The sequence below is a fragment of the Neisseria sp. HMSC067G12 genome (assembly GCF_001812725.1).
Lineage (GTDB): Bacteria > Pseudomonadota > Gammaproteobacteria > Burkholderiales > Neisseriaceae > Neisseria > Neisseria perflava.
Map to the genome: position 1 here is coordinate 149,761 of NZ_KV810212.1, position 56,871 is coordinate 206,631.

At 51.2% G+C, this 56,871-nt stretch carries 54 protein-coding genes, 2 tRNA genes and 1 riboswitch (1 of these 57 only partly in view); of the genes, 26 read left to right on the forward strand and 30 right to left on the reverse strand.

The features are described 5' to 3' along the window. Positions 1-60 precede the first annotated feature (60 nt). On the reverse strand, positions 61-1,344 hold the full coding sequence (gene hemL, locus HMPREF2871_RS08275; protein WP_049336068.1) for a glutamate-1-semialdehyde 2,1-aminomutase: 1,284 nt from the start codon (positions 1,342-1,344) through the stop codon (positions 61-63). 198 nt (positions 1,345-1,542) lie between these two features. Here hemL and HMPREF2871_RS08280 point away from each other — a divergent pair, with 198 nt between their 5' ends. From HMPREF2871_RS08280 to HMPREF2871_RS08290, 3 genes are all read left to right on the forward strand, one after another. Continuing rightward, on the forward strand, positions 1,543-1,938 hold the full coding sequence (locus HMPREF2871_RS08280; protein ID WP_049333912.1) for a hypothetical protein: 396 nt from the start codon (positions 1,543-1,545) through the stop codon (positions 1,936-1,938). Positions 1,939-2,009: 71 nt separating this feature from the next. After that, complete coding sequence (gene miaB / locus HMPREF2871_RS08285; protein ID WP_049333914.1) at positions 2,010-3,332, forward strand: tRNA (N6-isopentenyl adenosine(37)-C2)-methylthiotransferase MiaB; 1,323 nt, start codon at positions 2,010-2,012, stop codon at positions 3,330-3,332. A gap of 228 nt (positions 3,333-3,560) precedes the next feature. Then, positions 3,561-4,871 (forward strand): NCS2 family permease, encoded by a 1,311-nt coding sequence (locus tag HMPREF2871_RS08290; RefSeq protein WP_049344897.1) that lies wholly within the window; start codon positions 3,561-3,563, stop codon positions 4,869-4,871. An 83-nt stretch (positions 4,872-4,954) separates the two neighbouring features. On the opposite strand, the gene HMPREF2871_RS08295 is transcribed toward HMPREF2871_RS08290, so the two are convergent. From HMPREF2871_RS08295 to gcvT, 15 genes are all read right to left on the reverse strand, one after another. Then, positions 4,955-5,512, reverse strand: coding sequence for a hypothetical protein (locus HMPREF2871_RS08295; RefSeq protein WP_039862107.1), 558 nt, complete (start codon positions 5,510-5,512; stop codon positions 4,955-4,957). Between the two features lie 394 nt (positions 5,513-5,906). Continuing rightward, positions 5,907-5,981, reverse strand: a tRNA-Glu gene (locus HMPREF2871_RS08300). Positions 5,982-5,993: 12 nt separating this feature from the next. Then, positions 5,994-6,070: transfer RNA gene (locus HMPREF2871_RS08305), tRNA-Arg, on the reverse strand. A gap of 132 nt (positions 6,071-6,202) precedes the next feature. Continuing rightward, complete coding sequence (locus HMPREF2871_RS08310; RefSeq protein WP_049336415.1) at positions 6,203-7,561, reverse strand: deoxyguanosinetriphosphate triphosphohydrolase; 1,359 nt, start codon at positions 7,559-7,561, stop codon at positions 6,203-6,205. Between the two features lie 56 nt (positions 7,562-7,617). Next, on the reverse strand, positions 7,618-8,877 hold the full coding sequence (gene rho, locus HMPREF2871_RS08315; RefSeq protein ID WP_003680905.1) for a transcription termination factor Rho: 1,260 nt from the start codon (positions 8,875-8,877) through the stop codon (positions 7,618-7,620). A 244-nt stretch (positions 8,878-9,121) separates the two neighbouring features. Next, positions 9,122-10,024 carry a DMT family transporter gene (locus HMPREF2871_RS08320; RefSeq protein WP_004519553.1) on the reverse strand — a complete coding sequence of 301 codons (903 nt, stop codon included), beginning with the start codon at positions 10,022-10,024 and terminating at the stop codon, positions 9,122-9,124. 82 nt (positions 10,025-10,106) lie between these two features. After that, positions 10,107-11,795 (reverse strand): glutamine--tRNA ligase/YqeY domain fusion protein, encoded by a 1,689-nt coding sequence (locus HMPREF2871_RS08325; protein ID WP_004519552.1) that lies wholly within the window; start codon positions 11,793-11,795, stop codon positions 10,107-10,109. 105 nt (positions 11,796-11,900) lie between these two features. Beyond that, the gene (locus tag HMPREF2871_RS08330) at positions 11,901-12,680 is read right to left on the reverse strand and encodes a DeoR/GlpR family DNA-binding transcription regulator (RefSeq protein ID WP_004519551.1); all 780 of its coding nucleotides are present in this window, start codon (positions 12,678-12,680) and stop codon (positions 11,901-11,903) included. A gap of 73 nt (positions 12,681-12,753) precedes the next feature. Beyond that, entirely contained in the window at positions 12,754-13,467 is a 714-nt protein-coding gene (locus tag HMPREF2871_RS08335) for a GntR family transcriptional regulator (RefSeq protein ID WP_004519550.1), read from the reverse strand. Between the two features lie 261 nt (positions 13,468-13,728). Further along, positions 13,729-14,148 carry an OsmC family protein gene (locus tag HMPREF2871_RS08340; protein WP_003679886.1) on the reverse strand — a complete coding sequence of 140 codons (420 nt, stop codon included), beginning with the start codon at positions 14,146-14,148 and terminating at the stop codon, positions 13,729-13,731. Between the two features lie 111 nt (positions 14,149-14,259). Further along, positions 14,260-15,069, reverse strand: coding sequence for a bifunctional hydroxymethylpyrimidine kinase/phosphomethylpyrimidine kinase (gene thiD, locus HMPREF2871_RS08345; RefSeq protein ID WP_039862072.1), 810 nt, complete (start codon positions 15,067-15,069; stop codon positions 14,260-14,262). A gap of 224 nt (positions 15,070-15,293) precedes the next feature. After that, positions 15,294-18,146 carry an aminomethyl-transferring glycine dehydrogenase gene (gcvP, locus tag HMPREF2871_RS08350; RefSeq protein WP_004519547.1) on the reverse strand — a complete coding sequence of 951 codons (2,853 nt, stop codon included), beginning with the start codon at positions 18,144-18,146 and terminating at the stop codon, positions 15,294-15,296. Positions 18,147-18,201: 55 nt separating this feature from the next. Then, positions 18,202-18,753, reverse strand: coding sequence for a DNA-3-methyladenine glycosylase I (locus HMPREF2871_RS08355; protein WP_049343559.1), 552 nt, complete (start codon positions 18,751-18,753; stop codon positions 18,202-18,204). 107 nt (positions 18,754-18,860) lie between these two features. Next, positions 18,861-19,259 carry a glycine cleavage system protein GcvH gene (gene gcvH / locus HMPREF2871_RS08360; RefSeq protein WP_036492952.1) on the reverse strand — a complete coding sequence of 133 codons (399 nt, stop codon included), beginning with the start codon at positions 19,257-19,259 and terminating at the stop codon, positions 18,861-18,863. Positions 19,260-19,405: 146 nt separating this feature from the next. After that, a complete protein-coding gene (gcvT, locus tag HMPREF2871_RS08365) occupies positions 19,406-20,506 on the reverse strand; it encodes a glycine cleavage system aminomethyltransferase GcvT (RefSeq protein WP_004519543.1) in 1,101 nt (366 codons plus the stop codon). Positions 20,507-20,716: 210 nt separating this feature from the next. Next, a riboswitch (glycine riboswitch) is annotated at positions 20,717-20,814 on the reverse strand. Positions 20,815-21,020: 206 nt separating this feature from the next. On the opposite strand from gcvT, the gene ubiB reads away from it, so the two are divergent. Beyond that, the gene (ubiB, locus tag HMPREF2871_RS08370; RefSeq protein ID WP_049336409.1) at positions 21,021-22,532 is read left to right on the forward strand and encodes a ubiquinone biosynthesis regulatory protein kinase UbiB; all 1,512 of its coding nucleotides are present in this window, start codon (positions 21,021-21,023) and stop codon (positions 22,530-22,532) included. Positions 22,533-22,607: 75 nt separating this feature from the next. On the opposite strand, the gene HMPREF2871_RS08375 is transcribed toward ubiB, so the two are convergent. The 6 genes from HMPREF2871_RS08375 to HMPREF2871_RS08400 form a co-directional block, all read right to left on the reverse strand. Further along, the gene (locus HMPREF2871_RS08375; protein WP_049343557.1) at positions 22,608-23,978 is read right to left on the reverse strand and encodes a chloride channel protein; all 1,371 of its coding nucleotides are present in this window, start codon (positions 23,976-23,978) and stop codon (positions 22,608-22,610) included. 77 nt (positions 23,979-24,055) lie between these two features. Next, positions 24,056-25,276 (reverse strand): bifunctional glutamate N-acetyltransferase/amino-acid acetyltransferase ArgJ, encoded by a 1,221-nt coding sequence (gene argJ, locus HMPREF2871_RS08380; RefSeq protein ID WP_049343556.1) that lies wholly within the window; start codon positions 25,274-25,276, stop codon positions 24,056-24,058. Between the two features lie 42 nt (positions 25,277-25,318). Next, on the reverse strand, positions 25,319-26,011 hold the full coding sequence (locus HMPREF2871_RS08385; RefSeq protein WP_141747883.1) for an LrgB family protein: 693 nt from the start codon (positions 26,009-26,011) through the stop codon (positions 25,319-25,321). 5 nt (positions 26,012-26,016) lie between these two features. Beyond that, positions 26,017-26,361, reverse strand: coding sequence for a CidA/LrgA family protein (locus HMPREF2871_RS08390; RefSeq protein WP_049343552.1), 345 nt, complete (start codon positions 26,359-26,361; stop codon positions 26,017-26,019). 185 nt (positions 26,362-26,546) lie between these two features. Next, entirely contained in the window at positions 26,547-27,293 is a 747-nt protein-coding gene (locus tag HMPREF2871_RS08395) for a HesA/MoeB/ThiF family protein (protein WP_193388904.1), read from the reverse strand. Positions 27,294-27,342: 49 nt separating this feature from the next. After that, positions 27,343-27,807: a cyclic pyranopterin monophosphate synthase MoaC gene (locus tag HMPREF2871_RS08400; RefSeq protein ID WP_049336400.1), complete on the reverse strand. Its 465-nt coding sequence runs from the start codon at positions 27,805-27,807 to the stop codon at positions 27,343-27,345. Positions 27,808-27,994: 187 nt separating this feature from the next. Here HMPREF2871_RS08400 and ppc point away from each other — a divergent pair, with 187 nt between their 5' ends. The 5 genes from ppc to tyrS all read left to right on the forward strand — a co-directional run bounded on the left by ppc (position 27,995) and on the right by tyrS (position 34,752). Further along, positions 27,995-30,697 (forward strand): phosphoenolpyruvate carboxylase, encoded by a 2,703-nt coding sequence (gene ppc / locus HMPREF2871_RS08405; protein WP_049343548.1) that lies wholly within the window; start codon positions 27,995-27,997, stop codon positions 30,695-30,697. 353 nt (positions 30,698-31,050) lie between these two features. Beyond that, entirely contained in the window at positions 31,051-31,440 is a 390-nt protein-coding gene (locus HMPREF2871_RS08410; protein WP_049336395.1) for a hypothetical protein, read from the forward strand. Positions 31,441-31,564: 124 nt separating this feature from the next. Continuing rightward, positions 31,565-32,656: a redox-regulated ATPase YchF gene (gene ychF / locus HMPREF2871_RS08415; protein ID WP_049330669.1), complete on the forward strand. Its 1,092-nt coding sequence runs from the start codon at positions 31,565-31,567 to the stop codon at positions 32,654-32,656. An 88-nt stretch (positions 32,657-32,744) separates the two neighbouring features. Continuing rightward, the gene (locus tag HMPREF2871_RS08420; protein WP_004519533.1) at positions 32,745-33,362 is read left to right on the forward strand and encodes a hypothetical protein; all 618 of its coding nucleotides are present in this window, start codon (positions 32,745-32,747) and stop codon (positions 33,360-33,362) included. A gap of 91 nt (positions 33,363-33,453) precedes the next feature. Then, positions 33,454-34,752 carry a tyrosine--tRNA ligase gene (gene tyrS / locus HMPREF2871_RS08425; protein WP_049336393.1) on the forward strand — a complete coding sequence of 433 codons (1,299 nt, stop codon included), beginning with the start codon at positions 33,454-33,456 and terminating at the stop codon, positions 34,750-34,752. A gap of 176 nt (positions 34,753-34,928) precedes the next feature. On the opposite strand, the gene hslO is transcribed toward tyrS, so the two are convergent. Then, positions 34,929-35,825 carry an Hsp33 family molecular chaperone HslO gene (hslO, locus tag HMPREF2871_RS08430; protein ID WP_049336392.1) on the reverse strand — a complete coding sequence of 299 codons (897 nt, stop codon included), beginning with the start codon at positions 35,823-35,825 and terminating at the stop codon, positions 34,929-34,931. A 260-nt stretch (positions 35,826-36,085) separates the two neighbouring features. On the opposite strand from hslO, the gene HMPREF2871_RS08435 reads away from it, so the two are divergent. Both HMPREF2871_RS08435 and HMPREF2871_RS08440 read left to right on the forward strand, forming a co-directional pair. Continuing rightward, positions 36,086-36,715 (forward strand): C40 family peptidase, encoded by a 630-nt coding sequence (locus tag HMPREF2871_RS08435; protein WP_049343546.1) that lies wholly within the window; start codon positions 36,086-36,088, stop codon positions 36,713-36,715. An 8-nt stretch (positions 36,716-36,723) separates the two neighbouring features. Further along, positions 36,724-36,945, forward strand: a complete 222-nt coding sequence (locus tag HMPREF2871_RS08440) for a hypothetical protein (RefSeq protein WP_004519529.1) — start codon at positions 36,724-36,726, stop codon at positions 36,943-36,945. Between the two features lie 81 nt (positions 36,946-37,026). Here the strand turns inward: HMPREF2871_RS08440 and HMPREF2871_RS08445 are convergent, their stop codons facing one another. From HMPREF2871_RS08445 to dxs, 3 genes are read right to left on the reverse strand one after another with little or no spacing between them, the layout of a single operon-like run. Next, complete coding sequence (locus HMPREF2871_RS08445) at positions 37,027-38,427, reverse strand: L-serine ammonia-lyase (protein ID WP_004520399.1); 1,401 nt, start codon at positions 38,425-38,427, stop codon at positions 37,027-37,029. A 35-nt stretch (positions 38,428-38,462) separates the two neighbouring features. After that, complete coding sequence (locus HMPREF2871_RS08450) at positions 38,463-39,473, reverse strand: glycosyltransferase family 2 protein (protein ID WP_004520400.1); 1,011 nt, start codon at positions 39,471-39,473, stop codon at positions 38,463-38,465. Between the two features lie 36 nt (positions 39,474-39,509). Continuing rightward, the gene (gene dxs / locus HMPREF2871_RS08455; RefSeq protein ID WP_049343543.1) at positions 39,510-41,399 is read right to left on the reverse strand and encodes a 1-deoxy-D-xylulose-5-phosphate synthase; all 1,890 of its coding nucleotides are present in this window, start codon (positions 41,397-41,399) and stop codon (positions 39,510-39,512) included. A gap of 133 nt (positions 41,400-41,532) precedes the next feature. Between dxs and orn the strand changes: the two genes are divergently transcribed. The 6 genes from orn (at position 41,533) to HMPREF2871_RS08485 (ending at position 46,344) form a co-directional block, all read left to right on the forward strand. After that, entirely contained in the window at positions 41,533-42,090 is a 558-nt protein-coding gene (gene orn / locus HMPREF2871_RS08460) for an oligoribonuclease (RefSeq protein WP_070629759.1), read from the forward strand. Between the two features lie 63 nt (positions 42,091-42,153). Next, positions 42,154-42,576, forward strand: coding sequence for a 6-carboxytetrahydropterin synthase QueD (gene queD, locus HMPREF2871_RS08465; protein ID WP_004520403.1), 423 nt, complete (start codon positions 42,154-42,156; stop codon positions 42,574-42,576). Positions 42,577-42,650: 74 nt separating this feature from the next. Further along, positions 42,651-43,022, forward strand: a complete 372-nt coding sequence (locus HMPREF2871_RS08470; RefSeq protein WP_004520404.1) for a DUF1304 domain-containing protein — start codon at positions 42,651-42,653, stop codon at positions 43,020-43,022. Positions 43,023-43,129: 107 nt separating this feature from the next. Beyond that, entirely contained in the window at positions 43,130-43,765 is a 636-nt protein-coding gene (locus HMPREF2871_RS08475) for a 7-carboxy-7-deazaguanine synthase QueE (RefSeq protein ID WP_049343538.1), read from the forward strand. A gap of 332 nt (positions 43,766-44,097) precedes the next feature. Beyond that, a complete protein-coding gene (locus tag HMPREF2871_RS08480) occupies positions 44,098-45,684 on the forward strand; it encodes an L-lactate permease (RefSeq protein ID WP_049343536.1) in 1,587 nt (528 codons plus the stop codon). Between the two features lie 297 nt (positions 45,685-45,981). Continuing rightward, positions 45,982-46,344, forward strand: coding sequence for an ACP-like domain-containing protein (locus HMPREF2871_RS08485; protein ID WP_003748906.1), 363 nt, complete (start codon positions 45,982-45,984; stop codon positions 46,342-46,344). Between the two features lie 137 nt (positions 46,345-46,481). On the opposite strand, the gene dnaN is transcribed toward HMPREF2871_RS08485, so the two are convergent. Beyond that, complete coding sequence (gene dnaN / locus HMPREF2871_RS08490) at positions 46,482-47,585, reverse strand: DNA polymerase III subunit beta (protein ID WP_004520410.1); 1,104 nt, start codon at positions 47,583-47,585, stop codon at positions 46,482-46,484. A gap of 106 nt (positions 47,586-47,691) precedes the next feature. Then, entirely contained in the window at positions 47,692-49,260 is a 1,569-nt protein-coding gene (dnaA, locus tag HMPREF2871_RS08495; RefSeq protein ID WP_049343534.1) for a chromosomal replication initiator protein DnaA, read from the reverse strand. Positions 49,261-49,579: 319 nt separating this feature from the next. Between dnaA and rpmH the strand changes: the two genes are divergently transcribed. The 4 genes from rpmH (at position 49,580) to yidC (ending at position 52,041) form a co-directional block, all read left to right on the forward strand. After that, a complete protein-coding gene (rpmH, locus tag HMPREF2871_RS08500) occupies positions 49,580-49,714 on the forward strand; it encodes a 50S ribosomal protein L34 (protein ID WP_002214728.1) in 135 nt (44 codons plus the stop codon). Between the two features lie 2 nt (positions 49,715-49,716). Continuing rightward, positions 49,717-50,055: a ribonuclease P protein component gene (rnpA, locus tag HMPREF2871_RS08505; protein ID WP_049343532.1), complete on the forward strand. Its 339-nt coding sequence runs from the start codon at positions 49,717-49,719 to the stop codon at positions 50,053-50,055. Continuing rightward, complete coding sequence (gene yidD / locus HMPREF2871_RS08510; protein ID WP_003682178.1) at positions 50,055-50,276, forward strand: membrane protein insertion efficiency factor YidD; 222 nt, start codon at positions 50,055-50,057, stop codon at positions 50,274-50,276. Before rnpA ends, yidD begins: the two co-directional genes overlap by 1 nt. Before the next feature lie 118 nt (positions 50,277-50,394). After that, positions 50,395-52,041 (forward strand): membrane protein insertase YidC, encoded by a 1,647-nt coding sequence (gene yidC / locus HMPREF2871_RS08515; protein ID WP_049336372.1) that lies wholly within the window; start codon positions 50,395-50,397, stop codon positions 52,039-52,041. Between the two features lie 94 nt (positions 52,042-52,135). Here yidC and HMPREF2871_RS08520 read toward each other — a convergent pair whose 3' ends face one another. Beyond that, positions 52,136-52,846 (reverse strand): SAM-dependent methyltransferase, encoded by a 711-nt coding sequence (locus HMPREF2871_RS08520; protein ID WP_049336370.1) that lies wholly within the window; start codon positions 52,844-52,846, stop codon positions 52,136-52,138. A 54-nt stretch (positions 52,847-52,900) separates the two neighbouring features. Continuing rightward, on the reverse strand, positions 52,901-53,491 hold the full coding sequence (locus HMPREF2871_RS08525; protein WP_049343562.1) for a Maf family protein: 591 nt from the start codon (positions 53,489-53,491) through the stop codon (positions 52,901-52,903). 55 nt (positions 53,492-53,546) lie between these two features. Here HMPREF2871_RS08525 and HMPREF2871_RS08530 point away from each other — a divergent pair, with 55 nt between their 5' ends. From HMPREF2871_RS08530 to HMPREF2871_RS08550, 5 genes are all read left to right on the forward strand, one after another. Next, positions 53,547-54,050: a YceD family protein gene (locus tag HMPREF2871_RS08530; protein ID WP_049336368.1), complete on the forward strand. Its 504-nt coding sequence runs from the start codon at positions 53,547-53,549 to the stop codon at positions 54,048-54,050. 33 nt (positions 54,051-54,083) lie between these two features. After that, positions 54,084-54,263: a 50S ribosomal protein L32 gene (gene rpmF / locus HMPREF2871_RS08535; protein ID WP_002240035.1), complete on the forward strand. Its 180-nt coding sequence runs from the start codon at positions 54,084-54,086 to the stop codon at positions 54,261-54,263. A gap of 92 nt (positions 54,264-54,355) precedes the next feature. Beyond that, on the forward strand, positions 54,356-54,880 hold the full coding sequence (locus HMPREF2871_RS08540; RefSeq protein WP_049332638.1) for a phosphoribosyltransferase: 525 nt from the start codon (positions 54,356-54,358) through the stop codon (positions 54,878-54,880). 122 nt (positions 54,881-55,002) lie between these two features. After that, the gene (gene plsX, locus HMPREF2871_RS08545; RefSeq protein ID WP_049336419.1) at positions 55,003-56,073 is read left to right on the forward strand and encodes a phosphate acyltransferase PlsX; all 1,071 of its coding nucleotides are present in this window, start codon (positions 55,003-55,005) and stop codon (positions 56,071-56,073) included. A 152-nt stretch (positions 56,074-56,225) separates the two neighbouring features. Continuing rightward, positions 56,226-56,871 carry the 5' portion of a beta-ketoacyl-ACP synthase III gene (locus HMPREF2871_RS08550; RefSeq protein WP_049336364.1) on the forward strand. Its footprint extends 317 nt past the window's final position, so only the first 646 of its 963 coding nucleotides appear in the window; the start codon lies at positions 56,226-56,228; its stop codon lies off the right edge, out of view.

Sequence of the window (56,871 nt, forward strand, 5' to 3'; positions counted from 1 at the left end):
AAGGCCGTCTGAATATTTTTCAGACGGCCTTTTTTCATTTTCACATGACAACTTCAGCTTTTATTTTGCCATTTCTTTGAACACTTCGTGTGCCACAGCAATGGTTTCGTCAATCAGCTCAGGCGTATGCGCGGCGGAAACAAAACCGGCTTCGTAAGCTGACGGGCCGAATGCGACATTGCGGTCGAGCATACCGTGGAAGAAATGTTTGAAACCGTCGATATTGGAACGCGCCATGTCGGCATAGTTTTGCGGCGTATGGCTGGCAAAATACAAACCAAACATACCGCCCACGCTGTCCGCCGTAAATTCAACGCCATGCGCTTTAGCCGCGTCGGCAATACCGTTGGCGAGGCGTTGGGTCAGGGCAGTCAGGTTTTCATAGAAGCCTTCGCGCTGAATGATTTCCAGCGTTTTCAAACCGGCCGCAACCGCAATCGGATTACCGGACAATGTGCCTGCCTGATACACGCCGCCCAACGGGGAAATACATTCCATAATGTCTTTACGGCCACCGAACGCCGCCAAAGGCATACCGCCGCCGATCACTTTGCCCATGGTGGTCAAATCAGGCTTGATGCCGTGCAAAGATTGCGCACCGCCCAGCGCCACGCGGAAACCGGTCATCACTTCGTCGTAAATCAACACGGCACCGTGTTTTTCAGTCAATTCGCGCAAGGCTTTGACAAAGGCTTCAGACGGCCTAACCAGATTCATATTGCCGACAAAAGGCTCCAAAATCACACAGGCAATGTCATTGCCGCTTTGGGCAAAGGCTTCTTCCAGTTGGGCGATATTGTTGTATTCGAGTACCAAAGTGTGTTTGGTAAAGTCGGCAGGCACACCGGCGGAAGAAGGGTTGCCAAACGTCAGCAGACCGCTGCCTGCTTTCACCAACAGGCTGTCGGAATGGCCGTGGTAGCAGCCTTCAAACTTGATGATTTTGTCGCGTCCGGTAAAACCGCGTGCCAGACGGATGGCGGTCATCGTTGCTTCCGTGCCGGAGCTGACAAGGCGCAGCTGCTCGACGGACGGCATGATTTTAGCGATTTCTTCGGCAATGACAATTTCGCCTTCAGTCGGCGCACCAAACGACAAACCGCCCAATGCTGCTTCGCGCACGGCTTCAATGACTTCGGGATGGGCATGGCCGACAATCGCAGGGCCCCAAGAGCCGACATAGTCGGTATAACGCGTGCCGTTTTCGTCCCAAACATACGCGCCTTCTGCCTTTTTGATAAAGCGCGGTACGCCGCCGACGCTGCCGAATGCGCGCACAGGAGAGTTCACGCCGCCGGGAATAATGGCTTTGGCGCGGTTGAACAAGCTTTCATTACGGTTCATGGTCAATTCTTTCGTAAGAGGTCGTCTGAAAATCAAATCGATGCCATTTTAACACCAAATCCTTTTCAGACGGCCCAGGCTTCAAAATAAGAATCGGGCGCAAAATCAAAATTATTCTTTAAAAACAAACACTCTATCCATATTTTTCCTGCTTGTGCTATAATCCGCGACCTATTGAAACAATAAAAGAAAAGCATCATGTTACGCGGATTCATACTCAGCCTCGCCCTTTTGGCGTCCTCCCTCGTCCATGCACAACGCAGCCTGCCTGATGATATGGACGTGGCCGTTTTAAAGACTGTCGATTTGCCTTATCTGAAAGTCAGCAAAGGCGGTTTTTCTTGGACGCGCCTGCTGACCTTGGGCATTGTGGACGGCAATGCGGCCAAACTGCAAATCACCCGCTTCACCAAAATCCACGATGAAAACGACCGTTTCATCCCTATGGGCCGCCTGCTGAATCAAACCGGCAAAGCCGTTGCGTTCAAATACAACGAAGAAAGCCGCCTCGTCCGCGAAATCTGGATTTTGACCGACGCCGAAGCCGACAGGTTCATCGAACACGCCAAAAAGCAGAAAAAGGCGGAAGAATAACTTTCAGACGGCCCTGGTATTCAAAGGCCGTCTGAACCCTTTTACAACAAGCAAGTCAATCAAAACAAACCATGAAAAAAGTATTTATCCGCACCTTCGGGTGCCAAATGAACGAGTACGACAGCGAAAAAATGCTGTCCGTCCTCGCCGAAGAACACGGCGGCATCGAGCAGGTTACCCAACCTGACGACGCCGACATCATCTTGTTCAACACCTGCTCCGTGCGTGAAAAAGCACAAGAGAAAGTCTTCTCCGACTTAGGCCGCGTCCGCCCGCTCAAAGAAAAAAACCCAAACGTAATCATCGGCGTTGCCGGCTGCGTTGCCTCGCAAGAAGGCGAAAACATCGTCAAACGCGCTCCGTATGTGGACGTGGTTTTCGGCCCGCAAACACTGCACCGCCTGCCCAAACTCATCGTCGATAAAGAAACCACCGGCCTGTCTCAAATCGACATTTCCTTCCCCGAAATCGAGAAATTCGACCACCTGCCGCCTGCGCGCGTAGAAGGCGGCTCGGCATTCATTTCCATTATGGAAGGCTGTTCCAAATACTGCTCTTACTGCGTCGTCCCTTACACCCGCGGCGAAGAATTCTCCCGCCCACTTAATGACGTATTGACCGAGATTGCCGGCTTGGCACAACAAGGCGTTAAAGAAATCAACCTCTTAGGCCAAAACGTCAATGCCTATCGCGGCGAAATGGAAAATGGCGAAATCTGCGACTTTGCCACTTTGTTGCGCATCGTCCACGAAATCCCGGGCATCGAACGTCTGCGCTTTACCACCAGCCATCCGCGCGAATTTACCGACGCGATTATCGAGTGCTACCGCGACCTGCCGAAGCTGGTTTCCCATCTGCACCTGCCGATTCAAAGCGGTTCCGACCGCGTATTGAGCGCGATGAAACGCGGCTACACCGCCTTGGAATACAAATCCATCATCCGCAAACTGCGTGCCATCCGTCCTGATTTGTGCCTCAGCTCCGACTTTATCGTCGGTTTCCCGGGCGAGACCGAGCGCGAGTTCGAGCAAACCTTGAAACTGGTCAAAGACATCGCCTTCGACTTGAGCTTCGTCTTTATTTACAGTCCGCGCCCAGGCACGCCTGCCGCCAACCTGCACGACGACACGCCGCATGAAGAAAAAGTGCGTCGCCTCGAAGCTTTGAACGAAGTCATCGAAGCCGAAACCGCGCGCATCAACCAAACCATGATCGGCACGGTTCAACGCTGCTTGGTTGAAGGTATCTCCAAAAAAGACCCTGACCAACTGCAAGCCCGTACCGCCAACAACCGCGTGGTCAACTTTACCGGCACGCCCGACATGATCAACCAAATGATCGATCTGGAAATCACCGAAGCCTACACCTTCTCCCTGAAAGGCAAACCGGTATAAACACACACAAACAAAGGCCGTCTGAAACTGTTCAGACGGCCTTTATCTTGGTTCGGCCCGGCATTATCTGATTCATGTATTTTTATTACCCGAACAAAAAGCTTTTCAGTATAATACCGCCCGAAAATTCCCTTATCTGTTGAGAAGTTAAGGCCAAAATCCGAGCTTCCGGCAGTTAAACCCGCTGATGCCGTCCTCGAACGGCTTTCCCCAAAGGAATATCTCGAAATGAGTTCTTCAAATCAAAGCGTTTTGGAAAGATTATTCAACCTCAACGCCAATCAGACCAACGTCCGCACGGAAATCATGGCCGGTGTGACAACCTTCCTCGCCATGTGCTACATCATCATTGTCAACCCCCTGATTTTGGGCGAAACCGGCATGGATATGGGCGCAGTATTTGTGGCCACCTGTATCGCCTCCGCCATCGGCTGTTTCGTGATGGGCTTTGTCGGCAACTACCCGATCGCCCTCGCTCCGGGCATGGGTTTGAACGCCTACTTTACCTTTGCCGTCGTCAAAGGCATGGGCGTGGACTGGCGTGTGGCATTGGGTGCCGTTTTCATCTCCGGCATCATTTTTATCCTGTTCAGCTTCTTTAAAGTGCGTGAAATGCTGGTCAACGCCCTGCCTATGGGCTTGAAAATGTCGATTGCCGCAGGTATCGGCCTCTTCTTGGCATTGATTGCACTCAAAGGCGCAGGTGTGATTGTGGCCAATCCTGCCACATTGGTCGGCTTGGGCGACATCCACCAGCCTACCGCCCTGCTGGCGATGGCAGGCTTTGTCATGGTGGTTGCACTCGGCCACTTCCGCGTCAAAGGCTCCATCATCATTACCATTCTGACACTGACCGCCATCTCCACCGTCTTGGGCTTGAGCGAGTTCAAAGGCGTGGTCGGCGAAGTTCCGAGCATTGCGCCAACCTTCATGCAGATGGACTTTAAAGGCTTGTTCACCGTCAGCATGGTCAGCGTGATTTTTGTATTCTTCCTGGTTGACCTGTTTGACTCTACCGGCACATTGGTCGGCGTTTCCCACCGCGCAGGCCTGTTGCAAGACGGCAAACTGCCACGTTTGAAACGCGCCCTGCTTGCCGACTCTACCGCCATTATCGCAGGCGCCGCCTTGGGTACTTCTTCCACTACCCCTTACGTTGAAAGCGCGGCAGGCGTTTCTGCCGGCGGCCGTACCGGCCTGACTGCCGTTACCGTCGGCGTACTTATGCTGGCCTGTCTGATTTTCTCCCCACTGGTTCAAAGCATCCCTGCATTCGCTACCGCACCCGCCCTGCTCTATGTAGGCGCGCAAATGTTGCGCAGCGCGCGCGAAATCGATTGGGACGACATGACCGAAGCAGCACCGGCATTCCTAACCATCGTCTTCATGCCGTTTACCTACTCGATTGCCGACGGTATTGCGTTTGGCTTTATCAGCTACGCACTCATCAAACTCTTGTGCAACCGCACCCAAGACGTACCGCCTATGGTATGGATTGTCGCCGTGTTGTGGGCATTGAAATTCTGGTTCTTGGGTTAAACTGCTCAAAAGAACAGGCCGTCTGAAAACTTTTCAGACGGCCTGTTTTATTTTACCCAGCGTTTAAAGCTGTCGGTAAAAGATTATTTTTTCACTTTTTTAGCAGCTGGTTTAGCGGCAGCTTTCGCGCCTTTGTCCAATGCGCAGAAACGGGTAGCGATTTGGTCAACCACTTCTTGTTTGCCATTTACTTCGGTAGTACCGCGGATAGTCAGCATGTTGCCATCAACTTTGTCCACGTTGGCTGCAGTGGCTGCTTCAGCAATCCAAGCAACATTGCCGCCCCAGAATGCGTTTACATCTTTGCTGCTGTCAGTAATACGGAACAGGTTTTCAGTTACTTGGCCTTTGTATTTTACTTGGGCAGCAACAACTTCGTTGCCTTTGAAGCCATACATTACGCTCAGAGGCTCTTTGCCGTCTTTACCGCATTTGTAGTGAACTTCTTTAGTACCGTCGATAGAGTCTACTTTCAAAGTATTAGGTACTGGAGCTTGAGCTTGTTGAGCCTGAGCTTGAGTTTGTTGTTGCGCAGTAGGCGCAGCTTTAGCTTCAGGTTTAGCTTTAGAACCGCTGCTACATGCAGTCAGGGCAACAGCCGCCAAAACGGCAGGAACGATTAATTTAACATTCATATTCATAATTGACTCCCAAATGGTTTCAATAAAAAACCGGCAAACGCCGGCTGACATTTACACATTAACAGAGATATTCCGTCTTGTCTTTATCTCAGACGGCATTTTTTAAGAAAAGTTCAAATAAATATTTTTATTTTCTAAAATCAAGAAATTATAAATATGAAATCATGTAAATTCAGGTTTAGGAACTCTTAAGATGAATACTGTTGTCAATAAATCGGGTTTTGACAATGGTAAAATGAGATTGAAAAGCGCATAGAGATGACAAAATTCAGGGCAATTGATTTTACACACTTCTGTCTCTTGAGTTGCTGAGCATTTCAGACGGCCTTAGAACACAAACAGTAAATGCAATAAAAAAACGCAATCTGAAACAGATTGCGTTTTTTTTGAAAACTGGCACGCCCACGGGGAATCGAACCCCGGTTACCGCCGTGAAAGGGCGATGTCCTAACCGCTAGACGATGGGCGCGGATAAATCTTGTGGCGCACCCGGAGCGATTCGAACGCCCGACCCTCTGGTTCGTAGCCAGATACTCTATCCAACTGAGCTACGGGTGCATCCTCATCACTTCGCAAGTGCGTTGTGAATCAAGAAGACCGAATGATATAGGCTTTACTAAAGCCTGTCTACTCTTTTCACAGAAACTTTTTATATTTTTATTTAACCAATTGAAGTTAAACAATATAAAATTAACGTAAAATCCCTACTCCTGACAAATCCTGCGCCATTTTAGCGGCGGAGTTATCGGTCATGCCGCCGACAAAATCCAAAATCTTCATATAGGCCTGATACAGACTGTCTTCAGGAAGAATCGGATTGTGCTTTTTCAATAATTCCAACGCCAAAGACTGACGCGTTGCTAACTGTTTTTCTGCAATCAGGGCATAGGCGGCAGGGACGAGCAAATCTAAGATGGAGCCTAAGCATGGGAACGTGGCAATCTCGGTCAAGAGCTTGGTGTGATGGCGGAAAATCCGTGTTTGTGCCAATTCTTTCGCTTTTGCCAAAGTGTTTTGCACTTGCGGGCTGCACAGAGCAAGCAGGTCTTTGCCTTTGAATGTTCCGTCCAACAAGTCGGACTGATGCAGCATAAAGGTTTGCGCGACATCATCAATCGCCTTGCCGATCGCAATGCCGCGCAACATGGCGCAACGCTGACGGCTGGAGCTGGCGTGCCATGCGCTTTCGGCAAAGGTCAGCTCGGACAAAATACTTTCTACTTCCGTATCCGTGAGCAAATCCAATTCGACGGCATCTTCCAAATCCAGCAAGGCATAGCAAATATCGTCGGCAGCCTCCATCAAATAAGACAAAGGATGGCGCGCCCAGCTGTCTACTCCCGCGGAAACCAGCCCCAATTCGTCGGCAACTTGACGGATAAACGGCAACTCGGTTTGATAAATATTGAATTTCTTTCTGCCGTTTGGATGTTGCGTTGTCCACGGATACTTCAGCAATGCGCCGATGGCTGCCGCAGTCAGGCGCATTCCGCCTGCCTCCGGATACATTTCAAGGCTGGCGACGATACGCAGGCTATGCGCATTGCCTTCATAGGTTTGAATATCGTTGCGTTCCGCTTCGTTTAATGTGTTCAGATAAATTTGATGTTCAGGCCGTCTGAACCAATCACGCAAAGCATCTTCGCCGGTATGGCCAAACGGCGGATTGCCCAAATCATGAGCCAAACAGGCAACCTGCACCACGGCACCAATATCGCTGGGCGTATTGCCCTGCGGCAGAAAACCGCCGTTATGCAACATCACGCCCACGCGGTTGCCCAAGCTCCTGCCCACGCTGGCAACTTCAACGCTGTGCGTCAGGCGGTTGTGCGTCAAGTCATGTTGCGCCAGCGGATGCACCTGTGTTTTACGGCCAAGGCGGCGGAAGGCTCCGGAAAAAACAACCCGGTCGTAGTCGATGTGAAAATCCGTACGCAAGGCATCGGCACCTTCTTGAGTCGAAGGGGTAACGGTCGGCACGATTTCGCCGTTTTTAGTACGGAAGCGTTGGGTGGATAATAAGTTTTGCCAATTCATTCGGATGGTCATAAAGGTTCCTCAAGCAAAGTAAAGGCCGTCTGAAACATATTCAGACGGCCTTATGCTTATTTACCGCGCATCAATTCAAAGAAATCGTCGTTATTTTTAGAGTCTTTGAGTTTGCCCACCAAAAACTCGGTCGCTTCGATTTCGTCCATAGGATGCAGGAATTTGCGCAAGAGCCACATGCGTTGCAACTGATCGTTCGGCACCAGCAATTCTTCGCGGCGCGTACCGGATTTATTGATACTAATGGCCGGGAACAGGCGTTTTTCGGCCATACGGCGGTCAAGGTGCAATTCCATATTGCCCGTGCCTTTGAACTCTTCGTAAATCACGTCGTCCATGCGGCTACCGGTTTCAACAAGCGCTGTCGCAATAATGGTAAGCGAACCGCCCTCTTCCACATTACGCGCTGCGCCGAAGAAGCGTTTCGGACGGTGCAAGGCGTTGGCATCGACACCGCCGGTCAAGATTTTGCCCGAAGTCGGCACAACGGTATTGTAGGCGCGCGCCAAACGGGTAATCGAATCCAGCAGGATGACCACGTCTTTTTTGTGTTCAACCATACGTTTGGCTTTTTCAATCACCATCTCGGCCACTTGTACATGGCGTTGCGCCGGTTCATCAAACGTAGAGGAAACGACTTCGCCGCGTACAGAACGGCTCATTTCGGTCACTTCTTCCGGACGCTCGTCAATCAACAGGACAATCAGCTCGACATCGGGATAATTGGCGGTAATAGCGTGGGCAATGTTTTGCAACATCACGGTCTTACCGGTTTTAGGCGGCGCCACCAACAATGCACGTTGGCCTTTACCGATTGGGGAAACCAAGTCGATAGCGCGGCCGGTCAGATTCTCTTCGGCTTTGATGTCGCGCTCAAGTTTGAATTGTTCGGTTGGGAATAAAGGCGTGAGGTTTTCAAAGAGGATTTTGTGTTTGCAGACTTCAGGCTGATCGCCGTTGATGGTATCGAGGCGGACAAGTGCGAAATAGCGTTCGTTGTCTTTAGGTACGCGCACGCTGCCTTCGATGGTGTCACCGGTGTGCAGATTGAAGCGGCGGATTTGCGTGGGCGAAACATAAATATCGTCAGGACCGGCAAGGTAAGAAGTATCTGCGCTGCGCAGGAAACCGAAGCCGTCGGGCAGGATTTCGAGTGTGCCGGAACAGGTAAAGCTGACATTTTGCTTCATCATCTGGCGGACGATGGCAAAAACGAGGTCTTGTTTGCGGAAACGGTTGGCGTTTTCAATGCCATGTTCTTCTGCCATTTCCAAGAGTTTGGAAATGTGGAGGGTTTGGAGTTCTGAAACGTGCATAGTATTGATATATTTTGAATAGTATCAGAGAGATGGCACAAAGGCCGTCTGAAAGTATGAAATCGTGCCGCAGGATACGGTAGATTTTTGAGAAAGTTGAATTTTAGGCAGTTGGAGGCAGGGTGTCAAATTTTTAAATCGAACACTGAGCCGAGACTATAATCTTACCATGCAATAAGATTATGGCCGGCAACAGCTTGGCAATCGCAACCCTATCGACCAAAATCCGAGTATTTACCCAACTTCAGACGGCCTTTTGCCCGTACCGCATCAGCGTCATGCCGCCGACCGCTGCCGCACAGCCCGCAACCAGCGAAATATGCAGCGGTTCGCCCAAAAACCACGCCGAAGACAGCACACCGAAAATCGGCACGAGCGTAATATACGCCGCCGCGCTGCCTGCACCCAAAGTCTTCACGCCTTCGAAATACCACGCGTAGGCCAATACCGTCGCGCCGATGACCAGCCACGCCAAGGCTGTCCAGCCTCGCCCATCCATTGCCGCTATCGCCTCAAACGGCATTCCGTCCGTCCACAACGCCACCACCGACAACATCAACGCACCAATGAACGACGTTGCCGTCGTTACCGTCAGCACATCTATCCCACGCAAAACCGCGCGACCAATTAAAGTATAAGCCGCCCAACAAACCACGCAACCGAAAATCAGCCACTCTCCTGCCTTGATGCCGCCCGATAACACTGTCAACGGCTGCCCTTGCGTTACCACCATAATGGCACCGCCGACCGCCAGCAGCATACCCGCCAAAATCTTCACATTTAAACGCTCGCCGAAAAACCAAGTTGCCAACAGCAGTGTCAATACCGGATTCACCGCCACGACTACCGCCGCCTTGCCTGCCGGCATAGTCTGCAAACCCAGCATAAAAAACACCGCATAACCGCACACGCCAACAGAAGCGGCTGCCGTCAAACCCAGCCATTGCCGCGCCGACAAAGCCGCCAAAGTCGCGAACCTGCTGCGCGCAAACAACCAGCCCAACAACAAAACCGAAGCCAAGACAAACCGAACCGCCCCGCCCGTCAGCGGCGGCAGCGACTGCCCCAACATCCGCCCCATCGGCCAAGACGCACCCCACAACACCGCCATTCCCAGCAGTTTCAAATGTACAGAATAACGTTCCATCTTATCCCTTTATCGACAAAGGCCGTCTGAAAACCGGATTTCAAGTTTTCAGACGGCCTTCAATATAGCGACTGCAAACAGATTACTTAGGCTGCCAAGAATCTTTCAGCGTCACCGTGCGGTTAAACACCGGCATGTCTTTGCTGTGGTCTTTGCGGTCGGTTACGAAGTAGCCGATGCGTTCAAACTGCCAACGGCTTTCTGCCGGCAGATCTTTTGCGACAGGTTCGGCGTAGGCAGTGATTTCCTTGATGGATTCTGGATTGAGGAAATCGGTAAACGGCAGATAGTTGCCGTCTTCGCCGCGCACGGCATCAGGACGCTCGACGGTAAAGAGGCGGTCGTACAGGCGGACTTTAATTTCGACGGCGTGTTCGGCAGAAACCCAATGAATCACGCCTTTAACTTTGCGGCCTTCGGGATTTTTGCCCAAGGTATCGTGGTCGATGCTGCATTTGAGTTCAACCACATTGCCTGCCTCGTCTTTTACTACTTCATCACACTTAATCACATAGCCGTGGCGCAAACGCACTTCTCCGCCGGGAACCAGGCGTTTGAAGCCTTTGGGCGGATTTTCGGCAAAGTCGTCGGCTTCGATGTAGATGGTTTGTGAAATAGGTACTTCGCGATCGCCCATTTCTTCGTGGTTCGGATGGAACGCGGCACGGCGGCTTTGGGTTTTGCCGGCTTCAAAGTTGGTCAGGGTCACTTTGAGCGGATTCAAAACCGCCATCAGGCGTGGCGCAGAGTTCTCCAACTCTTCACGAATCGCGCCTTCCAACACGCTCATGTCGACGATGTTTTCAGATTTGGAAATACCGGCGCGTTTGGCAAACAGGCGCAGGCCTTCGGGCGTGTAACCGCGGCGGCGCATACCGGAAATGGTCGGCATACGTGGGTCGTCCCAGCCGGAAACGTGGCCGTCTGAAACCAGTTGGTTCAGCTTGCGTTTGGACGTGATGGAATACAGAAGCTCCAAACGGGAAAACTCGTATTGGCGCGGACGTGTGGCGTGCGGCGCAGGAATGTTGTCCAACACCCAGTCGTACAGCGGACGGTGTGCTTCAAATTCGAGTGTACACAAGGAATGCGTGATGCCTTCGATAGCATCGGAAATGCAGTGCGTGTAGTCGTACATCGGATAGATGCACCATTTGTCGCCGGTGTTGTGGTGATGGGCGCGGCGGATACGGTAGATGACGGGGTCGCGCATATTGATATTGCCTGCCGCCATATCGATTTTCAGGCGCAAGGTTTTGCTGCCGTCGGGGAACTCGCCGTTTTTCATGCGTGTGAACAGGTCGAGGTTTTCTTCAATACTGCGGTCGCGGTAAGGGCTGTTTTTGCCTGCTTCGGTCAGCGTACCGCGGTATTCGCGCATTTCTTCGGGCGTCAAATCATCGACATACGCTTTGCCGTCTTTGATTAAACCGACAGCGTAGTCGTAAAGCTGGTCGAAATAGTTGGAAGCGAAACGTGGCTCGCCCGCCCAATGGAAGCCCAACCATTCGACGTCTTCTTTGATGGCATTGACGTATTCGTCGTTTTCTTTTTCAGGGTTGGTGTCGTCGAAACGCAGGTTGCACAAGCCGTCGTAAATATAAGCCAAACCGAAGTTCAAGCAGATGGATTTGGCGTGGCCGATGTGCAAGTAACCGTTCGGCTCAGGCGGGAAGCGGGTTTGGATGGCTGTATGTTTCCCGCTTTTGAGGTCTTCATCGATGATGGTGCGGATAAAGTGGTTGTCCGCGAATTGGTCTTTATTCAACATAATATTTCTTTGATAGGAAAATGATTTTCTGTTTTCAGACGGCCTGAGCATTCAATCAGGCCGTCTGAAAGGAATGGAATGATGGCTCAATTGTACCCGACTTGGCTACTTTGATACAGGGTCGGCAACCTGCCACGCCACGCCGCGCTCGTTTAGGGTTTTCTGCATGGCGGCGGATGGTGTGCGGTCGGTAAACAGCTTATCGAATGCGCCGATATCGCCCAGTCTGACCAAGGCATTGCTGTTGAATTTGCTGTGATCGACACCAAGATAGCGCACGCGGGCATTGTTCACCATCGCCTGCATGACGCTGACTTCCTTGTAATCGTCATCCAAAAGCGAGCCGTCGTTTTCTATACCGTGGGTACTCATGATGGCATAGTCGACTTTGAATTGGTTGATGAAATCGACGGTCGCCACGCCGGTAATACCGCCATCCAAGGGGCGGACCACGCCGGAAGCGATGATAACCGTGTAGTCGGTACGCGCCGCAGTGATGGAGGCGGCGTAGATATTGTTGGTGATAATCCGCAGGTTTTTACGCTGTCTGACCAACTCGGCGGCGACGGCTTCCATGGTGGTACCGATGCTGATAAACAGCGAGGCATTGTCGGGAATGGTGGAAGCAATCAGACGGGCAATGGCGTTTTTTTCCTGCTGCTGATGGTTGCGCCGCTCCTGCCCTGCCGTTACGACTGAAACATCGCCCAAAGATGCGCCGCCGTGATAGCGTTTGAGCTGTCCGGTCTCACTTAACTCCTGCACATCGCGGCGTATGGTTTGCGGCGTAACATCCAAATTCGCCGCCAACTCTTCCACCGTCATGAAGTTATGTTCGCGGACAAGGGTGAGGATATGTTCGTGTCTTTGGATTTTGGGTTTCATGGCGTTTCGTTTTGTAGGGATAAACCAATGGCCGTCTGAATATTTCAGACGGCCTTTTTCATTGTCAAACCGATTACATCTCGAGTTTCTGTTCCAAGCGTTCCATACACGCGCCCAAGTGACGGCGCATGACTTTGGTCACACGGTTGCGCTTGCCTGCCAGCAATAAATCGAGGATTTCTCGGTGTTCATGGTGCGAATTGGAATCGATGTTGCGCTTTTCTTTGCGAAGCGGATCGGAAACGGCCACAATCAATGAAGAGCGCGCGCACAAGGTATTCATGATTTCAAACAGGACATCGTTGTCCAGCAGCCGCGCCAATTCGACATGGAAGGCATTGGACAGGCGGTTCCAACCCACGCGGTCGCCGCTTTCGGAGGCTGCGCCCTCTTGCTCAATCATGGCATAAAGCGGTTGCAGACGCGTTTCCAAATCAGGCATATCGATAAGGACGCTCAAAATCATGCTTTCCATTTCGATACGCGTGTTGAACACGTCTTTCATTTCTTTCAAGTCCGGCACATGGACAAATGCGCCGCGGTTGGGCTGCAAATCGACGATTTTATCGTGCGCCAAAAGCGATAATGCGCCACGCACGGTATTGCGGGAGCAAACCATTTGTCGGCAAAGCTCGGACTCGGTCAGTTTTTTGCCCGGCAGCAGCAGATGGTCGGTAATACCGTCCAAAATCAATGCGTACACGCGGAAGAGTTCCGAATCGTGACGTTCTTCCAAAATAAGCGATGAAGTTGCAGGCGCAACGTTGGTATTATTTTCGTAATCCATAATGTTTCCCCAATATCCGTATTAAGGCGCAAGCGTTTACAAACCTGCAGCTTTCGGGGGTGTTTAAAATATAATTAAAAATTGTTGACAATGTTAAACGAAACTTGCACAATGAGATCAACAAGCCAAGTTATAAAGGCTGATAGAGAGAGAGAAAAAGGAATAAAAAGCAAGCAGATATATTCATGTTAATGCGTGAATATATCTGCTTTTTTTGTGCGTAGCCGGTTCACGCTCCGGCACTCCCATCCTGAAACCGCCCTATTCTGTTTCGACGATCTCGAAGCTGTGGCTCATTTTTGCCGCTTTACCCAGCATAATCGATGCGGAGCAATATTTTTCGGCAGACATCTGTACGGCGCGTTCAATCGCGCTTTCTTGCAAATCCCGACCATACACTTTGAAGTGGATATGGATTTCGGTAAACACGCGCGGCGCGGTGTCGGCGCGTTTGGCAGTCACTTCGGCACGGCAGTCGGTAATTTTTTGACGTTGTTTCTCGGCAATCATCACGACATCGATGCTGGAGCAGCCTGCTACACCCAACAACAGCATTTCCATCGGGCTGGGGCCGCGTTTGACTTCGCCTTCAGCCGCCGCGCCTTCCATCACAACGCTGTGTCCGTTTGCCGTTGTACCGACGAAACACATTCCGTCTATCCATTTTGAGGTAACTTGCATGGTGTCTTTTTTATCCGTAAAAGCATTAATCTGACATTGTAAACAATTTCAAGTGATAAACCTAGTCAGGCCGTCTGAAAAATACAATCAATTACAATTGGCCTAAACGCATTATTCGTCCCGATACGCCCAATGATTGACCGGCCCGTGCCCTGCCCCGATGCCCAAAGGATGGGAAATGGCGGCGGCAATATAGTTTTTTGCCGTTTGAACCGCCTCGGGCACGCTAAACCCTTTTGCCAACTCGGCAGTAATGCAGGCCGAAAACGTGCAGCCCGTGCCATGCGTATGCGGCGTTGGGAAACGTTTGCTGTTCAGCTCAATGGTTTCGTATGGCGTAAACAGCCAGTCGGTGCAATATTCGCTTTGGCTGTCGGCAAGATGGCCGCCTTTAATCACCACATTTTTCACACCCCAATCCTGAAGAATTTTGGCGGCGCGTTCCGCATCTTGACGGTTTTCAATATTAATACCCGTCAATGCCTGCGCTTCAGGCAGATTGGGGGTCAATACGTCCGTATGCGGCAGCAGCAGGCGTTTCATGGCTTCGACGGCTGAATTTTCCAACAACGGCGCACCGCCTTTGGCAATCATAACCGGATCCAACACGCGTTTGCCGAAATCGCATTCGGCAGTTTGTTCCGCCACGCATTCGATGATTTCCGCCGTACCCAGCATGCCGATTTTATAGGCGCGGATTTGGAAATCCTCCTGAATCGCAGCAATTTGCGCGGCAATCATGTCGGTCGGTATCGAATGCACTGCCGATACGCCCAAAGTATTTTGTGCGGTAACCGCGGTCAGTACACTGGTACCGAACACGCCGCGCATCTGAAATGTCTTCAAATCCGCCTGTATGCCCGCGCCGCCTCCGGAATCTGAGCCGGCAATCGTCAGCGTTTGAATAAAAAGTTCGTCCATCGTGTCCTCCTGTTTTTCAGACGGCCTTGTGTTTATCGTTGTTGAGAGCAGTTTGGTTTTATCCGCAAACAAAGGCATTCGCCGTCTATTTTTCCGAATGCCTTATCTGTTGTTTTACCAAAAACAAATGTATGTTCTCGGGCGAAATATCTTAACAAACAAAAGGCCATCTGAAAACTATTTTCATTTTCAGACGGCCTGTTCAATTTTAAACCTATTCAGGCTTAATCTTCGTATGCATCAATCGGCAAGCAGGAGCAAACCAGATTGCGGTCGCCATACACTTCATCTACCCGTTTGACGCTCGGCCAGAATTTGTTTTCGCGCACGAAAGGCAGCGGGAAGACGGCTTCTTCGCGGGAGTACGGATGCGCCCATTCGCCGGTTACATCTGCGGCGGTATGCGGAGCGTTGACCAGCGGGTTGTCCTCTTTCGGCCATTCGCCGCGCTCGACTTTCAGCACTTCCTGTTTGATTTGTTTCAGGGCGGCGATGAAGCGGTCGAGTTCGGCTTTGCTTTCGCTCTCGGTCGGCTCGATCATCAGCGTACCGGCAACAGGGAAGGAAACCGTCGGTGCGTGGAAGCCGTAGTCCATCAGGCGTTTGGCGATGTCGGTTTCGGTGATGCCGCTTTCGGCTTTGAGCGGACGCAAGTCGACGATACATTCGTGCGCGACGCGGCCATTTTTGCCTGTATACAGAATCGGATAGTCTTCGCTCAGACGTTTGGCAACGTAGTTGGCGTTGAGCAATGCCCAGCGTGTTGCCTGCTCCATGCCTTGTTTGCCCATCATGGTCAGGTACATCCAAGTAATCGGCAGGATGGACGCAGAACCGAAGGCCGCAGCAGCAACGGCGGTTTGGTCGGCACTGGCGCTGTGGATGTCGGTCAAAGCATGTCCCGGTGCAAACGGGGCAAGGTGGGCTTTCAAACCGATAGGGCCGACGCCCGGACCGCCGCCGCCGTGAGGGATACAGAAGGTTTTGTGCAGGTTCATGTGCAACACGTCCGCGCCGACTTCGGCAGGCTGCATGATGCCGATTTGGGCGTTGAGGTTGGCGCCGTCCATGTAAACCTGTCCGCCGTTTTCATGGATGATGCGGCAGATGTCGCGGATGCCTTCTTCATACACGCCGTGGGTGGACGGGTAAGTAATCATGATGGCGGACAAAGCGTCGCGGTATTGCTCGGCTTTGGCTTTCAAATCGTCGATGTTGACGTTTCCGTGTTCGTCGGTATCGACAACGACGACTTTCAAACCCAGCATAGCGGCAGTCGCAGGGTTGGTGCCGTGGGCGGATTTGGGAATCAGGCAGATGTTGCGGTGTCCCTCGCCGTTGGCTTCTTGATAGCGGCGGATGGAGAGCATGCCACTGTATTCGCCCTGCGCGCCGGAGTTGGGCTGGAAGGAAATCGCGTCAAAGCCGGTGATGGCTTTCAGGCTGTTTTCCATGTCGGTCAAAAGCGCGTAGTAGCCTGTGGCTTGGTCTTTGGGGGCATAGGGGTGGATGTCGGTGAACTCTGCCCAAGTAATCGGCAACATTTCCGCAGTCGCATTGAGCTTCATGGTGCAGCTACCGAGCGAAATCATGCTGCGGTTCATCGCCAAGTCGCGGTCTTCGAGTTTCTTCAGATAGCGCAGCATTTCGTGTTCGGTGTGGTAACGGTTGAATACGGGATGTTGCAGAATGTCGTCTTGACGCAGCAATTCGGCATTCAGACGGCCTTTGACGTCATCGGCAAATGCGAACGTATCCTTGCCGGTAAACGCGCGGTACAAATCAACCAAATCTTCGTATGCCGATGTTTCATGGAATGCAGCCGCAACTTGAGTATCGTTGACGCGGCGCAGGTTGTAACCCGACTCCAAAGCAGCGGCAAACACTTGGTCTGCTTTCTCTTTGCTGCCGAAATCAACGGTAACGGTATCGAAGAAGACTTTGTGAACCACATTCAGGCCGTCTGAAACCAGCGCATCGGCAAAGGCAGAAGCCAGCGCATGAATGCGGTTGGCAATGCGTTTCACGCCTTCCGGGCCGTGGTAAACGGCATACATACCGGCCAAGTTCGCCAGCAATGCCTGTGCGGTACAAATATTGGATGTCGCTTTTTCGCGGCGGATATGTTGCTCGCGGGTGGACAACGCCATGCGCAGCGCGGGTTTGCCTGATGCGTCTTTGGATACGCCGATGATGCGGCCTGGGGCGGAACGTTTGAACTCGTCTTTAAACGCGAAATAAGCAGCGTGCGGACCACCGAAGCCCATTGGCACGCCGAAGCGTTGGGTGTTGCCCAAAGCAATATCTGCGCCCAGTTCAGCCGGAGACTTCAGCAAAACCAAGCTCATGATGTCGGCGGCAACGGCCACGATTGTGCCTTTTGCTTTCAGACGACCGATAACATCCTGCAAATCTTGTACGTCGCCGTCTTTACCGACGTATTGGAACAGCGCGCCGAAGTATTCGCCGTCATCAGCTTGGGCAAAATCTCCAACCACCAGTTCAAAACCGAAATATTTGGCGCGGGTTTTCATCACGTCCAAAGTTTGCGGATACACGCGCGCATCCACAAAGAAACGCTCGGATTTCACTTTGCCCACGCGGTGCGCCATCGCCATCGCTTCAGCAGCGGCAGTTGCCTCGTCCAGCAAAGACGCGCCTGCCACAGGGAAACCGGTCAAATCGATACACACTTGTTGGAAGTTCAACAAAGCTTCCAAACGACCTTGGGCAATTTCCGCTTGATACGGGGTGTAGGCAGTGTACCAACCCGGATTTTCCAATACGTTGCGCAAAATCACGTTCGGCACGCGGGTCGGGTAATAGCCCAAACCGATATAGGATTTGTTGATCACGTTTTTCGACGCGATGCCTTTCAATTTCGCCAACGCGTCCGCCTCGGTCAAAGCTTCGGGCAAATCGAGTTCGGACGGCATACGGATGCTTTGCGGCACGGTATTGCCGACAAAATCGTCCATGCTCTTCTCGCCGAGCGCTTCCAAAAGCGCAGCCTCGTCGCCAAAGCTCAAATGGCGCACGGCAAATTCGTTCGGGTTGAACAATTCAGATAGTTTCATTTCTACTCCTTCGGTGTTATCGATATCAACACTGTTTTTTCTTGCAGATGTTGTTTCAGACGGCCTCCGCCCACTTTGGACGACATGCCAATATTTCCCTATAAACCGGACAGGTTTCCACATGCGCGCCGGGCAGGTAGCCGGTACTCATCAGAAATTCGCCGACGATTTCGCCGCCGACAAATTTGAAATGTTTTTTAAACAGCTTCACCCATTCAGCCTTGTCGAGCGGATGGTGTGTATCCAACCAGTTTTTGAATGAGCCGTATTCTTGCCGTATTTGCTTGATTTGTCGCGCGTTATAAATGGCTGCGTTGATTTTCAGGCGGTTGCGGACGATGCCTGCATCGGCAAGCAGCCGCTCAATTTCGGCTTCGTCAAATGTGGCGACCGTATCGATGTCGAAACCTTTAAATGCCGTCTGAAATGCCCGTTGCTTCTTCAGCATCAGCGTCCAGCTCAATCCTGCCTGATTGATTTCCAACACCAGCCGCTCAAACAATTCATTGTCATCCTCAATCGGAAAACCGTATTGCGTGTCGTGATAATGTTGGTTGGGGTTGTCCGTATCGTCGGGAAGAGTGGCGACAAATTCGCAGTAATTCATGTTTGTTGAGGGAAAATTGAAACAAAGGCCGTCTGAAAGCATTTTTCAGACGACCTAAGACCTGCAATATCAAACAGGCACAAAACCTGTTTGGATGTTTGCAAAAATCAAGCTACTTCGCCTGCGTATTGTTCGGCAGTCAACAGACCGTCGTAATCGGCAGGGTTGGCAGGTTTGATTTTGAAGAACCAGCCTGCGCCGTAAGGATCGCTGTTGGCAGTTTCCGGAGCGCTTGGCAAATCTTCGTTGACGGCAACGACTTCGCCTGCAATCGGCGCGTACACGTCGGACGCGGCTTTTACAGACTCAACCACACCGGCTTGCTCTTCGGCAGCCAGGTTTGCGCCGACTTCAGGCAGCTCGACAAACACGATGTCGCCCAACAGCTCTTGCGCGTGATGGGTAATGCCGACAGTGATGGTACCGTCTTCTTCAAGGCGCAGCCATTCGTGGCTGGCAACGTATTTCAGTTCTGCTGGGATGTTGCTCATGGTTTGATACTCCATTGATAGGGGGTTATTTTCAGACGGCATCTTCATGAATCAATATCCACAGATGCCTTGTTCAATGCTTTCTACAAACGTCCGTATTAGACGACAATTAAAACCTGCTTTCAGACGGCCCTTAACAAATAAGGCCGTCTGAACCGATATTAATCAAACTGTTTTTGACCATTACGCACAAACGGCAGCTTCAATACGCGTACATCCACTTCTTTGCCGCGCATCAGTACTTTGGCAGTATCGCCGTCAAAGTCTTTCGGTACGCGCGCGATGGCGATGGATTGCTTCAGGCTTGGCGAGAATACGCCGCTGGTGGTTTCGCCTTTGCCTTTGTCGGTCAACACTTCCATATGCGCGCGCAGGATGCCGCCTTTTTCGAGCAACAGGCCGACCTGTTTCACGGTAACGCCTTTTTCTTTCAATGCCAGCAAGGCGGCTTTACCGACGAAGTCGCGGCTTTCGTCTTTTAAGTCAACGGTCCAACCCATGCCTGCTTCGAGCGGGCTGGTATTGTCGTCCATATCGTTGCCGTAGAGGTTCATACCGGCTTCCATGCGCAGGGTGTCGCGTGCGCCGAGGCCGCAAGGCTGTACGCCTGCTGCTTGCAGGGCTTTGAAGAATGCGACGGCTTCAGTGCCGGGCAGGATGACTTCGACGCCGTCTTCGCCGGTATAGCCGGTGCGGGCGACAAACCAGTCATTGCCCAAGTCTGCACCTTGGAACGGTTTGAGGCCGTGAATAACGTCTGCCCATTCAGGTTTGACGGTCAGGAGTTTTTCGATGGCTTTCGGGCCTTGTACGGCGAGCATGCCGAGGTCGTAGCGAGGATTGAAGGCAACGCCGAACTCTTGTCCGACTTTGTGGAATTGCGCCGTGTCTTTTTCACGGGTCGCGCCGTTGGACACGATGCGGTATTGTGTTTCGGCTTCGTTGGTGCGGTAAACGATCAAGTCGTCAATCACGCCGCCGTTGTCGTTGAGCAAAGCGGAATAAAGGGCTTTGCCGACAAAAGCGAGTTTGGCGACATCGTTGGCAATCAATTTGCGGAAAAAGGCTTTGGCATTTGCGCCTGCTACGTCGGTAACGAGCATATGGGATACGTCAAACATACCGGCGTCGGTGCGCACGGCTTCGTGTTCGGCGATTTGTGAACCATAATGGATGGGCAGCTCCCAGCCGGCAAAATCTACCAGCTTCGCGCCTGCATCTTGATGGGCTTGATGAAATGGGGTGGTTTTCAGAGCAGTCATTCTCAAGTTTCTCCGGATTTTTTGTTCAGATGCCGCCCGCGCACCTATGCGCGGATGACCCTATCTGTCCTTGAACCTGAGATTTTCGGCCGTATCCGCATGATGGCAAACCAGTCTGCTCACTGCTTTGCGCGGTTGTCTGAATGGTGGTTCAGACGGCCTTCTCCCCTTCGGTGGACGTTATTCAAACGCCGCTCTCCAGATTGTTTGTTTCAATGTGCAGTCCCTGATACCTGAGCGATTTAAGGGTGTCTGCGCCTTCGGTGGTTACATTGTAGTTGGGTGTAACACTCTCCTGCACATTTCCCGATTATGTCTTGAATCGGCAGTTTGGGCAAGTAGCCGACGAATATTTATGATGTGAATATCCGTCTTTTTATTGGGGAGGCAAAACTTGAGCCTTTATAAAATTGTTAGCTATGCGGCAAATGTTTTTGCAAAAGTCTCAGGCCGTCTGAAGCCCTTACCCGTTTTTCCTATATAATTCTGTTTTTTCGATTTATCTGCGTCCATCATGAACCGCCTCAAACGCATCAAAACCATCCTCTGCACGCTCTACCGCTACCGCCTTACCGAGCTGATTGCCTCGCTGGTCCGTCCGGGTTGGGCGCGGACTTTCCTCAATATGCTGCCGCAGTCGTCCAAGTTCAAACACGAAATGCCTGCCGTGCGCCTGCGTTTGGCGTTGGAAAGCCTGGGGCCGATTTTCATCAAATTCGGGCAGGTATTGTCCACGCGTCCCGATTTGATTCCGCACGATTACGCGGTCGAACTGGCAAGGCTGCAAGACAAAGTGCCGCCGTTTGACGCGCAACTTTCACGCTCGCAAATCGAAAAATCACTGGGACAATCCATCGACACTTTATACGCGGAATTTGAAACAGAGCCTGTCGCCAGCGCGTCCATCGCCCAAGTACACAAAGCCCACCTGCATTCGGGCGAACAGGTCGCCGTGAAAGTCTTGCGCCCCAACCTTTTGCCCGTTATCGAACAGGATTTGTCGCTGATGCGCTTTGGTGCAGGCTGGGTGGAGCGTTTGTTTTCAGACGGCAAGCGTTTGAAGCCGCGCGAAGTAGTGGCCGAATTTGACAAATACCTGCACGACGAATTGGACTTGATGCGCGAAGCCGCCAATGCCAGCCAGCTCGGTCGCAATTTCCAAAACAGCGATATGCTGATTGTGCCGAAGGTGTTTTACGACTACTGCACCAGCGACGTGCTGACCATCGAATGGATGGACGGCACTCCGGTATCCGATATTGCCAAACTCAAAGCCGACGGCATTGATTTGCACAAACTTGCCGATTACGGCGTGGAAATCTTCTTCACGCAAGTTTTCCGCGACGGCTTTTTCCATGCGGATATGCACCCCGGCAATATTTTGGTCGCCGCCGACAACCGCTACATTGCCCTCGATTTCGGCATCGTCGGCACGCTGACCGACTACGACAAACGCTATCTCGCCATCAACTTCCTCGCATTCTTCAACCGCGATTACCACCGCGTCGCTACCGCCCACATCGAATCGGGCTGGGTGCCTGCCGACACGCGCGCGGAAGAATTGGAAGCGGCTGTCCGCGCCGTGTGCGAACCGGTGTTCAACAAACCGATTTCGCAAATTTCCTTCGGCTTGGTACTGATGCGCCTGTTTGAAGTCAGCCGTCGCTTCAATGTCGAAATCCAACCGCAGCTGGTATTGCTGCAAAAAACGCTGCTCAACATCGAAGGCTTAGGCCGCCAACTCGATCCCGATTTGGACTTGTGGAAAACCGCCAAACCGTTTTTGGTGCGTTGGATGAACGAACAGGTCGGCCCCAAAGCCCTTTGGCGCAACCTCAAAAACGAAGCTCCCGACTGGGCGCAAATCATCCCTTCCCTGCCGCGCAAAATCAGTGCGTTGGTTGATGAAAACCGCCAACAGGAAATGCGCGATGCCTATGTGCATCTGGTCAAAGTACAGCAACGCCAAAGCCTGTGGTTGGCTGTGATTGCGGTTGTTTTGCTACTGATTTTGCTGTTTAAGTAAACCGTAATACAGCTTTAAACGGCATATAAAAGGCCGTCTGAAATTTAGTTTTCAGACGGCCTTTTATATGCCTATCTATTCTTTTTTCTCATGCGGAACATGTCCGCTTTCGGCTTCGATATGCCGTCTGAAGCGCAGACCTGCGGCGTGATAAAACGGATGCGGCGAGAATTGGCGCGAGACTTGCGAAGCGAAGATGCAAGTCAGCAACATCCAAAACAACAAATTCTGTCCGCCCGTCATTTCCATTACCACTACGGCAGCGGTCAACGGCGATTGGGTTGCGGCGGCAAGGAACGCGGCCATGCAGAGCAAAACCGCGACATTGGACGCGTCGCCCAGTTGCGCGAAAGAAGCCATGTGTTCGCCTATCATCGCACCAATGGTTAAAGACGGCGTGAAGATACCGCCGGGAATGCCTGCCCAGTAGCTGAACACGGTCGCCGCCCATTTTGCGGCAGCCAAGCCGAACGGCGCTTCATATGCGCCTTTAAGAGCGGCTGCGGCTTCGTGATAACCCGTACCATAGGTTTTACCTTGATAAAACGTACCGAGCAACGCCAACAAGATACCCATTACAAAAGCGACCACCAACAAATGACGGCGGATGAAACTGCGCCAGCGTACCGGTGCGAATGCCGCCGCGCCGCGATACAAAAAGCTGCCGAACAATCCGCCAGCCACGCCGCAGACGATGCCCGACACCGCGGCCCACATCAGCATGTTTGGCAGCTCATGCCCTTGAAACCCTGAAAAATACGGGTTGTTGCCCTGTATCGCCACTTGAATGAAACCGGCTGCCAACACGCCCATCAGGATTTGGAGTTCCCAACGCAAAATCACGCCGCGCCCCAATTCTTCGATGGCAAACACCACGCCGGCCAAAGGTGCGTTAAACGCCGCTGCCAAACCGCCGGCCGCACCTGCGGCAATCAAATCGTTTTCCTGCATGCCCCTAAACGCCAGCCCGTGCTTTTTACACCAGGCGCCCCAAGCGTTCATGACCGCCGCACCCACTTGTACAGACGGCCCTTCCCTGCCGATCGATGCCCCCAAAATCATGCCCAAAAACGTCAGCGGAATTTTAAAAAAGGTTTCGCCCAGACGAATCAGACGGGTTTTCTGCGCGCCATACGGCAAAGACAACGAAGCGATGACTTGCGGAATACCGCTGCCGGAAGTGTACGGCGCAAATTTGCGCGTAAACCACGCCAAAAGCGGCAAACCCAGCGGCAAGGCCACCCACGCAAACCATGGATATTTTCCCACCAACAAAGCGTTCCATTCCAAAGCCAAATCCGCCAAGTACGCAAACATCAAAGCCGTCAGGGCAACCAGTGCCGATCCTGCCAGCAAAAACAGAAAGGCAATGCTCTTTTTCGACAGGCGTTTGGTTTGGCGGATTTTGTGGGCGAGGCGCGCCGCCCAAGTCTGTGGAAATTTCATAATAGGCACGCAGTCAATGTGTTCAGACGGCCTTGATACTTTTCTCAAAGGCCGTCTGAAAACAAGGATAAAGGTTTTTAAGAACGGTAATCCGCGTTAATCGACACATACTCGTGCGACAAATCGCAGGTATAGACGGCCGCCGTCGTATCGCCGCGTTGCAAATCGATGCGGACGGTAATTTCCGGACGATTCATCACGGCTTGTCCTGCTTCTTCGGTATAACTTTCCGCACGGCCGCCGTTTTCAGCCACCAACACGTCATCCAGCCACATTTTCAAAGCATCGACATCCAAGTCTTCAATACCGGCATAGCCGACGGCTGCCAACAGACGGCCCAAGTTCGGGTCGGAGGCAAAGAAAGCGGTTTTCACCAAAGGCGAATGGGCAATGGCATAAGCCACTTTGCGCGCCTCTTCTCGGGTTTTCGCGTTTTGCACTTCAACCGTGATGAACTTGGTTGCACCCTCGCCATCACGCACAATCGCCTGCGCCAATTCCAAAGCCAGCGAACCGAGCAATGCTTTGAGCTGCGCATAGCGCGGATCGGCGGTATTATCAATTTCGCTCTGACCGCAACGGCCCGTCGCCATAATCACGAAGCTGTCGTTGGTGCTGGTATCACCGTCCACGGTAATCGTATTGAAACTTTCGTCTGCGATTTCTTGGGTCATCAGCTGCAAAATCGGTTGGGACACTTTGGCATCGGTGGCAATAAACGACAACATGGTCGCCATATTCGGATGAATCATGCCCGAGCCTTTGGCGATACCGGTGGCGCGGACTGTGTGTTTTTCTCCGACCAAGCCTGTACGTGAAGCGGCTTTCGGTACAGTATCCGTCGTCATGATGGCACGAGCCGCGTCCGACCAAAATGCAGGGCGAACTTGCGGCAAAGCGGCCACGATTTTATCCACAGGCAGAGGCTCCAAAATCACGCCGGTCGAAAACGGCATAATCTGATTGGATTGGCAGCCGACCTGTTCCGCCGCCGCCGCGCACACTTTAATCGCGTCCAGACGGCCTTGTGCGCCGGTACCTGCATTAGCATTACCCGTATTGACGACTAAGGCACATACGCCGTCTTGGTCAAACAGATGCGACTTGGCGATATGCACCGGCGCGGCGCAAAAACGGTTTTGCGTAAACACTGCGCCCACCGTATGTCCGCCGCCTAACACCATTAGCGTCAAATCGTCGCGGTCTTGTTGCTTGATGCCGGCACGACCTGTAAACAGACGGATACCGTCGATTTCCAACAATTCGTCTGCACGTTTTTCAGTCAAATTCACAGCCATATCATTTTCTCCTGTTTACACTATTTTCAGACGGCCTAAACGCTATACACCCAATAAGGGAATCAAGATAGGCACCAATATCGCCGTCAACACACCGTTGAGCGTCAAGCCCAAGCCGGCATATGCGGCCATACGGCGGCCGTATTCCAAAGACGCCGCAATACCCATCGCATGCGAAGCCGTACCCAAAGACATTCCCACTGAAGAAGGCATATACAACGCCCCTTTCAACACTTTATATCCGGCCATCTGTCCAAAAAGTCCGGCAATAATCACCGTTGCCGCCGTAATCGCCGGAATACCGCCGATAGACGCCGTGATTTCAATCGCAATCGGGTTGGTCACCGATTTGGGAGCCAGCGACAAAATCACTTCGCGCGAAGCGCCCAGCCATTTGGCAAAATACACGCCCGTGACAATACCTGTCACGCTGCCCGCCAACTGCGACAACACCACCGGCAACCACTGGCTGCGGATACGGTCCCAATTTCGATAAAGCGGCACAGCCAGCAACACGACTGCCGGTTTCAACCAAAAATCAATAAATTGCGAAGCAGAATGGTATAGCTCGTAATCGATGGCAAATACCTTCAAATACCCCATCAACACCAGCGTACTAATCAATACCGGATTACACAGCACATTCCCCGTGCGCGTCCGAATCTGCACCGCCAAAGCATACACGGCCAAAGTCAGGAACAGCATGACCGAGGGCATGCGCAACAGCCCGTCTATATTCATCACATCCACCTCCTGACCCATTCATGCACTTTTCCGGTCACCAATAATACGCAGATCGTACTGCCGATTGTGGCCGTCAAAATCGAAAACCAGTCGTTTGCAATCACATCCAAATAGCTGATGACGGCTACGCAAGGCGGCACCAAAAACAAAGTCAGGTTTGCCATCAAAATGTCTGCCAGCTCTCCCACCCAAGACAATTTGACCCAGCCGGCCTGAAGCGCGGCAAACAGCAAAGCCATGCCGACAATACTGCCCGGCAGCTTCAACCCCAAAATCCAAACGGTTGCCTCACCCAAAGCCAGGCAACCCAATACCACCAATAAGGCACGAATAATATTCATTAAGCCGGTTTCTCCTTATCCTTTTTCAGACGGCCTCAAAAAATTTATTAATCATTGAATCATATCGTGCCACAGGCCGTCTGAAAAGGGAAGAAACGCCTTCCTTCAAGTTTAATGAAAGATAAGTATGATTACTCTAGCGGATTGGCTTAGGCAATGTCGAAACCCCTACCCTGCTTTTGTCTTTAACGGCCGCCGCAAACCGGGCATTCGGGATTGCGTCTCACCCCGTATTGCTGCCATTTTCCGCTCAACGCGTTGTAGGTAGAAAGTTTGCCGTGCGACGGCGTACCGATACCGATCAGCACTTTAAGCGCTTCGGCGGCTTGGGTCGTTCCGATAACGCCGACCAATGGCGAAAAAACGCCGAACAATGCACAAGCGCCGTCGCTGGCTTGTTCGCCGTCAAATAGGCAGGCATAGCAAGGCGTATCGGGAAGATCGGGACGGTACACGGCGATTTGTCCGTCAAAGCCGACGGCCGCGGCGGAAACCAAAGGCGTGCGCGTGACAACGGCGGCGCGGTTGACCGCTTGGCGTGTGGGATAATTGTCGGAACAATCGAGGATGATGTCGGCGGCGTTTGCCAATTCGACAAGCCTGGCCTCATCGAGAAATTCGGCAATGGCGGCAATGTGTGTTTGGCTGTTGATCTGTTTCAGACGGCCTTGCATCACCAAAGCCTTATTTTTACCGATGTCGGCTTCGGTAAACGTGATTTGGCGTTGAAGGTTGGTCTCGTCAATGGTATCGGCATCGGCAATCGTCAGGCGGCCGATACCGGCGGCGGCAAGATACGGCAAGGCCGCCGCACCCAGTCCGCCGCAACCGACAACAAGCACATGGGCGGCCATGAGTTTTTCTTGGCCTTCGATACCGATTTCGTCAAGCAGGATATGGCGGCTGAACCGCAAAAGTTGTTGATCGTTCATCATAATAATAAGGCCGTCTGAAACCCAATGTTCAGACGGCCTGAATGGTTTAGAAATTAATATTTTCGTATGCGTTGTCAAACAGGAAAGGACGGCCTTCGCTGCTGGTTTCGGATTCGAGGCGGATGCCGCTGAGCATCATATTGCGGTCAACGTCTTTCATCATGTCGTAAACGCTCAAGAGCGCCAAATTGAGACCGGTCAGGGCTTCGGTGGCAATGCTGCCGTTGCTGTGCGCTTGGACGGTCAGCGTGGCCTTCAGGCAGGCCAACTCAACGTTAATATCGAAATCAACCTGCACGCCGATGATGCGGCCGGGCAGGTGCAGCGGAATCAGGTTGGAGGTCTGTTTGATGCTCTGAATGGCGGCAACGCGGGCGATGGTCAGGATACTTGCCTTTTCGGTGGCATTCTCTATCAACACCCGTATCGCCTGCTGGCTCATGTTGACAGTGCCGACGGCGACGGCGGTGTGTTGCTCAGGAAAATCAGGCTGGTTGGGAAATTCAATCATGGGTTTCTCGCCTCTGTTTTGATGGGCAATATTTTACGGCATTTTACAGACAGCGACCACGCGGCGGATACGGACGGCTGTTTTCTGGTTTGAAATGTATCGGACGGCAGCATTGGCAGTTTACAAAAATTTGCTATACAATGGATTCGGGACAAACCCAAATTAACATTTAAACAAGAGAAAAATCATGCAACTGCATATCTTAAATAATCCCAAAGATGCCGCTTTGGCAGCGGATGCGGAATTTTTAAAACAGTCTCTTTTCAATCTGCTGCATGAGGAAGCGTCGCCTTTGGTGGTCGAAACCGTTAAGTTATTATCGACTTCAGACGACAGCGCTGCCTTGATTGAAAAGGTGTTGCCGCAATTGGACGAACAACAAACCCACGATTTAACCTTGGCCTGCGGCCTGTTCGCACAGATTTTGAACATCGCAGAAGACGTGCACCACGAACGCCGCCGCCAAATCCACGAAGATGCCGGCCACAGCGCAGCAGAAGGCAGCCTGACAGAAACCGTGCGCAAGCTCAAAGCCGGAAAAGTCAACGGCAAAGCGTTGCAACAACAACTGGACAACACAGTCGTTACCGCCGTTTTGACCGCGCACCCGACCGAAGTGCAACGCCAAACCGTCTTGAGCTTCAACCGCCGCATCCGCGCGCTGCTGCCGCAACGCGAACGCTGCACTAATCCTGATGCACTGGCTCAGTTGCGCCGCGAAATCGACACTGTCCTTTTGGGCCTGTGGCAGACCAGCGAAACGCGCCGCCACAAACTTAGCGTCAACGATGAAATTAACAACGGTGTATCCATCTTCCCAATGAGCTTCTTTGAAGCCCTGCCCAAACTCTACCGCACAATGGAACGTGATTTTCAGACGGCCTATCCCGGCGTCCGCGTTCCGAATATCCTTAAAATCGGCGGCTGGATCGGCGGCGACCGCGACGGCAACCCGTTCGTTTCTGCCGAAACCTTGCGTTTTGCGTTCAGACGGCATGCCGACGCAGTGTTCCGTTTCTATCGCGGCGAACTCGACAAACTTTACCGCGAATTGCCGCTCTCCATCCGCCGTGTCAAAGTCAACGACGATGTGATGGCACTGGCCGCCCTCTCGCCTGACGAAGAAATCGCCCGCACCGAAGAACCCTACCGCCGCGCCATCGCCTACATCATGGCCCGTGCCATGGGCAAGGCACGCTCACTCGGTTTGGGCATGGGCTGCAAATTCGGCTTCCTCGAGCCTTATGCCACAGTCGAAGATTTCCTCAACGACCTGAAAAAACTGCAACGCTCGCTCCACGAAAACGGCAGCCAACTGCTGGCAGAAGGCCGTCTAGCCGACATTATCCGCAGCGTATCCGTGTTCGGCTTCCACATGATGCCGCTCGACCTGCGCCAACACGCAGGCAAACACGCCGATGTGGTTGCCGAGCTTTTCCAACACGCAGGCTTGGAAGACTACAACAGCCTGAACGAAGAGCAAAAACAAACCGCCCTGTTGCGCGAATTGAGCCATCAACGTCCGCTGTACAGCCCGTTTATCACATACAGCGACCATACCCGCCACGAACTGGCAATTTTCAACGAAGCGCGCAAAATTAAAGACGAATTTGGCGAAGATGCCGTTACACAAAGCATTATTTCCAACTGCGAACAACCCAGCGACCTGCTCGCCTTGGCATTGCTGCTGAAAGAAAGCGGCCTGCTGGTGGTGGAAAACGGCAAACCGTACAGCCGCATCAATATCGTGCCTCTGTTTGAAACCATCGAAGCGCTCGAAAACGCCTGTCCGGTCATGGAAACCATGTTCCGCCTCGACTGGTATGATGCCCTGCTCGAAAGCCGCGGCAATATCCAAGAAATCATGCTGGGCTACTCCGACTCCAACAAAGACGGCGGCTACGTTACCAGCTCGTGGTGTCTGTATCAGGCAGAGTTGGGCTTGGTCGAACTCTTCAAAAAATACGATGTCCGCATGCGCCTGTTCCACGGCCGCGGCGGCAGCGTAGGCCGCGGCGGCGGCCCTTCTTACCAAGCCATCTTGGCGCAACCTGCGGGCAGCGTTGCCGGACAAATCCGCATTACCGAGCAAGGCGAAGTCATTACCGCCAAATATGCCGACCCAGGCAATGCCCAACGCAACTTGGAAACCTTGGTTGCCGCGACTTTGGAAGCCAGCATCCTGCCGGACAAAAAAGACCCTGATGCCAAGCTGATGCAGGATTTATCGGACGTATCGTTCAAATACTACCGCGAACTGATTACCCACCCCGACTTCATCGACTACTTCCTGCAAACCAGCCCGATTCAGGAAATCGCCACCCTCAACCTCGGCAGCCGTCCCGCCAGCCGCAAGACCTTAGCGCGGATTCAAGACTTGCGCGCGATTCCGTGGGTATTCTCATGGATGCAAAACCGCCTCATGCTGCCGGCTTGGTACGGTTTCGGCAGCGCAGTGGAAACCTTGTGCGAAGGGAATCCCAACACACTGGCCGCCCTGCGCGAACACGCCCAAAGCAACCCATTCTTCCAAGCCATGCTCTCCAATATGGAACAAGTGATGGCGAAAACCGACATCACCTTGGCGGAAAACTACGCCGGCTTGAGCGAATCGCCCGATAAAGCAAAAGTCATCTTCGGCATGATCAAGGAAGAATACCAACGCAGCCGCAAAGCACTGCTCGACCTGCTGCAAACCGAAGAGCTTCTGCGCGACAACCGCAGCCTCGCCCGTTCGCTTGCCTTAAGGATTCCATATTTGAACGCCCTCAACGGCCTGCAAGTCGCCATGCTCAAACGCCTACGCAAAGAGCCCGACAATCCGCACGCCCTGCTGATGGTTCACCTAACCATCAACGGCGTAGCGCAAGGTTTGCGCAATACCGGTTAAGGCAGCACGGAAAAAGGCCGTCTGAAACAATTTTCAGACGGCCTTTAAACTAACTGCGAACCGAAGCAAAGACTTTACCCACGAAACCCCATACCGTTTTTCAACCTGCTTACCCCTCTTCCCCTCTATTCATTTAACTTGCCCTGTATTTCAAACCATTACGGTCAACAGCAGATAATCCACTGCTAAATCAAAGTGTTCACTTAAGTATGGCAAGCGCTTCAGCATGATGGATGGTCGACCTACTGACATACCTTACTGCGGCACTACCCCATACACCGCACAATAAGCTTTCAGACAACCCTGAGGCCGTCTGAAAAACAAAAACATCTCACACCAAGGCAGTTATCATTATGTTTGACATTGTATTTATCTTGTTATTCGGCAGGCTTCAGCCCCACCAAACACCCGACTCATCCGACACACCCGTCTCTTTTGGGCATTCGGCGGCAGGCTCGGCTTTAATTTATTTATGCATACGCATAGGGACAATCATCCTTCATGATTCGATTTCCGGAGCCATTGACAGCCTCCCCCTCATTCTATTTCAAACAATCTGCATGTTCGGCTGTCTGGTTTTGTATTTTAAAATGTTGCGTACCGCATCCGACCCGAAATACCGTCAGATGATTTATTGGGTACTGGGCATTCTTTCAGGTTTGATCTTAAGCCTCCTGTCCGAAAAATTGTTTTATTTAACGGCTTCATTCATTTACTCATTCTTCGGAAGAACAATAAGCTGAATGCCTGCCCCTCTTTTTTCAGACGGCCTTTTATTATAAGAACACACCAGCATTGCGGCTGTTTTGAGTACCTCCACAATATGCTATAATCCGCCGTTAAACTTTTATCTTTTCAGGAAAAACCATGAGCTTGAAATGCGGCATCGTCGGTTTGCCCAACGTCGGCAAATCCACCCTCTTTAACGCGCTGACCCAATCGGGTATCGAGGCGGCAAACTATCCTTTCTGTACCATCGAACCCAACGTCGGCATCGTTGAAGTCCCCGATCCGCGTATGGCCGAATTGGCAAAAATCGTCAATCCGCAAAAAATGCAGCCTGCCATCGTCGAATTTGTCGATATCGCCGGTTTGGTTGCAGGCGCGAGCAAAGGCGAAGGTTTGGGCAACCAGTTCCTCGCCAACATCCGCGAGACTGATGCGATTGTTAACGTCGTGCGTTGCTTTGACGACGACAACATCGTTCACGTTGCAGGCAAAGTCGATCCGATTGCCGACATTGAAACTATCGGCACCGAGTTGGCACTGGCTGACTTGGCCAGCGTCGAAAAAGCCATCGTCCGCGAAGAAAAACGCGCACGCTCAGGCGACAAAGACGCGCAAAAACTGGTCGATCTGTGCAAAAAACTGCTGCCGCATTTGGACGAAGGCAAACCTGTACGCTCCTTCGGTTTGGACGCAGAAGAACTTGCCATGCTCAAACCGCTGTTCCTGCTGACTGCCAAACCTGCCATGTACGTCGGCAACGTTTCTGAAGACGGTTTTGAAAACAACCCGCACCTCGACCGCCTGAAAGAATTGGCTGCAAAAGAAAACGCGCCGGTTGTGGCCGTTTGCGCCGCGATGGAAAGCGAAATCGCCGAATTGGAAGACGATGAAAAAGCCGAATTCCTCGCCGAAATGGGCTTGGAAGAACCGGGCCTGAACCGTCTGATTCGTGCCGGCTACGACCTCTTAGGCCTGCAAACCTACTTTACCGCCGGCGTAAAAGAAGTCCGCGCTTGGACCATCCACAAAGGCGACACTGCGCCACAAGCCGCCGGCGTAATTCACACCGACTTTGAACGCGGCTTCATCCGTGCCCAAGTTATCTCCTACGAAGACTTCATCGCTTTAGGCGGCGAAGCCAAAGCCAAAGAAGCAGGCAAAATGCGTGTGGAAGGCAAAGAATACGTCGTACAAGACGGCGATGTGATGCACTTCTTGTTTAACGTGTAAGTAAGGTCGTCTGAAAGCATAAAGAATGCAAATCAAATTTGGTAGGCTAAGCTTTTCTTAGCCTACCTTCCTTCAAAGTTTAGGGAAAATGTCTAATATCAATCTTATAGATATTGTAAAAAATATATTTTATTTTATTGGTTCGTCAGCAGGATTATTTGCGGTTCTTCGCCCAGTATTTGAAAGCAAACTTCAACAAGATATTCAAAATGCTAGGAAAATAATTGAACGAATTGGAGAAAATAGGATTTTATACTTAGATTCAAGTATTTATTCCCATCGTTGTGTTTCTAGTGAATTTTTTGTAGATATAGATATTTTAAGTAATGATATTAGCGAGAAAAAACAATGCACACGCTTTTCCAGTCATATTTCATGCTATTTCGATACCGAACTAAAAGAAATTATAAATGAATATATCAACCTAAGAAGCTACATACAAGTTCCGGAATGGGAGCCTAGATACAATGACGATAATGGAAAATCAGCGTGGTATTTCAATAAGAAAGCTGAAAGTTTTTATCCATCAGGAGAGCATTTTCCCGCTAACTATCCGAAACATTTAGAAGAAGCTGCTAAAATAGCTGACAAAATAAAAATAAGATTTTTAAGATTCCAAGCATTAACTGAGCTTCATTACATAGAAACAATTTTTCACAAATGGACCGTAGCTAAATTATATAAAAAACATAACTTGACCGTATAAATAATGTTCAAAAGATCAAAAATTTAGAAATAATTAAATTCATGAAATTGCTAAATCAATATCTAGCCTATTTTAATCAACGGAAGTTTCAATGAAATCAGTTATCCAAGACCTACAATCGCGTGGCTTAATCGCCCAAACTACCGACATCGAAGCCTTAGACGCTTTGTTGAACGAACAAAAAATTTCCCTCTATTGCGGTTTTGACCCGACAGCAGACAGCCTGCACATCGGCCACTTGCTGCCTGTATTGGCATTGCGCCGTTTCCAACAAGCCGGCCATACGCCGATTGCTTTGGTGGGCGGCGCGACCGGCATGATTGGCGACCCAAGCTTTAAAGCCGCCGAACGCAGCTTGAATTCTGCCGAAACCGTTGCCGGTTGGGTTGAAAGCATCCGCAACCAACTGACCCCTTTCTTAAGCTTTGATGGCGACAATGCGGCCATTATGGCCAATAATGCCGACTGGTTCGGCAGCATGAACTGCCTCGACTTCCTGCGCGACATCGGCAAGCATTTCTCCGTCAACGCCATGCTGAACAAGGAATCTGTCAAACAGCGTATCGAGCGCGACGATGTGGGTATTTCCTTCACCGAATTCGCCTATTCCCTGCTGCAAGGCTACGACTTTGCCGAATTGAACAAACGCCACGGCGCGGTTTTGGAAATCGGCGGTTCCGACCAATGGGGCAACATCACTGCCGGTATCGACTTGACCCGCCGTCTGCACCAAAAACAAGTATTCGGCCTGACCCTGCCTTTGGTAACCAAATCAGATGGCACCAAATTCGGCAAAACCGAAGGTGGCGCAGTATGGTTGAACGCGAAGAAAACTTCTCCGTATCAGTTCTACCAATTCTGGCTGAAAGTGGCCGATGCCGATGTGTATAAATTCCTGAAATACTTTACCTTCCTGTCTATCGAAGAAATCGACGCCATCGAAGCCAAAGACAAAGCCAGCGGCACCAAACCTGAAGCGCAACGCATTCTTGCAGAGGAAATGACCCGCTTGATTCACGGCGAAGAAGCCCTTGCCGCCGCCCAACGCATTTCTGAAAGCCTGTTTGCCGAAGACCAAAGCCATCTCACCGAAAGCGACTTCGAGCAGCTGGCACTCGACGGCCTGCCGACTTTTGAAGTTTCCGAGAGCCTCAACGTGGTGGAAACTTTGGTGAAAACCGGTTTGGCGTCTTCCAACAAAGAAGCGCGCGGCTTTGTCAACAGCAAAGCGGTTTTGCTCAACGGCAAACCTGCCGAAGCCAACAATCCGAACCATGCCGCTGAAAAACCTGACGATGCCTATATACTGACCGACGAACACAAACGTTTCGGCAAATACACCATCGTCCGCCGCGGCAAACGCAACCACGCTTTATTGGTTTGGAAATAATCTTTAAACATTAAACGCATCGTTTAAAACAATCATGCCGTCTGAAATCAGCCCTCGCTTTTTTTCAGACGGCATTTTATATTGATGATATTCAGTTTTCCCAAAAAGAAAGGGCAGGTTTTACACCTGCCCTCCTATTAAATAATCTAATTTTTTAAGCAACTTTTATCGCGCGATTACTGCAAACGCTCATTCTCTTGACGGACGGCATTCACCACGTCCGCACCAAACAAAGCGTTGACATCGGTTTCATCAAACACATATTTGCTATGGCAGAAATCGCAGTCAATTTGAATGCTGCCTTGCTCCGCCACCACGCCGCCGACTTCCTGACCGCCAAGCATCAACAGCATATCGCTGACTTTGCCGCGGGAACAGGTGCAGGCAAATTCAATGGCTTCCGGTTCAAAAACGCGGGGCGGGGTTTCATGGTAAAGGCGGTAAAGGGCGTGATGAGCGTCCAAACCGGTCAATTCTTGCGGAGTAAGCGTTTGCGCAAGCGTGGTCACATGTTCCCACGCGGCATCATCCAATTCTTCTTCCGGCAGACGTTGCAGCAATAATGCGCCTGCGGCGTGGTCATCGGCGGCAAGCGTAATATAAGTATCGAGCTGCTCGGAACGTTTCATATAGTTGACCAGCATTTGCGCAATGCTGTCGCCTTCCAGTGGGACAACACCTTGCCAAGGGTCGGCATCTTTAGGCTGATGGGTTAAAACGAACACGCTGTTTTCGCCCAACAGCGCAGTCAGGCTTTCGTCATCACGGATTTCAGCGGTTTCGTCCCAACGGGCAGTAGCGCGGACAGTATTTTCAGAAGTCGCTTCCACCACCAACATTTTCAGACGGCCCTGACCTTGAACCTGAACAATCAGCGTGCCTTCGTTTTTAAGGTTGGCAGACAATAAAGATCCGGCGGCCAGCAACTCGCCCAAAGCGCGGCGGATGGCGACAGGATAATGTTTTTGGTTGACGATGTGTTGCCAAACCTTTTCAAGGCGGATGTGCATACCGCGGATGGGCATATCGTCAAAGATAAAGCGTGTACGGATATCGCTGTGATTTTGTGTCATGTCAGTCTCTGAAAATAAATCAATGAATGCCGCTTATATGGTTGCAGCGGCGGATAAATCAAGCGAAACCGCGCCCGATGTTTTTCTAGTTCGTTTGGAAACAAGGGTTTAACGCAAAATAACAGCAGTTTTTTTGCCAAAAAGACAGTTTTTTAATACAATCAAGCAGATAACAAGAGAATGATACGGGATAACATCTCAGAAACCGGCAATGTGCCTGCAATCGGCAGGGAATGCCTTCTGAAACGGAAGTTTGTACAATGAATTTTTTACTCCGGCTCGCAGCAGTTTGGACTTCGGTCGCCATGCTCGCGAGCGTCAATTTTTCTTACGCTGATGATTTGGAAAACCTGATTACCACCCGTCAGCGTGTTTTAAACCAGTTCAACGACAATGCCAATGTTTACGGCAATACGCGTCAGGCAACCCCTGTCCATCCCACCAATACCTATTCTGCCGCAAGCAACAATACGCGCGCACCTTCGGGCAACGCAGATGAGTTAATCGGCAGCGCCATGGGCTTGCTCGGCGTGGCCTACCGCTACGGCGGCACATCGGCTTCCACCGGCTTTGACTGCAGCGGCTTTATGCAACACATCTTTAAACGCGCCATGGGCCTGAACCTGCCGCGCACTTCTGCCGAACAAGCGCAAATGGGCGTTGCCGTGAGCCGTTCCGAATTACAGCCGGGCGACATGGTCTTTTTCCGCACCATGGGTCGCGGCCGTATTTCCCACGTCGGCCTCTACATCGGCAACAACAATTTCATTCACGCACCGAGGACGGGCAAACGTATCGAAATTACCAGCCTCGGCCACAAATATTGGAGCGCGAAATACGCCTTCGGCCGCCGTGTAAAGAAAAACGACCCTTCCCGTTTCTTAAACTGAGGTGAGCTATGGCAATGCCGCAAATGCCCAAATGGTATGACGACGACGGTCAGATTGTTTCCTGCACCGAAAAAGTCAAAGTCATGACCGAAAACTTGAACGAACTGTACCAAATAGCGCAGGACGCCTTTGAAGACGCCCTGCTGATGGGTTGCTCCGAAAAACAGTTGCGCGAATACTTCCGCGACTTAATGGCCGGGCTGGAAAACCCTTATCAAAAAAACGGTTAGTTATTCAATCCATACAAAAAAAGGCCGTCTGAAAGTTTCTCAGACGGCCTTTTTTTATCGGGCATATCCCCTACCCTATTGCTAACATTCCACCACGCGCACGGATACAGGTATGGCTTTTTTCTGCAAGGTAATGGCCAAGCCTGCGAGCGAGGTTTCTTTATAGGTTGCCTTCATATCGCGGCCGGTTTGCAACATGGTTTGAATCACTTCATCAAGTGAGACTTTTTTGTCTATGCCATCTTCCAAAAGCGCGAGGGTGGCGAGCTTGAGGGCTTTTTCGGCGGCGATGCCGTTGCGCTCGATACAGGGGATTTGCACCAAGCCGCCGACAGGGTCGCAGGTCAAGCCCAAGTGGTGTTCCATCGCCATTTCGGCGGCGTTTTCCACTTGTTTCGGGGTACCGCCGATAACTTCGGCGTATGCACCTGCTGCCATAGAACATGCCACGCCGACTTCGCCTTGGCAACCAACGTCCGCACCGGAAATCGACGCATTGGTTTTGTACAAAATACCGATGGCGCCGGCAGTCAGCAGGAAGTCCTCTACACGCGATTGGTTGGCGTGCGGATTAAATTTGCGGAAATAGTGTAAGACGGCAGGAATAATGCCTGCCGCGCCGTTGGTCGGTGCGGTTACGACGCGGCCGCCAGCGGCGTTTTCTTCATTGACCGCCATGGCGTACACCATCGGCCAAAGTTGGGTATTGACGATTTCGCTCTCGCGTAGGACTTTGAGTTTAGCTGCCAACTGCGGCGCGCGGCGGCGCACATTCAAGCCGCCCGGCAATTGCCCTTCCGCACCCAAGCCGCGCTTGATGCAGTTTTCCATCACATCGGCCACGGCAGCCACACGGCGGCGCACTTCCACTTCATCGCAACCTGCCAACGCTGCTTCATTGGCCAACACGACTTCGGAAATATTCAACTGGTTCAGACGGCATTGTGCCAGCAACTCATCACAGTTTTTGTATGGATACGGCACATCGGCATTTTCCTGCGCCTCTTGTGCAAACCCTTCGTCTGTAACGACAAAACCGCCGCCGACCGAATAATAGATCTGCTCTTTCAGCTTCAGGCCGTCTGAATGGTAGGCGATAAAGTTCAAACCGTTCGGATGTTTGGGCAACACTTTGTCGCCGCGGATATCCAAATCTTTTTCAGGATTGAAGGCCATTTCACGGCCGTTGAGTTTTAAAACGTGCTGCGTGCGGATACGTTCCAAGCGTTGAGGGATGTCCGCAAGCGGGATATCGTGCGGCAGGCTGCCTTCCAAACCGAGCAATAATGCGTCGAATGTGCCGTGTCCGATACCGGTCAAAGCAAGTGAACCGTACACTTCAATGACAATGCGCGCCACTTGTGTATCCAAGTTTTCGGCATTCAGCAAATCAGCAAAAGCGGCCGCGGCCTTCATCGGGCCGACGGTGTGCGAGCTGGACGGGCCGATGCCGATTTTGAAAATATCAAAGATGCTGATCATAATTTTCCTATTATTGTGTGTGCGGGCTGTGTTTTTCAGACGGCCTTAAGGCCTAAAGAGGAATCTTGTGCGCCGCTTGCCAATGCAAGTACCAAATGTCCGACAGTCATCAAAGGATCACCTGCTTCCGGCGAGGTGTATTTCAGCATCAGCGGTTTTTTACGCAAGGGTTCGTAATGGCTGACTTTACAATGCGGGTCTTCCAAACTTGTAGAACCGGCGCGGTATCTGTATGCCAACAGCCGTAAATCGTTCAAGTCCATCTTCATGCCGTTGTCCAGCAATTCGCGCAACTGGTTTTCCCAGGCAATATCGTTGCTTCCGTCTTTAATGGCAATCAAGATGGACTTTTCGAGGATTTTTTTGATGTGCTGGTTCAAGGAGCGGATTGGGAAATGCCCCAGCCACAACAAATCGGTCTCCGCAAATTGGGCGGAAAACTGCTCGATAAACCAGGAATGTAAACCTCGATAATCCGGCGAATGAAACAGGGTTGATTTAACCTTGTTGCCATCTTTATCCAACATGTAATGGCAGCCGATAATCACGCTGCAAGATTCGGCAGCCCATCTAGGAATAATGACTTTGGGGGTAAAGAGCGTTTCGAGGCGTTGCTCGGTAAATTGAGTGGTGAAATCGGGATTGTATTGCAACGATGTCGGCAAATAGCCGCGCCAAAGGTACATGCCGATCCTGTTTTCGCCGATGACATCCAAAAGTTGTTCCAGCATGATACGGCTAGGACATGAAATAAATTCGTCCGCATCCAGCGGAAAAACGAAATCTATCGCTTCATCTTTTGCTACAAGCTGCTTCATAAGCAGGTTTACCAATTGCTCTTGATTGTACTTGAGCGCTTGATATTGATAGATAAATATCGGCAAACCTTCTTCTTTCAATTGAATCAGGATTTCCCTTGTTCCATCGCTGCTGCCGTGATCGATGATGTGCATTTCATCCATCAGCTCGAGATTATGACGGACAAACGATTCGATAACGTCGTTTTCGTTGCGCACCATGCTGATGCTGATTAGTTTTTTTCCCATAAATTATGCAATGTATTGATAGGTTTTAATCATTTTTCAGACGGCCTTAATCCAGCCGGCAATGCGTTTTTCAATCGCTTCGGCACTCAAACCCAAGTCGTCCAGCAGTTTTTTCGGGTCGCCGTGTTCGGTAACTTTGTCTTCTACACCCAACAGCAACACCGGTTTGCAGATGCCGTGTTTCGCCAACACTTCCAACACCGCGCTGCCTGCGCCGCCTTGTTCGGCATTCTCTTCAGCGGTAACGATGTAGTCATGGCTTCGGGCAAGACGGACGATCAGTTCTTCATCTATCGGTTTGACAAAGCGCATGTCGGCAACGGTCGCGTTCAGCTTGTCGGCGGCGGTCAATGATGGGGCAACCATGCTGCCAAAGGCGATAATGGCAATTTTCTCGCCTTCGCGACGGATGATGCCTTTACCGATTTCAACGGTTTCCAGGCCGTCTGAAACGGTTGCGCCCGTGCCTGTACCGCGCGGATAACGGACGGCAGACGGCGAATTTGCCTGATAGCAGGTTGAGAGCAGCAGGCGGCATTCGTTTTCGTCGCTTGGTGCGGCAATAATCATATTCGGCACGCAACGCAAAAAGCTCAAGTCGTACAAACCGGCATGGGTCGGGCCGTCTGCACCGACAATACCTGCACGGTCGATGGCGAACAAAACAGGTAGGTTTTGCAAAGCAACGTCATGTACCAACTGGTCGTAAGCGCGTTGCAGGAAAGTGGAGTAAATCGCCACGACGGGCTTGATGCCTTCGCATGCCAAACCGCCGGCAAAGGTAACGGCGTGTTGCTCGGCGATGCCGACGTCGAAATAGCGGTCGGGGAATTGCTGTTCAAACTCAACCAAGCCACTGCCCTCGCGCATGGCAGGCGTGATGGCAACCAAACGCTCGTCAGCCGCTGCTTGGTCGCACAGCCATTGGCCGAACACTTGCGTATAAGTCGGTTTAGCCGCTGCAGGTTTCACTTCCGGGGCAGGCACTTCGCTCGGCAGCTTGGCGACAGCGTGGTATTTGACAGGGTCGTTTTCGGCGAATTTGTAGCCATTGCCTTTTTTGGTGATGACGTGCAGCAACTGAGGGCCTTTGCGGCCGCGCAAGTCTTTCAATACATCCACCAAATTTTCAACATTGTGGCCGTCCACCGGGCCGGTATAACGGAAACCGAAGTTTTCAAACAAAGACAGCGACTGTTTGGCGTGTTCCGCTTCGCCTGCCAAGGTTTTGATTTTATTTTCGACTTTTTGGGCAAGCTCCATCGCGCCGGGCAATTTGTCCAACACTTTGCTCGATTGGGCTTTGATGGTACTTAACAGTCCATGCATATCGCGCACGACGTTGCTGGCGAGGTATTTCGGCAACGCGCCGACATTGGGGGAAATCGACATTTCGTTGTCGTTGAGGATGACCAGCAAATCGACATCCATATCGCCTGCGCAGTTCAAGGCTTCAAACGCCTGACCCGCCGTCATGGCTCCGTCGCCGATGATGGCAACGCTGCGGCGGTTGTTGCCCAACTGTTTGTCCGCAACGGCCATACCCAATGCCGCGCCGATGGATGTGGAAGAATGCCCCACGCCGAAGGCGTCGTATTCAGACTCGCTGCGTTTCGGAAAACCGGCCAAACCGCCGTATTGGCGCATGGTGTGCATTTGATTTTTGCGGCCGGTGAGGATTTTGTGCGGATAGCTTTGATGACCGACATCCCAAACCAAATGGTCTTCGGGCGTGTCGTACACATAATGCAGGGCCACCGTCAGCTCGACCGCGCCCAAGTTACTGGCGAAATGGCCGCCCGTCTTACCGACGGAATCCAACAGAAATTCGCGCAATTCGGCGGCGACTTGCGGCAGCTGTTTTTTCTCCAGACGGCGCAAATCCTGAGGCGTATCGATAATGTCGAGCAAAGGGCTTGGGTTCATGATTTTTGGCGGTGATTTTTTGTGTAACGGACGATTATATCAAGAGATTGCACAACTTGTTACAAATGCTTTCAGACGGCCCGAACCTTTATCCTTTATAATACTGCCAACTGAAAACACAAGGCCGTCTGAAATGACCCAAAACGCAAACAATCTCTGCTGGCTCGATATGGAAATGACCGGCCTCAACCCGGAACACGACCGCATTATCGAAGTCGCCATGATCATTACCGATTCCGATTTGAACGTACTGGCGCAATCGGACGTTTACGTTATCCATCAAAGCGACGAGTTGCTCGACGGCATGGATGAGTGGAACACCGCCACCCACGGCCGTACCGGCCTGACCCAACGCGTGCGCGAATCCAGTCTAACCGAAGCCGAAGTCGAGCAAAACCTGTTGGACTTCATGTCCGCATGGATACCCGAAAAATCCACGCCCATGTGTGGCAACTCCATCCATCAAGACCGCCGCTTCATGGTTAAATACATGCCGCGCTTAGAAGCCTATTTCCACTACCGCAACTTGGACGTATCCACGCTGAAAGAATTGGCCAAACGCTGGAATCCGGCCGTCGCCAAAAGCGTGGTCAAACGCGGTTCGCACAAGGCATTGGACGACATCCTCGAAAGCATCGAAGAAATGCGCCATTATCGCGAGCATTTCCTCAAACTCCCTTCCGAACAATAATCCCAAGGTCGTCTGAAACAGGTTTTACACCGTTCAGACGGCCTCATCAGCTTCCCTCATCTCATGAAAATCACCAAAATTTTTACCTTCGATTCCTCGCACATGCTCGACGGGCATGACGGCAAATGCCAAAACCTGCACGGCCACACCTACAAACTCGAAATCACTGTCTCCGCGCCCGTTATCCAAGGCGGCGCAAAAGACGGCATGGTGATGGACTTTACCGACCTGAAATCCATCGTCAAACAACACATCAACGACCCGTTCGACCATGCCTTCATCTATCACGGCAACAACGAACGCGAAAGCCAAATCGCCGCGCTTTTGGAAGGCTGGAACATGAAAACCCTGCGCCTGCCCTGCCGCACCACCGCCGAAAACATGAGCGTAGAAATGTATGGCCGTCTGAAAAACGCCGGTGTCAAAGTGTGCAGCGTGAAACTATGGGAAACGCCGACCTCGTATGCGGAATATGAAGGGGAATAAACCGGCATTTTGTATTTTTTCAGACGGCCTGTTCCCCCAACATATCCATACGCTAAACATCAAAAGGAATCTTCATGAAAATCATCTCCACCCTCCTCGTCCTTTTCGTCGCTGTCGAACACTTCTACATCGCCTGGCTCGAAATGACGCAAATCCCAAGCGAAAAAGCGTCAGAGCTGTTCAACATGCCTTACGAATTTATGGAACAAAAACGCGTACAAACCCTGTTTTCCAACCAAGGCCTGTACAACGGCTTCCTCGCCATCGGCTTGGTATGGGCGCGCTTTGCCGCACCCGACAACGCGGTTTACGGCGCGACCATCCTGTTCCTCGGCTTCGTCCTCATCGCCGCCGCATGGGGCGCGTTTTCATCCGGCAACAAAAGCATTTTGCTCAAACAAGGCTTGCCGGCATTTTTGGCCGCAGCAGCCGTCATTGCCGCTTAAGCACACCCAGCCATTCTTTCCTATTGAACTGACAGAAAGAATGGCTGCCTCAACCGATTTCTCAAAACGCTTCACCACAACGATTCAATCCCACACACCCGACATTCATGACCATTCACATCACGCCGAACAATCCCCAATACCGCATTGTCGAAATCTTTGAAAGCCTGCAAGGCGAAGGCTGGAATACAGGCATGCCCGCCGTTTTCATCCGTTTGGGCAAATGCAATCTCGCGTGCAGCTGGTGCGATACCGACTACCTTAAATTCGGCATGATGAGCCTGTCCGATATTTTAGGCCGTCTGAAAACCTACACGGCGCGCAACATCATCATTACCGGCGGCGAACCTACCATCCAACCGCATTTGGATACCCTGCTCAATGCACTCAAAGCCGAAGGCTATTTTCTGTGTATCGAAACCAACGGCCTCAACCCCGCGCCGCCGCAAATCGACTACGTTGCCACCAGTCCCAAAGCCTGTTACGCCGCTAAATACGAAAAAAGTTGCATCGAGAAAGCAGACGAAGTGCGCATTGTCGCCGACGGTGATGTCATTTCGTTTTGCCAAGAGATGGAACGCAAAATCCGCGCCCGACATTACTATCTTTCCCCCTGCGAACAAGACGGCGCAATGAATATCTACGACACCATCCGCCAAATCGGCGTGTTAAACAGCCGAGCCGACGCCCCCGTCCATTGGCAACTGAGCGTACAAACGCATAAATGGGCAGGAATAGAATAATTCGTTTGAAATCAATTAAAAACAAAACCTTTACAAAATATTTAATGTAAATACCATTCCATATTCGACCAAATGCACTACTGGCAATGCTCTCAGGCTGTCTGAAAACCCTATTTCAGACGGCCTTTTTTATTACAAACCCCTTGACCGATTACATAAGATTACGTAAAGTGTGCAACAGTTTTCATAAATTGGTAAAACCAATTTACCTGATAACTGATTGCATCTAAAAAGGTGGCAATCCTTATTCGAAAAACATCTATTACTCAACACATCGCATCAAACCGCCATTGATTGACGGTTATGATGCCCGTTGCCCCGAGGATAATCCCATGGCTCTCTTTCTCAGTATTTTTCCCATCGTGCTGCTGATCTGGCTGATGGTTAAGAAAAACAGTATGCCGTCCTACGTCGCGCTGCCGATTACCGCCGCGCTGATTTATGCCATCAAACTGTTTTATTTCGGCGACAACGCCATGTTGCTCAACGCAACAGCCGCGTCCGGCCTCGTCTCTACCCTGACCCCGATTACCGTGATTTTCGGTGCCATTATGTTCAACCGCATGATGGAAACCACCGGCTGTATCGACGTCATCCGCAAATGGCTGGCCACCATCAGCCCGAACCCGATTGCCCAATTGATGATCATCGGCTGGTCTTTCGCCTTTATGATTGAAGGCGCGTCCGGTTTCGGTACGCCTGCCGCCATTGCCGCGCCAATCCTGATGAGCTTGGGCTTCAACCCGTTAAAAGTAGCCATCTTCGCTTTGGTGATGAACTCCGTACCTGTTTCCTTCGGTGCAGTAGGTACTCCGACTTGGTTCGGCTTTGCGCCTTTGGGCTTGGATCAAAAGAGCATTATGGAAATCGGTATGCAAACCGGCGTCATGCACTTCTTTGCTGGTTTCATCATCCCCGTCATCGGCTTGAGCTTCATCGTACCTTGGGCTGAAATCCGTAAAAACCTGGGCTTTATCGGTATCGCCGTATTCTCCTGTACCCTTCCTTACGTTGCATTGGCGATGGTCAATGAAGAATTCCCATCTCTGGTTGCCGGCGCAATCGGCCTGATGGTGTCCGTATTCGCAGCAAACCGCGGCTGGGGCTTGAGCAAAGATTACGCCAAAGACCCGAATGCAGAAAAAGTACCTTTCGCACAAGTTGCCAAAGCACTGGCTCCTTTGGGTATGCTGATCGGCATGCTGGTGGTAACCCGTATCAAACAGTTGGGCATCAAAGGCCTGCTGACCAGTAAAGAAGAATGGTTCAGCTTCCAACTGCCGTTTGACTTATCCAAAATTACCGTCAGCGACTCCCTGACCATTACCTTCGGCAACATCTTCGGCCAAGGCGTGAACGCTTCCTACCAAACCCTCTACGTTCCGGCTTGGATTCCGTTTGTCTTCACCGTTTGGATCTGCATCCTGCTGTACCAAACCAAATTCAAAGATGCATGGTCTTTCTACGCGGCAACCTTCAACCAAACCAAAAAACCTCTGCTTGCCCTGATGGGTGCGCTGATTATGGTTCAGCTGATGATGGTTGGCGGCGATGACTCCATGGTGAAAATCATCGGTAAAGAGTTTGCCGCGATGGCAGGCGAACACTGGGTGTACTTCTCCCCTTACCTTGGCGCAATCGGTGCATTCTTCTCCGGTTCCAACACTGTATCCAACCTGACTTTTGGTCCGATTCAACAACAAATCGCGCTTGATACCGGCCTGTCCGTTACCCTCATCCTCGCCCTGCAATCCGTCGGCGGCGCAATGGGTAACATGGTCTGCATCAACAACATCATCGCCGTATGCAGCGTGTTGAACGTGAACAACGCCGAAGGTGCCATCATCAAGAAAACTGTCATCCCAATGACCATCTACGGCATCATCGCCGTGACTGTGGCTGCAATTTTCTTTTTGTAAACCGCTTCATATCAAAGGCCGTCTGAATATTCAGACGGCCTTTTTTGTATTCTTTCGCTATATTTCTTAAAGAATCATTAATGTATATATTCCGCAACAACCCACATAACTACTTTGCAACACCAAATTACAAACAACTTTCTATTAATAAACAATCGGGTAATCATAAGTAAACACTGTTTTGCAATTTACCTAATTGCCACTACCGACAAAACGCCTAAAATACGCTTCATCTGCAAACGGAAACCCTTTCTCACTTTGCAAGATAACACACAACCCTCATATGGAGCTTAGATCATGAAATTACTTTCTGTTATCACTGCAGCCGCATTGGCTACTGTTTCCTTCTCTGCTGCCGCTGCACCTGCCGGCTTCGTTTCTTACCGTTGTGACGGTGGCAAATCACTAAACGTGATGTACGGCTTTGACCGTAGCGGCCGTGCAGTTACTGCTGACGTAAACGCCGGTGGCAAAAAAGCCTCTTTGGTTGTCGACAAAAAACGTTCTGACAGCACTGGCACTACTTTCACCAACCGTCGCGGCTATGTAATGTCTGCCGGTTTCATCGACAAAAACACCCACACTACTTCTGAAGTAGTTGGCGTGAACGCCCCTAACGGCTCATTCCTGGTGAAAAACTGCGAACCACGTCCACGTTAATCCCAGTCTTCCTATTTAGCCGAATCATCCCGGTTTGATAGAAAGGCCGTCTGAAAAACAATTTTCAGACGGCCTTTTGATTCAAGCCTATAAAAAAGAGCGTGTACCCTACACGCTCTTTTTGTTTGTTTTCCGAATCAAATACGCATCGGCATTACGATGTATTTGAAGTTCGGATTGTTTGGCACGGTAAACAGCGTTGAACGGTTAGCATCGCCGAAAGCAAGCTGCATATCGTCGGAGTGGATGTTACGCAACACGTCCATCAAGTAGCCGATGTTGAAACCGACTTCCAGTTCTCCGCCTTGGTAAGCGATTTCCAGCTCTTCGCGCGCTTCTTCCTGCTCGTTGTTGCTACATACGACACTCAGCAAACCAGGCTGCAGAAACAGTCGTGCGCCGCGGAATTTTTCATTGGCAAGAATGGCGGCACGTTCAAGCGCACCCAAAAGCTGGGTACGGGACACGAGGAAAATCTTGTCGTTATCCAAAGGAATCACGCGGTTAAAGTCAGGGAACTTGCCGTCGATGACTTTGCTGACAATAGTCGTGCCATTGCATTGGAAGCGTACTTGATTGTCCAAAAGCTCAACGGTGATGGACTCGGACGGATTGTTCAACAGCTTGAAGAGCTCCAATACCGTTTTGCGCGGCAGGATCACTTCCGTTTTCGGCAGTTCTGCCTCAATTTGGCTGGCCGCATAAGCAAGGCGGTGGCCGTCGGTTGCAACAAGGCGCAATTGGTTTCCTTCAACCTGCATCAGCAAGCCGTTGAGGTAATAGCGGATATCTTGAACCGCCATGCTGTATTGCACTTGCGAAAGCATGGTTTTGAAGGTTTCTTGAGTCAGCGAGAAAGTCGCGCTGACGTCGCTGCCGACGTTCATCAACGGAAAGTCTTCAGCAGGCAGGGTTTGCAGGGCAAAACGGGATTTGCCCGCGCGCAAAGTCAAACGGTTGTCCGCCCAATCCAGTGACACCAACGCACTGTCAGGCAGGGCGCGCAAAATGTCTTGGAATTTTTTAGCGTTGGTCGTAATGCGGAAATCGCCTGCCTGACTTTCAGGGCCGGCGGTATTGATTTGGATTTCCAAGTCGGTTGCCAAAAGTTTGGTTTGTCCGTCTTTGCTTTCCAGCAACACATTGGACAAAATCGGCAGAGTATGGCGACGTTCGACAATACCGGTAACGGCTTGCAACGGCTTGAGCAGACTGTCGCGATCGGCTTGTAAAATCAGCATGTTCCATTCCTTTGAATTTGAAATCGGTTGATTTGGGTATTTTAAAATATTTTTTGTATTCAGACGGCCTCACATTGACATCAGGCCGTCTGAATATTGCATTGGGTCAGTTCTGAATCAAAATCAGCAGTTTTTCGTAGTCTTGTGCCAATTCGGGATCTTCTTCACGCAGTTTCGCCACCGCTTTGACACCGTGCATCACGGTCGTGTGGTCGCGGCCGCCAAAGGCATCGCCGATAGAAGGCAGGCTGAGCGTGGTCAGCTCTTTGGTCAGGCTCATGGCAACTTGGCGCGGACGGGCAATGTTGCGCGTACGTTTTTTGCCTAATATATCGCTGATTTTAATACGGTAGTATTTGGCTGTCGCATCGATGATGATGTCTGCGGTAATGACTTTGTGTTTTTCGGCAATAATATCCTGTAAAGCCGTACGCGCCAAATCCATGTCGATGACAGGACGATTCATAAAACGGCTGCTGGCGCTGACACGGTTGAACGCACCTTCCAGCTCACGCACATTGGAGCGGATCAGATTGGCGATAAACAGAGCGGCTTCGTCTTCGATACTGATACCGGCTGCTTCTGCCTTTTTCTGCAAAATCGCCACGCGCATTTCCAATTCGGGCGGTTCAAGTTCCAACGTCAAACCCCATGAGAAACGGGATTTGAGACGGTCGTCCATGCCCTCGATTTTGGCAGGCAATACGTCGCACGTCAGAATCAGCTGTTTTTTCTCGTTGTGGAAATGGTTGTACAGATAGAAGAATTCTTCCATCGTGCGGTCTTTGCCTTTGATGAACTGAATATCGTCGATAATCAGCAGGTCATATTGTTTGTATTGTTGCTTGAATACATCGTAAGTATTGTTGCGCACAGCCTTCATAAAGCTGCGGATATAGTCGTCCGAGTGCATATAGCGCACTTTGGCATCAGGACGGTTTTTCAACAATTCGTTGCCGATGGCCTGCACCAAGTGGGTTTTACCCAAACCAGTACTGCCGTATAAGAAAAACGGGTTGTAGCCCTGCCCCGGATTTTCAGCAATCGCTTGGGCGGCTGCGGCGGCAAGGCGGTTGCCCTTACCTTCCACCAAAGTTTCAAATGTATAGTCGCGCGACAGATTGGTCTGTTCGTAGCGCGCTTCTTCCGCATCGTGTTGTGCGTCGGTTTTGGCTTTGGCAACTGCTTTAGACTCAGCCGGAGCGGCAGTTTGCACTTGAGGCTCATGCGGCAGGTTTTTCATGCGTTGTGCCAAAATCTCGGCAGCCGTCATGGCAGTGGCAGGCTTGGAAACCGTTTCAGACGGCCTATCTTCTTCCATTGGCGCAGCAGTTTGCAAAGGCATTTGAACAGGCTCTACAAATTCTTCAACTTCAATGACTTCTTGCACTTGCACCGGCGCAACAGTCTGAGCCGCCATTTCATAATGCGTACCTACGCCCGGCTTAAACGCGAAAGCAGCCTGCTGAGGCACCAATTCGGCACGCACGGCGTCAATTTTGGCGGCAAACTGGCTTTTGAGCATATTGCAGGCAAATTGGTTTTTACCATACACCACCCATACGCCGTTTTCTTCGCTCACGGTCAAAGGCGCAATCCATTGCGCAAACTGCCCGGCAGGCAACATTTCGTGAAGGCGGCAAAGGCACAGCGGCCAAAATTCAGCTAACGTCATGAGATTAAGCTCGGAAAATGGAAGATTTGGGAAATACAAGAAGGCAGAGCAGACAGGCAATCCGATAAAAATCAAATTCTTACGATACTCCCGCTGCTTTCAGACGGCCTTGCGCACAGAGAAAAGCAAGGTTGGGCGATTATACCCATTCTGCTCTTTTTTATCCACAACCGCCGCAAAATTTTATCCACAAATTCTATCAATGCATAAAACCCGTTGTCACACTTTGGCCAACGAAAAGTTTTTATATTGATTGACAAAAGCGGCAAATTGGAGTGTAATTCACGGTTTAATTATCTACCAATTTTTAGGAAACATCATGAAACGCACTTATCAACCTTCCGTTACCAAACGCAAACGCACCCACGGCTTCTTGGTTCGCTCCAAAACTCGTGGTGGTCGCGCAGTATTGGCTGCCCGTCGCGCCAAAGGCCGCAAACGCTTGGCTGTATAATTTTGAATTACGGCTTCTCAAAGCAGTATCGCTTATTAAAAACGGATGATTTTTCATCCGTTTTTGCGTTGAAAAACCGACGCAGCCGCGATTTGCTGCAAGTCTCCCAGTCCGCAGACAACGCGCTCGGCCATCCGCGCCTTGGTTTGGTCGTCAGCAAAAAGACCGCCAAACGCGCCCATGACCGCAATTATATGAAGCGCGTCATCCGCGACTGGTTCAGGCTGAATCAACACCAGCTGCCGCCGCATGATTTTGTTGTGCGCGTGCGTCAGGCGTTTAATCGGGAAACTGCCCCGGAAGCTCGAAACCAACTTGCCCAGCTGATGAAAAAACGCTGATGAATACCCTGCTTTCCAAGCTCCTCCTTGCACTCATCCGCTTTTACCAATACTGCATCAGCCCCCTCATTCCGCCGCGCTGCCGCTATACCCCGACCTGTTCACAATACGCAGTCGAAGCCGTCAAAAAATACGGCGCATTCAAAGGCGGATGGCTGGCAATCAAACGCATCGCACGATGCCATCCTTTCGGCGGACACGGACATGACCCTGTTCCATAATGCTGCTGTCAACCATTTAAAGAACACGATTTCCTTTAATTTCCCGTCGGTTTCTATATAATGCCGTCTGAAGCAGTTTTCATCTCGATTACCTATCCGTCAATTCCAGGAATCTCTTATGGATTTTAAAAGACTAATGGCGTTTTTTGCCATTTCAGTGGCAATTTTTGCCGGCTGGGAACATTTTTTCCCCAGCCCCAAACCTAATCCGGCGCAACAAGCCGCGCAACAGCAAACGGCCGCTGCTCCGGCAAAAGCCGCTGCCGAAGCCGCGCTTGCTCCAGCCACCCCCATTACCGTTACCACAGACACGGTCAAAGCCGTCATCGATGAAAAAAGCGGCGATCTGCGCCAGCTGACCCTCTTGCAATACAAAGCAACCGGTGACGAACACAAACCTTTCGTCCTGTTTAACGACGGCAAGGAATACACCTACGTTGCCCAATCCGAGCTTTTGGACGCACAAGGTAACAACGTACTAAAAGGCATCAGCTTTACCGCTCCGCAAAAACAATACAGTTTGGAAGGCGACAAAGTTGAAGTCCGCCTGAGCGCACCTGAAACCAACGGCCTGAAAATCGACAAAGTTTATACTTTTACCAAAGGCAGCTACTTGGTTAACGTCCGTTTCGACATTACCAACAGCAAAGGCCAACCCGTCAACCTGAGCGCAGACTACCGCATCGTCCGCGACCACAGCGAACCTGAAGGCCAAGGCTACTTTACCCGCTCTTACGTCGGCCCGGTGGTTTACACCCCTGAAGGCGGCTTCCAAAAAGTCAGCTTCTCTGATTTGGACGACGATGCCAAATCCGGCAAATCCGAAGCCGAATACATCCGCAAAATGCCGACCGGCTGGCTCGGCATGATTGAACACCATTTCATGTCCACTTGGATTTTGCAGCCTAAAGACGGCCAAAGCGTTTGCGCCGCAGGCGACTGCCGTATCGACATCAAACGTCGCAACGACAACCTGTACAGCGCAAGCGTCAGCGTGCCTTTAGCCGCCATTCAAGCCGGCGCGAAAGCCGAAACCGCCATCAACCTGTATGCCGGTCCGCAAACCACTTCCGTTATCGCCAACATCGCCGACAAACTGCAACTGGCCAAAGACTACGGCAAAGTACACTGGTTCGCCTCCCCGCTCTTCTGGCTCTTGAACCAACTGCACAACATCATCGGCAACTGGGGCTGGGCAATCATCGTTTTGACCATCATCGTCAAAGCCGTGCTGTACCCGTTGACCAACGCCTCTTACCGCTCTATGGCAAAAATGCGTGCCGCTGCACCTAAATTGCAAGCTATCAAAGAGAAATACGGCGATGACCGCATGGCGCAACAACAAGCCATGATGCAGCTTTACAAAGACGAGAAAATCAATCCGCTGGGCGGCTGTCTGCCTATGCTGTTGCAAATCCCCGTCTTCATCGGTCTGTACTGGGCATTGTTCGCCTCCGTAGAATTGCGTCAAGCGCCTTGGTTGGGTTGGATTACCGACTTGAGCCGTCCGGATCCTTTCTACATCCTGCCTTTGATTATGGCGGCGACCATGTTTGCACAAACTTATCTGAATCCGCCGTCAACCGACCCTATGCAGGCGAAAATGATGAAAGTCATGCCTTTGATTTTCTCCATCATGTTCTTCTTCTTCCCTGCCGGTTTGGTTCTGTACTGGGTAGTCAACAACCTCTTGACCATCGCCCAACAATGGCACATCAACCGCAGCATCGAAAAACAACGCGCCCAAGGCGAAGTCGTTTCTTGATAAAAGCTTAGGCAACATAAAGGCCGTCTGTTGTTCAGACGGCCTTTTTTATTTCCTCAAACAAATACAGTTTGAGATTGAACCCAATCCAGTTTTAAGCGGCATGAAGCACAAAAATCGTCGGGCGTTTTTTCAAATTCGGCATTTCTTTTCTTTTCCGCCACTGCGCAATCGTTTGGCTGATGATTTCCTGTGTCGGTAAGGTTAAGTCCGTGGCCACGCATAATCGCGTTTCAGGATGCAGGTTTTCCACCGCATCAGCCAACAACGCATCGTTGCGATACGGCGTTTCGATAAACAGCTGCGTTTCATTCTGCTGGCGCGAACGTTGTTCCAAAGCCTTCAAACACTGAATCCGCTCATTTTTTTCAGACGGCAAATAACCCTTAAACGCAAAGTTCTGACCATTCGCACCCGAAGCCATCAGCGCCAGCAACAAACTGGACGGCCCGACCAAAGGTCGTACTTCAAAACCGTGTTTATGCGCCAACGCCACCAAATTCGCGCCCGGGTCGGCAACAGCCGGGCAACCTGCCTCACTGACAATACCCATACTGCGCCCTTCTTGCAAAGGTTTCAGCAATTCCGGCAAAGTCTTCAAATCCGTGTGTTCATTCAGCGTTTGCAGATTCAGCTCGCGGATAGGCGTAGTTACGCCCAAATGTTTCAAATGCGCGCGCGCTGTTTTTTCCGCTTCTACGACAAAATCCGTCAGCCCGACAATCGCCTGTTGTTCATGCGGCAACAGGCATGGCGTATCAGGCGCACCCAAAGGGGTAGGAATCAAATACAAAATCGGTTTCATTCTTGCAACTCCAAAAAATCTCAGGCCGTCTGAACACATTCAGACGGCCTCAAACTATAAAACTTCCACACCTTCGTTTTTCAAAAAATCAATCAGACGGAAAATCGGAAGGCCGATCAAAGCATTCGGGTCCGTACTTTCAATCCGCTCCAACAAAGCGGCGCCCAAACCCTCGCTTTTCGCCGCACCGGCGCAATAAACTGCATCCGGCTCGCGTTCCAAATATCGGCTGATTTGTTCCTGCGACAACTGGCGCATGGCAACCACCGTATGATCGACATGATGCTGAACCTTGCCCGTAGCAGTATTCAAAAGCACGATTGCGCTGTAAAATTCAATCCGTTTTCCGCTTAAGTTTTCCAGCATCTGTTGTGCATTTGCGACGTTCATCGGCTTACCCAATTGACGTCCTTCGCACCATGCCACTTGGTCTGCACCGATAATCAGCGCGGCAGGAAAAGCTGCCGCCAATGAACGGGCTTTGCCTTCCGCCAAACGCAGCGCCGTTTCGCCTGCATGTTCGCCCGCAATAGGCGTTTCGTCAAAATCAGGCGATGCCGTCTGAAAATCGATACCCAAACGGCGAAGCTGTCCGTAGCGGAAAACCGAACTCGACCCTAAAACCAAAGGCAGTTTTACTTCCATATTTTTACTTAAAAACATTGACGTTAGACTGCCAAAATTATATCATACTCCGTTTATGTCATACCCTAATTTGATTGACCCAGAAGTTTTCGCCGCCGAAGGGCAGAATCTGCAAGGCAGCTTCCTGCTCGAAGAATTGGATGAACGAGTCAGTTCGCACGATTATCCGGCCGACAAACAGACACGCGTGTCGTTTACGCTGCAAGGCGGTCGCGACCGGCTGCAACGTCTGTTTCTCGATTTAAACGTCAAAGCCGACATGCCCCTGATTTGCCAGCGTTGCATTACGCCCATGCCGTTTCTACTCGATGAAACCAGCCGTATCGTCCTGTTTGCCGATGAAGAGAGTTTGGACGAAGCCATGCTTACCGATGAAGAATTGGAAGGCATGCTGCTCGAAAAAGAGCTTGACGTGCGGACTCTGGTTGAAGACCAAATCCTGATGTCGCTCCCTTTCTCCCCTCGACACGAAGACTGCGGCAACAATGGAACACTGGACGAAGTCAATCGGGACAAACCAAACCCCTTCGCTGTTTTAGCAGGTTTGAAAAGCAGTTAATTAGGACACAGTTTATTTATCTAGGAGCTTGAAATGGCCGTTCAACAAAACAAAAAATCCCCTTCTAAACGCGGTATGCACCGTTCACACGACGCTCTGACTGCGCCTTCTCTGTCTGTTGACAGCGCAACCGGCGAAGTGCATCGTCCACACCACATTTCTCCAAACGGTATGTACCGTGGCCGTAAAGTGGTAAAAGCTAAAGGCGAATAATCCGTTCGTCTGACTGAAAAAGCCAGAATATTGCCATGCAATGACTGGCTTTTTTGCATTGCACCCTGTATTTTCCTCTTCGGAAGCACACCATGAAACGTAAAATCTGGTACACCTACGACGACATCCACCGCGTAATCAAAGGATTGGCGGAAAAAATCCAAAACTCCGGCACCAAATACGATGCCATGATTGCCATTGGCGGCGGCGGTTTTATCCCTGCCCGCATGTTGCGCTGCTTCTTGGAAATTCCGATTTACGCCGTCACCACAGCCTACTACGACAACGATCACGAAGGTCAAGTGACCGAGGAAGTGAAAAAAGTCCAATGGCTCGATCCCGTTCCCGATGTACTGAAAGGCAAAAACGTACTGGTTGTTGACGAAGTGGACGACAGCCGCGTTACCATGGAATTCTGCCTGAACGAATTGTTGAAAGAAGATTTCGGCACTATCGGCGTGGCAGTATTGCATGAAAAAATCAAAGCCAAAGTTGGCAAGATTCCCGAAGGCATCCCTTATTTCAGCGGCATCACCGTTGAAGACTGGTGGATCAACTATCCTTGGGACGCGCTGGACATCGACGAACACAACAAATTGGCCGCGCAAAACCAATAAATCTGGTACGACCATCGCAACAAGCCTTTTCATCTGATTTTCCATTTAATCTCCTGAAAATCGGATGAGTGTGCTTTTCCGATTGTTTGATGCCGTCTGAAACACACAAACCGGAGAACAACATGATTACACTGGCCGTAGATGCCATGGGCGGAGATGCAGGCCTTGCGATTACCGTCCCCGGTGCAGTGGATTTCCTGAAACAGCAATCCGACGTACATCTGATTATGGTCGGAGATGAAGCAGCAGTCCGCCAAGCATTAAGCTCGGCAGGCGCACCTATGGACCGCATTACTGTCTGCCATGCAGCGCAAGTCGTCGAAATGGATGAAGCACCGCAATCTGCGCTGAAAAATAAAAAAGAATCATCCATGCGCATCGCCATCAACCAAGTTAAAGAAGGCAACGCGCAAGCTGCCGTATCGGCAGGCAATACCGGCGCACTGATGGCGACCGCCCGATTCGTCCTCAAAACCATTCCCGGCATTGAGCGCCCTGCTATCGCCAAATTCCTGCCTTCCGACAGCGAACACGTTACTCTGGCTTTGGATTTGGGAGCTAACGTCGACTGTACGCCCGAACAACTGGTTCAATTTGCCATCATCGGCAGCGAGCTGGTACACGCGCTACACCCCGAAAAAGGTAGCCCGCGCGTCGCCCTCTTGAACGTCGGTACAGAAGACATCAAAGGTACGGATGCCGTCAAACAAACCTTTAAACTGTTGAGCAGCAGCAAACTCAACTTTATCGGCAATATCGAAAGCAACAGCGTTTTGTATGGCGAAGCCGATGTCGTTGTCGCAGACGGGTTTGTCGGCAACGTTATGCTCAAAACCATCGAAGGCGCGGTTAAATTCATGAGCGGCGCCATCCGTCGTGAATTCAAAAGCACCCTGTTCAACAAACTTGCCGCCATTGCCGCCCTGCCCGCACTCAAAGGTTTGAAAGGCAAACTGGATCCGCGCAAATTTAACGGCGCCATCCTGCTTGGTTTACGCGGTATTGTGATTAAGAGCCACGGTGGAACCGACGAAGTCGGCTTCCGTTATGCTTTGGAAGAAGCCTACCACGAAGCCAAATCCGCCGGCCTCGCTAAAATCGAACAAGGCGTAGCCACCCAGTTGGCTGCTTTGGAAGCCGCCAAAGCAGCAGCCGAACTGGAAGAAACCGCTACTCCAGCAACGGAAGCTTAAGGCTGATATACACAGGCCGTCTGAAACTCCAAAAAGTTCAGACGGCCTGTTTTTATCTTTAATCACCGACTTCATTCTTAATATTGGGAATTTTCCCATTTTCGCTTACAATACCCGACTATCTGAATCAACTCTCTAAAAAGGCCGTTCTCATGCAATATGCCAAAATTTCCGGTACAGGCAGCTACCTTCCTGCCAACCGCGTCAGCAATGACGACCTTGCCAAAAAAGTGGACACTTCCGACGAGTGGATTACCACGCGTACAGGTATCAAATTTCGCCATATTGCAGACGACAGCGAAAAAACCAGCGATTTGGCCGCCGAGTCAGCGCGCCGCGCCTTGGCAGATGCCGGTTTGCAGGCTGACGATATCGACCTGATTATCGTCGCCACAGCTACCCCCGATATGCAGTTCCCTTCTACGGCAACCATCGTGCAGCAAAAATTGGGCATTGCCAACGGCTGCCCTGCCTTTGACGTACAAGCCGTGTGCGCCGGTTTTATGTATGCCCTGACCACTGCCAATGCCTACATCAAAAGTGGCATGGCGAAAAACGCTTTGGTTATCGGCGCTGAAACCTTCAGCCGCATCGTCGATTGGAACGACCGCACCACCTGCGTCCTCTTTGGTGACGGTGCGGGCGCGGTTGTCTTAAGTGCATCTGACGAACCGGGCATTATCCATAGCAAACTCAAAGCCGACGGCAACTACCTCAACCTTTTGAACGTCCCGGGACAAATTGCCAACGGCCAGATTTGCGGTTCGCCCTACATCAGCATGGACGGCCCCGGCGTAT

What these genes read in the sequence shown, in the direction of transcription:
- HMPREF2871_RS08355 (WP_049343559.1), bottom strand. Translation starts at nt 18,753, where the DNA reads ATGAATTACTGCGAATTTGTCGCCACTCTTCCCGACGATACGGACAAC.
- rpmF (WP_002240035.1), top strand. Translation starts at nt 54,084, where the DNA reads ATGGCCGTTCAACAAAACAAAAAATCCCCTTCTAAACGCGGTATGCAC.
- dnaN (WP_004520410.1), bottom strand. Translation starts at nt 47,585, where the DNA reads ATGCTGATTTTACAAGCCGATCGCGACAGTCTGCTCAAGCCGTTGCAA.
- HMPREF2871_RS08530 (WP_049336368.1), top strand. Translation starts at nt 53,547, where the DNA reads ATGTCATACCCTAATTTGATTGACCCAGAAGTTTTCGCCGCCGAAGGG.
- HMPREF2871_RS08440 (WP_004519529.1), top strand. Translation starts at nt 36,724, where the DNA reads ATGGCAATGCCGCAAATGCCCAAATGGTATGACGACGACGGTCAGATT.
- HMPREF2871_RS08410 (WP_049336395.1), top strand. Translation starts at nt 31,051, where the DNA reads ATGTTTGACATTGTATTTATCTTGTTATTCGGCAGGCTTCAGCCCCAC.
- HMPREF2871_RS08335 (WP_004519550.1), bottom strand. Translation starts at nt 13,467, where the DNA reads ATGGATTACGAAAATAATACCAACGTTGCGCCTGCAACTTCATCGCTT.
- HMPREF2871_RS08325 (WP_004519552.1), bottom strand. Translation starts at nt 11,795, where the DNA reads ATGTTGAATAAAGACCAATTCGCGGACAACCACTTTATCCGCACCATC.
- ychF (WP_049330669.1), top strand. Translation starts at nt 31,565, where the DNA reads ATGAGCTTGAAATGCGGCATCGTCGGTTTGCCCAACGTCGGCAAATCC.
- HMPREF2871_RS08540 (WP_049332638.1), top strand. Translation starts at nt 54,356, where the DNA reads ATGAAACGTAAAATCTGGTACACCTACGACGACATCCACCGCGTAATC.
- HMPREF2871_RS08290 (WP_049344897.1), top strand. Translation starts at nt 3,561, where the DNA reads ATGAGTTCTTCAAATCAAAGCGTTTTGGAAAGATTATTCAACCTCAAC.
- HMPREF2871_RS08280 (WP_049333912.1), top strand. Translation starts at nt 1,543, where the DNA reads ATGTTACGCGGATTCATACTCAGCCTCGCCCTTTTGGCGTCCTCCCTC.
- HMPREF2871_RS08310 (WP_049336415.1), bottom strand. Translation starts at nt 7,561, where the DNA reads ATGACCATCCGAATGAATTGGCAAAACTTATTATCCACCCAACGCTTC.
- ppc (WP_049343548.1), top strand. Translation starts at nt 27,995, where the DNA reads ATGCAACTGCATATCTTAAATAATCCCAAAGATGCCGCTTTGGCAGCG.
- HMPREF2871_RS08330 (WP_004519551.1), bottom strand. Translation starts at nt 12,680, where the DNA reads ATGAAACCCAAAATCCAAAGACACGAACATATCCTCACCCTTGTCCGC.
- HMPREF2871_RS08340 (WP_003679886.1), bottom strand. Translation starts at nt 14,148, where the DNA reads ATGCAAGTTACCTCAAAATGGATAGACGGAATGTGTTTCGTCGGTACA.
- HMPREF2871_RS08320 (WP_004519553.1), bottom strand. Translation starts at nt 10,024, where the DNA reads ATGGAACGTTATTCTGTACATTTGAAACTGCTGGGAATGGCGGTGTTG.
- gcvT (WP_004519543.1), bottom strand. Translation starts at nt 20,506, where the DNA reads ATGACTGCTCTGAAAACCACCCCATTTCATCAAGCCCATCAAGATGCA.
- HMPREF2871_RS08470 (WP_004520404.1), top strand. Translation starts at nt 42,651, where the DNA reads ATGAAAATCATCTCCACCCTCCTCGTCCTTTTCGTCGCTGTCGAACAC.
- HMPREF2871_RS08450 (WP_004520400.1), bottom strand. Translation starts at nt 39,473, where the DNA reads ATGGGAAAAAAACTAATCAGCATCAGCATGGTGCGCAACGAAAACGAC.
- HMPREF2871_RS08475 (WP_049343538.1), top strand. Translation starts at nt 43,130, where the DNA reads ATGACCATTCACATCACGCCGAACAATCCCCAATACCGCATTGTCGAA.
- HMPREF2871_RS08395 (WP_193388904.1), bottom strand. Translation starts at nt 27,293, where the DNA reads ATGAACGATCAACAACTTTTGCGGTTCAGCCGCCATATCCTGCTTGAC.
- HMPREF2871_RS08520 (WP_049336370.1), bottom strand. Translation starts at nt 52,846, where the DNA reads ATGAAACCGATTTTGTATTTGATTCCTACCCCTTTGGGTGCGCCTGAT.
- yidD (WP_003682178.1), top strand. Translation starts at nt 50,055, where the DNA reads ATGAATACCCTGCTTTCCAAGCTCCTCCTTGCACTCATCCGCTTTTAC.
- HMPREF2871_RS08435 (WP_049343546.1), top strand. Translation starts at nt 36,086, where the DNA reads ATGAATTTTTTACTCCGGCTCGCAGCAGTTTGGACTTCGGTCGCCATG.
- hslO (WP_049336392.1), bottom strand. Translation starts at nt 35,825, where the DNA reads ATGACACAAAATCACAGCGATATCCGTACACGCTTTATCTTTGACGAT.
- thiD (WP_039862072.1), bottom strand. Translation starts at nt 15,069, where the DNA reads ATGGACGAACTTTTTATTCAAACGCTGACGATTGCCGGCTCAGATTCC.
- gcvP (WP_004519547.1), bottom strand. Translation starts at nt 18,146, where the DNA reads ATGAAACTATCTGAATTGTTCAACCCGAACGAATTTGCCGTGCGCCAT.
- hemL (WP_049336068.1), bottom strand. Translation starts at nt 1,344, where the DNA reads ATGAACCGTAATGAAAGCTTGTTCAACCGCGCCAAAGCCATTATTCCC.
- plsX (WP_049336419.1), top strand. Translation starts at nt 55,003, where the DNA reads ATGATTACACTGGCCGTAGATGCCATGGGCGGAGATGCAGGCCTTGCG.
- rho (WP_003680905.1), bottom strand. Translation starts at nt 8,877, where the DNA reads ATGCACGTTTCAGAACTCCAAACCCTCCACATTTCCAAACTCTTGGAA.
- HMPREF2871_RS08480 (WP_049343536.1), top strand. Translation starts at nt 44,098, where the DNA reads ATGGCTCTCTTTCTCAGTATTTTTCCCATCGTGCTGCTGATCTGGCTG.
- gcvH (WP_036492952.1), bottom strand. Translation starts at nt 19,259, where the DNA reads ATGGAGTATCAAACCATGAGCAACATCCCAGCAGAACTGAAATACGTT.
- queD (WP_004520403.1), top strand. Translation starts at nt 42,154, where the DNA reads ATGAAAATCACCAAAATTTTTACCTTCGATTCCTCGCACATGCTCGAC.
- orn (WP_070629759.1), top strand. Translation starts at nt 41,533, where the DNA reads ATGACCCAAAACGCAAACAATCTCTGCTGGCTCGATATGGAAATGACC.
- HMPREF2871_RS08420 (WP_004519533.1), top strand. Translation starts at nt 32,745, where the DNA reads ATGTCTAATATCAATCTTATAGATATTGTAAAAAATATATTTTATTTT.
- rpmH (WP_002214728.1), top strand. Translation starts at nt 49,580, where the DNA reads ATGAAACGCACTTATCAACCTTCCGTTACCAAACGCAAACGCACCCAC.
- dnaA (WP_049343534.1), bottom strand. Translation starts at nt 49,260, where the DNA reads ATGACGTTAGCTGAATTTTGGCCGCTGTGCCTTTGCCGCCTTCACGAA.
- dxs (WP_049343543.1), bottom strand. Translation starts at nt 41,399, where the DNA reads ATGAACCCAAGCCCTTTGCTCGACATTATCGATACGCCTCAGGATTTG.
- HMPREF2871_RS08390 (WP_049343552.1), bottom strand. Translation starts at nt 26,361, where the DNA reads ATGAATATTATTCGTGCCTTATTGGTGGTATTGGGTTGCCTGGCTTTG.
- HMPREF2871_RS08445 (WP_004520399.1), bottom strand. Translation starts at nt 38,427, where the DNA reads ATGATCAGCATCTTTGATATTTTCAAAATCGGCATCGGCCCGTCCAGC.
- HMPREF2871_RS08485 (WP_003748906.1), top strand. Translation starts at nt 45,982, where the DNA reads ATGAAATTACTTTCTGTTATCACTGCAGCCGCATTGGCTACTGTTTCC.
- HMPREF2871_RS08295 (WP_039862107.1), bottom strand. Translation starts at nt 5,512, where the DNA reads ATGAATATGAATGTTAAATTAATCGTTCCTGCCGTTTTGGCGGCTGTT.
- HMPREF2871_RS08400 (WP_049336400.1), bottom strand. Translation starts at nt 27,807, where the DNA reads ATGATTGAATTTCCCAACCAGCCTGATTTTCCTGAGCAACACACCGCC.
- argJ (WP_049343556.1), bottom strand. Translation starts at nt 25,276, where the DNA reads ATGGCTGTGAATTTGACTGAAAAACGTGCAGACGAATTGTTGGAAATC.
- tyrS (WP_049336393.1), top strand. Translation starts at nt 33,454, where the DNA reads ATGAAATCAGTTATCCAAGACCTACAATCGCGTGGCTTAATCGCCCAA.
- ubiB (WP_049336409.1), top strand. Translation starts at nt 21,021, where the DNA reads ATGAACCGCCTCAAACGCATCAAAACCATCCTCTGCACGCTCTACCGC.
- HMPREF2871_RS08375 (WP_049343557.1), bottom strand. Translation starts at nt 23,978, where the DNA reads ATGAAATTTCCACAGACTTGGGCGGCGCGCCTCGCCCACAAAATCCGC.
- HMPREF2871_RS08525 (WP_049343562.1), bottom strand. Translation starts at nt 53,491, where the DNA reads ATGGAAGTAAAACTGCCTTTGGTTTTAGGGTCGAGTTCGGTTTTCCGC.
- yidC (WP_049336372.1), top strand. Translation starts at nt 50,395, where the DNA reads ATGGATTTTAAAAGACTAATGGCGTTTTTTGCCATTTCAGTGGCAATT.
- miaB (WP_049333914.1), top strand. Translation starts at nt 2,010, where the DNA reads ATGAAAAAAGTATTTATCCGCACCTTCGGGTGCCAAATGAACGAGTAC.